General features: G+C 41.3%; 49 protein-coding genes, 1 tRNA gene and 1 other RNA gene (1 of these 51 only partly in view). 11 read left to right on the plus strand and 40 right to left on the minus strand.

The annotated features are described in order from the left end of the window. From BM386_RS05045 to BM386_RS24010, 22 genes are all read right to left on the minus strand, one after another. Positions 1-61, minus strand: partial view of a DUF6728 family protein gene (locus tag BM386_RS05045; protein ID WP_091692009.1) — the 5' end (the start) only. The gene continues 134 nt to the left of window position 1, outside the view; only the first 61 of its 195 coding nucleotides appear in the window; the start codon lies at positions 59-61; its stop codon lies beyond the left edge, outside the window. Positions 62-219: 158 nt separating this feature from the next. Further along, entirely contained in the window at positions 220-2,202 is a 1,983-nt protein-coding gene (gene ispG / locus BM386_RS05050; protein ID WP_091692010.1) for a (E)-4-hydroxy-3-methylbut-2-enyl-diphosphate synthase, read from the minus strand. A 5-nt stretch (positions 2,203-2,207) separates the two neighbouring features. Next, complete coding sequence (locus BM386_RS05055; RefSeq protein WP_091692011.1) at positions 2,208-2,912, minus strand: SDR family oxidoreductase; 705 nt, start codon at positions 2,910-2,912, stop codon at positions 2,208-2,210. 63 nt (positions 2,913-2,975) lie between these two features. Next, the gene (locus BM386_RS05060; RefSeq protein ID WP_091692012.1) at positions 2,976-6,440 is read right to left on the minus strand and encodes a hypothetical protein; all 3,465 of its coding nucleotides are present in this window, start codon (positions 6,438-6,440) and stop codon (positions 2,976-2,978) included. Positions 6,441-6,486: 46 nt separating this feature from the next. Further along, positions 6,487-10,191 (minus strand): sensor histidine kinase, encoded by a 3,705-nt coding sequence (locus BM386_RS05065; RefSeq protein WP_091692013.1) that lies wholly within the window; start codon positions 10,189-10,191, stop codon positions 6,487-6,489. 214 nt (positions 10,192-10,405) lie between these two features. After that, positions 10,406-10,657, minus strand: coding sequence for a hypothetical protein (locus tag BM386_RS05070; protein ID WP_091692014.1), 252 nt, complete (start codon positions 10,655-10,657; stop codon positions 10,406-10,408). Positions 10,658-10,691: 34 nt separating this feature from the next. After that, positions 10,692-11,246 carry a DUF420 domain-containing protein gene (locus BM386_RS05075; RefSeq protein WP_091692015.1) on the minus strand — a complete coding sequence of 185 codons (555 nt, stop codon included), beginning with the start codon at positions 11,244-11,246 and terminating at the stop codon, positions 10,692-10,694. Then, complete coding sequence (locus BM386_RS05080; protein ID WP_091692016.1) at positions 11,227-11,901, minus strand: SCO family protein; 675 nt, start codon at positions 11,899-11,901, stop codon at positions 11,227-11,229. Before BM386_RS05080 ends, BM386_RS05075 begins: the two co-directional genes overlap by 20 nt. A 76-nt stretch (positions 11,902-11,977) precedes the next feature. After that, on the minus strand, positions 11,978-12,310 hold the full coding sequence (locus tag BM386_RS05085; protein WP_091692017.1) for a cytochrome C oxidase subunit IV family protein: 333 nt from the start codon (positions 12,308-12,310) through the stop codon (positions 11,978-11,980). A gap of 18 nt (positions 12,311-12,328) precedes the next feature. Next, positions 12,329-13,105, minus strand: a complete 777-nt coding sequence (locus tag BM386_RS05090; protein ID WP_091692018.1) for a cytochrome c oxidase subunit 3 — start codon at positions 13,103-13,105, stop codon at positions 12,329-12,331. 27 nt (positions 13,106-13,132) lie between these two features. Further along, positions 13,133-13,714 (minus strand): cytochrome c oxidase subunit 3, encoded by a 582-nt coding sequence (locus tag BM386_RS05095; protein WP_091692019.1) that lies wholly within the window; start codon positions 13,712-13,714, stop codon positions 13,133-13,135. Positions 13,715-13,716: 2 nt separating this feature from the next. Further along, entirely contained in the window at positions 13,717-14,619 is a 903-nt protein-coding gene (gene cyoE / locus BM386_RS05100) for a heme o synthase (RefSeq protein ID WP_091692020.1), read from the minus strand. 2 nt (positions 14,620-14,621) lie between these two features. Continuing rightward, on the minus strand, positions 14,622-15,698 hold the full coding sequence (locus BM386_RS05105) for a COX15/CtaA family protein (protein WP_091692021.1): 1,077 nt from the start codon (positions 15,696-15,698) through the stop codon (positions 14,622-14,624). Beyond that, the gene (locus BM386_RS05110) at positions 15,679-17,565 is read right to left on the minus strand and encodes a cytochrome c oxidase subunit I (protein ID WP_091692022.1); all 1,887 of its coding nucleotides are present in this window, start codon (positions 17,563-17,565) and stop codon (positions 15,679-15,681) included. Before BM386_RS05110 ends, BM386_RS05105 begins: the two co-directional genes overlap by 20 nt. An 18-nt stretch (positions 17,566-17,583) precedes the next feature. Next, entirely contained in the window at positions 17,584-18,615 is a 1,032-nt protein-coding gene (locus tag BM386_RS05115; RefSeq protein ID WP_091692023.1) for a cytochrome c oxidase subunit II, read from the minus strand. A gap of 22 nt (positions 18,616-18,637) precedes the next feature. Then, positions 18,638-19,930 (minus strand): quinol:cytochrome C oxidoreductase, encoded by a 1,293-nt coding sequence (locus BM386_RS05120; protein ID WP_091692024.1) that lies wholly within the window; start codon positions 19,928-19,930, stop codon positions 18,638-18,640. Between the two features lie 2 nt (positions 19,931-19,932). Next, on the minus strand, positions 19,933-20,655 hold the full coding sequence (locus tag BM386_RS05125; RefSeq protein ID WP_091692025.1) for a c-type cytochrome: 723 nt from the start codon (positions 20,653-20,655) through the stop codon (positions 19,933-19,935). Between the two features lie 13 nt (positions 20,656-20,668). Then, complete coding sequence (locus BM386_RS05130) at positions 20,669-21,199, minus strand: DUF3341 domain-containing protein (RefSeq protein ID WP_091692026.1); 531 nt, start codon at positions 21,197-21,199, stop codon at positions 20,669-20,671. 2 nt (positions 21,200-21,201) lie between these two features. After that, positions 21,202-22,566, minus strand: a complete 1,365-nt coding sequence (gene nrfD, locus BM386_RS05135) for an NrfD/PsrC family molybdoenzyme membrane anchor subunit (RefSeq protein ID WP_091692027.1) — start codon at positions 22,564-22,566, stop codon at positions 21,202-21,204. A gap of 17 nt (positions 22,567-22,583) precedes the next feature. Then, positions 22,584-25,667, minus strand: coding sequence for a TAT-variant-translocated molybdopterin oxidoreductase (locus tag BM386_RS05140; protein WP_091692028.1), 3,084 nt, complete (start codon positions 25,665-25,667; stop codon positions 22,584-22,586). A gap of 39 nt (positions 25,668-25,706) precedes the next feature. Then, a complete protein-coding gene (locus BM386_RS05145; protein ID WP_091692029.1) occupies positions 25,707-26,969 on the minus strand; it encodes a c-type cytochrome in 1,263 nt (420 codons plus the stop codon). A 171-nt stretch (positions 26,970-27,140) separates the two neighbouring features. Beyond that, the gene (locus tag BM386_RS24010) at positions 27,141-27,263 is read right to left on the minus strand and encodes a hypothetical protein (RefSeq protein WP_280140997.1); all 123 of its coding nucleotides are present in this window, start codon (positions 27,261-27,263) and stop codon (positions 27,141-27,143) included. Positions 27,264-27,334: 71 nt separating this feature from the next. On the opposite strand from BM386_RS24010, the gene BM386_RS05150 reads away from it, so the two are divergent. From BM386_RS05150 to BM386_RS05160, 3 genes are all read left to right on the plus strand, one after another. Beyond that, a tRNA-Cys gene (locus BM386_RS05150) sits at positions 27,335-27,405 on the plus strand. A 149-nt stretch (positions 27,406-27,554) separates the two neighbouring features. Beyond that, positions 27,555-28,031 (plus strand): (2Fe-2S)-binding protein, encoded by a 477-nt coding sequence (locus BM386_RS05155; protein WP_091692030.1) that lies wholly within the window; start codon positions 27,555-27,557, stop codon positions 28,029-28,031. Next, positions 28,028-30,265, plus strand: a complete 2,238-nt coding sequence (locus tag BM386_RS05160) for a xanthine dehydrogenase family protein molybdopterin-binding subunit (protein ID WP_091692031.1) — start codon at positions 28,028-28,030, stop codon at positions 30,263-30,265. The genes BM386_RS05155 and BM386_RS05160 overlap by 4 nt, the downstream gene beginning before the upstream one ends. A gap of 182 nt (positions 30,266-30,447) precedes the next feature. Here BM386_RS05160 and BM386_RS05165 read toward each other — a convergent pair whose 3' ends face one another. From BM386_RS05165 to BM386_RS05215, 11 genes are all read right to left on the minus strand, one after another. Then, on the minus strand, positions 30,448-31,713 hold the full coding sequence (locus BM386_RS05165) for a fibronectin type III domain-containing protein (RefSeq protein WP_091692032.1): 1,266 nt from the start codon (positions 31,711-31,713) through the stop codon (positions 30,448-30,450). A gap of 60 nt (positions 31,714-31,773) precedes the next feature. Continuing rightward, a complete protein-coding gene (locus tag BM386_RS05170; RefSeq protein WP_091692033.1) occupies positions 31,774-32,373 on the minus strand; it encodes an outer membrane beta-barrel protein in 600 nt (199 codons plus the stop codon). A gap of 395 nt (positions 32,374-32,768) precedes the next feature. Further along, positions 32,769-34,541, minus strand: a complete 1,773-nt coding sequence (gene rpsA, locus BM386_RS05175; protein WP_091692034.1) for a 30S ribosomal protein S1 — start codon at positions 34,539-34,541, stop codon at positions 32,769-32,771. Between the two features lie 215 nt (positions 34,542-34,756). Continuing rightward, on the minus strand, positions 34,757-35,776 hold the full coding sequence (aroF, locus tag BM386_RS05180; protein WP_091692035.1) for a 3-deoxy-7-phosphoheptulonate synthase: 1,020 nt from the start codon (positions 35,774-35,776) through the stop codon (positions 34,757-34,759). A gap of 114 nt (positions 35,777-35,890) precedes the next feature. Further along, positions 35,891-36,664, minus strand: a complete 774-nt coding sequence (trpA, locus tag BM386_RS05185; RefSeq protein ID WP_091692036.1) for a tryptophan synthase subunit alpha — start codon at positions 36,662-36,664, stop codon at positions 35,891-35,893. Between the two features lie 293 nt (positions 36,665-36,957). Beyond that, positions 36,958-38,136, minus strand: a complete 1,179-nt coding sequence (gene trpB / locus BM386_RS05190) for a tryptophan synthase subunit beta (RefSeq protein WP_091692834.1) — start codon at positions 38,134-38,136, stop codon at positions 36,958-36,960. Positions 38,137-38,190: 54 nt separating this feature from the next. Further along, on the minus strand, positions 38,191-38,817 hold the full coding sequence (locus BM386_RS05195) for a phosphoribosylanthranilate isomerase (RefSeq protein ID WP_091692037.1): 627 nt from the start codon (positions 38,815-38,817) through the stop codon (positions 38,191-38,193). Next, on the minus strand, positions 38,817-39,635 hold the full coding sequence (gene trpC, locus BM386_RS05200) for an indole-3-glycerol phosphate synthase TrpC (protein WP_091692038.1): 819 nt from the start codon (positions 39,633-39,635) through the stop codon (positions 38,817-38,819). Before trpC ends, BM386_RS05195 begins: the two co-directional genes overlap by 1 nt. Before the next feature lie 6 nt (positions 39,636-39,641). Then, on the minus strand, positions 39,642-40,652 hold the full coding sequence (trpD, locus tag BM386_RS05205) for an anthranilate phosphoribosyltransferase (RefSeq protein WP_091692039.1): 1,011 nt from the start codon (positions 40,650-40,652) through the stop codon (positions 39,642-39,644). Between the two features lie 31 nt (positions 40,653-40,683). Further along, positions 40,684-41,250 carry an anthranilate synthase component II gene (locus BM386_RS05210; protein WP_091692040.1) on the minus strand — a complete coding sequence of 189 codons (567 nt, stop codon included), beginning with the start codon at positions 41,248-41,250 and terminating at the stop codon, positions 40,684-40,686. A gap of 42 nt (positions 41,251-41,292) precedes the next feature. Next, the gene (locus BM386_RS05215) at positions 41,293-42,705 is read right to left on the minus strand and encodes an anthranilate synthase component I family protein (RefSeq protein WP_091692041.1); all 1,413 of its coding nucleotides are present in this window, start codon (positions 42,703-42,705) and stop codon (positions 41,293-41,295) included. Between the two features lie 332 nt (positions 42,706-43,037). On the opposite strand from BM386_RS05215, the gene BM386_RS05220 reads away from it, so the two are divergent. From BM386_RS05220 to BM386_RS05250, 7 genes are all read left to right on the plus strand, one after another. Continuing rightward, complete coding sequence (locus tag BM386_RS05220) at positions 43,038-43,592, plus strand: hypothetical protein (protein WP_091692042.1); 555 nt, start codon at positions 43,038-43,040, stop codon at positions 43,590-43,592. Positions 43,593-43,618: 26 nt separating this feature from the next. Then, the gene (locus BM386_RS05225; protein ID WP_091692043.1) at positions 43,619-43,849 is read left to right on the plus strand and encodes a hypothetical protein; all 231 of its coding nucleotides are present in this window, start codon (positions 43,619-43,621) and stop codon (positions 43,847-43,849) included. 119 nt (positions 43,850-43,968) lie between these two features. Beyond that, an RNA gene (ffs, locus tag BM386_RS05230) (signal recognition particle sRNA small type) lies at positions 43,969-44,054 on the plus strand. 188 nt (positions 44,055-44,242) lie between these two features. Beyond that, positions 44,243-44,902, plus strand: a complete 660-nt coding sequence (gene fsa / locus BM386_RS05235) for a fructose-6-phosphate aldolase (protein WP_091692044.1) — start codon at positions 44,243-44,245, stop codon at positions 44,900-44,902. Between the two features lie 44 nt (positions 44,903-44,946). Next, the gene (locus BM386_RS05240; RefSeq protein WP_091692045.1) at positions 44,947-45,150 is read left to right on the plus strand and encodes a fructose-6-phosphate aldolase; all 204 of its coding nucleotides are present in this window, start codon (positions 44,947-44,949) and stop codon (positions 45,148-45,150) included. 2 nt (positions 45,151-45,152) lie between these two features. Beyond that, on the plus strand, positions 45,153-45,863 hold the full coding sequence (locus BM386_RS05245; RefSeq protein ID WP_091692046.1) for a cell division ATP-binding protein FtsE: 711 nt from the start codon (positions 45,153-45,155) through the stop codon (positions 45,861-45,863). A 226-nt stretch (positions 45,864-46,089) separates the two neighbouring features. Then, positions 46,090-47,493, plus strand: coding sequence for a S41 family peptidase (locus tag BM386_RS05250; protein ID WP_091692047.1), 1,404 nt, complete (start codon positions 46,090-46,092; stop codon positions 47,491-47,493). 486 nt (positions 47,494-47,979) lie between these two features. On the opposite strand, the gene BM386_RS05260 is transcribed toward BM386_RS05250, so the two are convergent. From BM386_RS05260 to BM386_RS05290, 7 genes are all read right to left on the minus strand, one after another. Then, positions 47,980-50,748 (minus strand): TonB-dependent receptor, encoded by a 2,769-nt coding sequence (locus BM386_RS05260; protein ID WP_091692049.1) that lies wholly within the window; start codon positions 50,746-50,748, stop codon positions 47,980-47,982. Between the two features lie 18 nt (positions 50,749-50,766). Next, a complete protein-coding gene (locus BM386_RS05265; protein WP_091692050.1) occupies positions 50,767-51,858 on the minus strand; it encodes a phytase in 1,092 nt (363 codons plus the stop codon). 193 nt (positions 51,859-52,051) lie between these two features. After that, positions 52,052-53,695 (minus strand): tetratricopeptide repeat protein, encoded by a 1,644-nt coding sequence (locus tag BM386_RS05270; RefSeq protein WP_091692051.1) that lies wholly within the window; start codon positions 53,693-53,695, stop codon positions 52,052-52,054. 163 nt (positions 53,696-53,858) lie between these two features. Then, entirely contained in the window at positions 53,859-54,563 is a 705-nt protein-coding gene (locus tag BM386_RS05275) for a tetratricopeptide repeat protein (protein WP_091692052.1), read from the minus strand. A gap of 22 nt (positions 54,564-54,585) precedes the next feature. Further along, positions 54,586-56,028, minus strand: coding sequence for a CCA tRNA nucleotidyltransferase (locus BM386_RS05280; RefSeq protein WP_091692053.1), 1,443 nt, complete (start codon positions 56,026-56,028; stop codon positions 54,586-54,588). Next, positions 56,025-56,495 (minus strand): hypothetical protein, encoded by a 471-nt coding sequence (locus BM386_RS05285; RefSeq protein ID WP_091692054.1) that lies wholly within the window; start codon positions 56,493-56,495, stop codon positions 56,025-56,027. The genes BM386_RS05280 and BM386_RS05285 overlap by 4 nt, the downstream gene beginning before the upstream one ends. A gap of 115 nt (positions 56,496-56,610) precedes the next feature. Continuing rightward, the gene (locus tag BM386_RS05290; RefSeq protein WP_091692055.1) at positions 56,611-56,952 is read right to left on the minus strand and encodes a DUF6249 domain-containing protein; all 342 of its coding nucleotides are present in this window, start codon (positions 56,950-56,952) and stop codon (positions 56,611-56,613) included. A gap of 5 nt (positions 56,953-56,957) precedes the next feature. Here BM386_RS05290 and BM386_RS05295 point away from each other — a divergent pair, with 5 nt between their 5' ends. Further along, on the plus strand, positions 56,958-57,632 hold the full coding sequence (locus tag BM386_RS05295) for an RNA polymerase sigma factor (RefSeq protein ID WP_139235850.1): 675 nt from the start codon (positions 56,958-56,960) through the stop codon (positions 57,630-57,632). Positions 57,633-57,671: the final 39 nt, after the last annotated feature.

Genomic DNA, 57,671 nt, shown 5'->3' on the forward strand with positions numbered 1-57,671 from the left:
CGAAGTAGTTTCCGAAATCACCGAACTTGAAGAAATCTTTGAATTTATTATTTTCAGACATGGCTTAGTTTATTGGGTAAACAGACGGGAATGGAGAATGGTTTATTTTAACTTTTGAAGTGTCGGCCTGAGCGTCCCGAATAGCTATCGGGATCGAAGCGTCTCCTCGAAGGTTTATATTTTAAATTAAAACCTTCGAGGTTTTAAAAACCTCAAAGGTTAGATAACCTCTGGCTCATTCCACATCCCGTCCTCTTTGATGATTTCTATCAATTTGTCCACAGCTTTTTCGGAAGGCACAGAACGCTTCATCACCTCTTTTCCTTTGTAAAGTGTGATTTTCCCTTTTCCAGAACCTACATACCCGTAATCCGCATCAGCCATTTCTCCTGGACCATTCACGATACAACCCATGATTCCGATCTTGACGCCTTTGAGGTGATCCGTTCGCTTACGGATCATAGCTGTTGTCTCTTGTAGGTCAAATAAGGTTCTACCACAAGAAGGGCATGAAATATATTCTGTCTTGGACATTCGAGTCCTTGCAGCTTGCAAAACCCCAAATCCTACAGAATTATGAAGTTTGATTTGAGCTAAAACTTCCTCACGTGAATGTGCTTTCTCCTTTTCTAAGGAAATAAAGATTCCATCGCCTAAGCCATCTATCAACAAACCTCCTACGTCAGTTGCGGCATAAAGCATGGTTTCATCCTGTGACTGATCTGGATAGCTTACTTTCACAATCACAGGAATCTCCGACTTGGCTTCAAGCAAACTTACAATGGCTCTTCTCAAAGCAGGCATTGCATGTTTATTCTCTGTTTTCAGGATCAAAACAGTATTTTTTCTTTGCTCAGCCAACACGATTGCTTCAGCAATTTCTGTGTCAAAAACTTCAAGGAAATTCAATTCTGAATGGAATTTCTCAGCGGTTGAGAAACTCATCAAATCGAAGAGTGGGAATTTATTTTGCTGGTCAGAACCTACAGTCCAAATCGCCACATCCTGGATTTCCTTCATGCCGTTTGGCAGCATAAAAGGAATTGGATTCGCACCAGAATAAACGAAGTCACAACCCTGATCATTCATTTTCCACTTGTCCAGTTCTGGCAAATAGAAATGACCTACTGACTTCATCTCTTTTTCGGTGATCTTATCAATCTTGGAAATATCCGTGATTACTCGAGGTACATTATGACCCCCAAAGTTGTAAATCTCAGCACTGTGACGTTTGAAATGCTCGCATGGATTTACAGGGTAGTTTTCAATTGTCTTTATCTCAGCATGTCCTTCTCTGTGAGCATAGCGATCAATTAATGCCTTAGCAACTGGCGCTTCAAACTCAGGATCTTCAGTAAGCGAAACACGAACTGTATCTCCCAATCCATCTTCTAAAAGCGTCCCAATTCCCACTGCAGATTTGATTCTGCCATCTTCTGCTTCTCCAGCTTCTGTGACACCTAAGTGTAAAGGATAAGGTTTGAAACCTCCCTCATCCAATTTCTCCACCAATAAGCGGTAAGCTTGAACCATCACTTGCGTATTGGATGACTTCATCGATATTACGATATCGAAGTAATTCTCATCCTCGCAGATTCTCAAAAACTCCAAGGCGGACTCCACCATTCCCAGCGGCGTATCGCCATATCTACTCATGATTCTATCAGAAAGAGAACCGTGGTTAGTACCGATTCTCATTGCCGTTCCGTGCTCCTTACAGATTTTCACCAGAGGCAAAAAACGCTCACGGATACGATCCAACTCTTCCTGATAGGTAGCATCAGTATATTCTATTACTTCAAATTTCTTTTTATCCGCATAATTCCCCGGATTCACACGTACTTTTTCAACGATCCTTGCAGCTACTTCTGCAGCATTGGGAGTAAAGTGTATATCCGCAACCAACGGAGTGTTGTATCCTCTTTGACGAAGCCCGTCCTTAATGTGGCGAAGGTTTTCTGCCTCTTTGATACTTGGAGCGGTGATTCTCACCAACTCGCAACCAGCCTCAATCATGCGGATACTTTGCTCGATAGAGCCTTCTGTATCCATTGTATCAACTGTGGTCATCGATTGTACTACGATTGGATTATCTCCTCCAATTACCACATCTCCGATTTTCACCGGAATGGTTTTTCTCCTGGAATAACTCGTCAAGCTATCGCAATACAGCTGATCTAATGATTTGATAATTGGCTCCATGTGGGTTATATATCTCCTAATTGAGGTCGGATTACTAATTCTTCAACAACGGATTGGGGCGAAAGGTTATAAGCGGCCCAAACTGATTCGGCAACATCGGTTGCTTTCATGAATCTTTCTACTGGCAAATCCACTCCTTCCCAACTCGCAGTATAAGTCGCGCCGGCAAGGATGGAAGTCACTTTAATTTGATGCGGTTTCAATTCTTCCCGCAGGCATTTGGTCATTCCGAGCATTGCCCATTTGGACACCGCATAGCTTCCTCCGTTCGGGTAGGCCGTCAATCCTGCAACAGAACCCAGACTGAAAATATGTCCGGACTTGCGCGCGATCATATCTTCTGCAAATCCCCGAGTCACATAATAAGCCGAGAAAAGATTCGTCTCCATCATCAACTCGAAATTTCCCTCAGGCTCGTTATGAATAGCTCCCGGTAAGAAAACGCCGGTATTATTTACCAAAACATCCGGGGTCGCCACCGCTTTGACTTCACTGATCAAGCGAGTTACATCTGACTTTTTCGAAAGGTCTGCCTGTATGGCCAGCACCTGGATATCTCTGTATTTTGCCTGCAGTTCCTCCTGAAGCGCCTTCAAATCAGCTGTATTTCTCGCACAGGTAAAGATATCAAAACCCTCACTTGCAAATCGTTCTATGATCGCTCTTCCTATTCCTTTGGTGCCTCCGGTGACGAGGATGCTTTTACTCATTTGGTTAGTGTTTTAATAGTTAGTATGACAACTATCCAGCTTGTGCAAAGGTACATTTTTTTATCAAAACAGTGCCGAAACTTGCATTCTCCCCACATGAACTATTCGGTCAAGCCCTTGTGAATTTCTACCTTCATACACCAGATTTAATTGAAGTCCCTCACCTATTTTCTGCAGCCAATTCACATTCCAAGTGACATTTGTGCCTGGAGTCAAAGCCTGAAGCATTTCATAGCCAACTGGCGAATTAGCAACTCCATTGTAATCGATCTGAATCAGTTTTAGATTTCCTGTCACCGTTGTCTTCACAGCTCTCGCAAAGCGAAGATCCAGTCCTACTTGATTCAATAGAGCTTTTTCCTTGAATTCAACGTTTGCAGTATTGACTTTTCCAGTGAAAGAATAAGTCGCTGTAGTCCTGAAATACGGCGTAGGTTGCCAGGAAAATTCCGGTCCAATCTGATTTTGCGTGATGGTGTAATTTCGATTATCCAAAAAGTCAGAAGCTGAAAGCCGATTGCCTGTTCCTGCAATAATCCTCAAAGTAGTTTGCCCATTGAAATTATATCGAGTATTCAATTTCCAATCTTTTTGAATCAGATCTTCAAAACCTCCAGAAAGCAATTGCTTAAACTGGGAATCGAAATAGGATAAATCAAATCCATAGCTTGCTGAAGCACGATTAAAGAAAAAACTAGACCTGATCACTTGCCTAAGAGACAAAACATCTTCCCTATTCACCCCACCTACAAAAGGATTTATGCGATCCACAAAGTCGTCAGAAGTCACCTTTTTCTCTACACTTAGACTCGTGGTGTTAGAAAACTTATGCAGGAAAGACCTTAGACCTCCAGCCTCCTTCCATGTTTCGGGGAATTTAGCCTGAAGTCTATAATTTAGAATACTGGTGTAAGCCTGAATGTAGGTGTCTGTAGGCACAAAGATCTTAATGTATTGCTTTTCCTCTGGATTGATTGCCAGATAAAACTCGTTCAGCTGCTGCACACCATCACCATTATCATCCCGCCAAGTATGCGTACCATCGCCATTAGGGGCTGGCAAAAACACAAATTCGCGCTGCAACTCGCGCCCGTTCCCTATGGCATAGGAAATTTCATTTCGAATTAGATTTTTACCCAAGCTTCCTTGATAATCTAGCTTTCCCATCACATTGAGCTCCGATTGCAGATCACGCTGCAAATAGTCAATTTCCCGATAAGTAAACGTACTGCTCAAACTGTGCTGAGTCCATTGTTTTCTGAACGTAAAGTTGGAAGTAAATGCTCTGGTGTCATTCTGTAATTCACCCGCAAATGGAGCTTTGTCCTCCCGCCACGCCGCATCTGCCAAGAAAGAATAGCTAAGGGAATCATTGCTCCGAAGATAAATCAAATGCTGTTTGAAGTTCATTGCAGTACTTACAACAGAGTCAGTTTCGGCGCTTCTCAAGGCATTCTGGTCAAGAGAAAATTGGTAACCTGGAACAATGATTTTGGAATTATAACTCACATCGCCGAGGTACCGAGTCCAGTCAGATTTCAATGTGTCCTGCGAAGAATTCAATCGAAAGAACTCTTGTCTAAGCCTGATTTTAGAGCCCAACTGAACATTCCAATTGGCGGAATGCTGAGTCCCGTTCAGTACATTTCCTCTATTTCTCAGGTAAAAAAGATAGTCGAATTGATTGAGCGCATCTTTTTCAAAACCAATTCCTGCACGGAAAAACTGCTCTGACGCCGCACTTTCCAAAGCCTGCTGGCTGAGTCCCCAATCCCGATCAAACTCAATGTATCTGAATCGATCAATGAAATTAAAATTGGTGGAATTGTATTCGTACTCGGTCTGCCCTTTCATCATGTAGCCTTTGAAAAGTGAAGATTCCCTCCCTTCACTTTGCAAACCAACCTTTATTCCCAGTCCCTGGTTGTTATCGTCGTCGAGCTCAGAAAAGAGATTCTGATCTTGAGAAGAGAGTGCCAATTCGGTATAAAATTTTTCATGTTCATTCAGCCTAATCCGAGTTCCTGCTGTCACCATACGCTTGCTATCCGGAAGAGGCAATTGAGACAAAATAGAGTAATCTCCTTGGGGTTGACCATTCAATCTTGGCACGTACTCATAAACTGTCCCATTGGACAACTGACTGGAACGTCGATAATCTCCCAACCCAGCGCCCACCTGGGAAAATCCCAATTCATAATGAGCCAACTCAGGATCATTGGAATATTCGTAATAAACCATTGGATTTCCCAGATCATCAAATTCGGTAACTTTCTCATACAAAATCCTATTCTGATCAAATGCAACACTGTCAATTCGTGGTATTCTTGCAAGCTCGGCACTATCTCCCACGGAAGCCAGCAAGCCCAATTCCTGTTGGGAAAACTCTGTGAAAAGTGGTCTATTCCGATTGTCCTTTTCTTGATAATAATTCAGGTACACATCCACCTTTCCGTTGGTCTGGGTATGATTCGCTCCAATGATAGACCGGGAATAATTTCGCTCAGCATACTCAAAATCAATCCGTACACGGGAATACTGAGTGATCAGAACTTTGGGTGTAAAAGTGATTTCTGCCTGATTGTAATCAATCACATAATCCTCGTTAAAACCACGTCTAAGCTGTTTTCCATCGAGAAACACCTTTTCTGAATTCGCCATGATGATTACAAATCGCTCATTATTTGGGCCGCTAACCCGATACGGACCGAGTACGCCTTCTAAAATCGGCAATTGAATCGAAGCAAATTTCCCTTTGGCTATGGAAGCAAACGCCTGCGAACTGGCAGTCCAATTCTCACTCATTTTGTAATTGGAAGTAAACTGTAAACCCTGCACATTTTTGTAATAACGAAGAAACTCAGATTGCCTCTGCTGCAAAACCACATCCCCGGCAGCCAAGCTGAAATCATCGTTATACAGCTCAATCAAGACATTATCAAAGTCCTGGATTTGCTGCGTATTTCCTTCAGGTTGAAAAGGCACATTTTGATCGGTAATGCTTGCACGGATTTTAAGATTATCTGAGATATCACCTTCCAGCTGCAAATTGAGCGCAGAGTTGACAAATACGTTTTGTGTATTTCCGAAAGAAATCCCTCGGGTCAAGCTTCCGGATTTGTATAGGTTGGTGGTAGGAAAAAGCTCTTCCCTAAAATCAAAAGCTGGCAACTCGGCCATGCGGTTGTCCTTGAACCGGGCGGTGGAGTCGTAGTCTGTGAGTAAGGTGCGACGCGCTACAGGCTGATCAAATCGAACCGAGAAAGTCTGATAGCAAAGCAATACTGAATCGGGCTTGGCTTCATTTTCAAAAATAATCTGGAGCTTATTGGTACTGAGATCATATTTGAACTCATAGGCTCCCCCACTCTTATCGGTAATTCTGATCGTTTCTTCCAACAGAGAAAGTGAATCAACAATGGCGGCATTTTCAAATGCATCAGAGGGTACCCATCGGCACTTTTCCTGAGCTTTTACCGAAGTAAAAAAGCCCAATACTAAAACCCAGAAAAGTAGCCAATGACGCATGCTCACTCCGAAATGCCTTTTGATTTGAAGGTACTAAAAAGATGAATTACCCCATCAATGGAAAGGTGAGATAGAATGTCGTGCCTTTACCCACTTCAGTTTCAAACCATATCTTGCCTCCCGCCGTTTCTACACCACTTTTTGCGATAGCTAGCCCCAAGCCTGATCCAGTGGACTTAGTTGAGAAATTAGGAATGAATATTTTATCCTTCAATTCGTCAGTGATGCCCTTTCCATTATCGGTGATTTCCAGAAAAACGGCCTGGTCAGTCATCCATAGCCAAATACGGATTATTGGTTTCACTCCCGGATCCACTGATTGAATTCCATTGATTATTAGATTTGAGATAACTCGTCCGAAAAGTTTATCGTCGCCTAAAATCGGAATGTCATTTGTAAATGAATCGTCCTGAAAAACCAACTCCACTTGCTGATCTCCGCTGAATAACTCCAGCACTTTATTTAGCACAGCTTTGAAGTTCATCAACTCATTATTTGGCAAAGGCATTTTGGCAAATGTGGAAAAAGAGGAAGCAATTCCGCTTAGCGCATCTACCTGATGGATCAAGGTCTCCAATGATCTCTTTAGCTTTTCCGCATCATCCAATCTTCCAGCATCCTGCAACCTGATCAAATGCTGTAAAGTAAGCTTCATCGGTGTAAGCGGGTTCTTAATTTCGTGGGCAACTTGCTTAGCCATCTCCCGCCAGGCAGACTCCTTCTCCGTGGAAGCAAGTACTTTCTTAGAGTTTTCCAACTTGAAAAGCATGTTGTTATACTCATTTACCAACAAGCCAATTTCATCCTTAGAACCCCAATACATAGGCTCATTGTCTTCCAAATTCGTCGCTTTTAGCTTTTGCGTGAGCAGTTTAAAAGGAAAAGTAAGGTTGGTTGAGACAAAGTAAGAGACAAATAAAAACAAGATGAAAATCACCACAAAGGCATTGAAAATATTGCTCAGCACATCTGCAATCAGTGTATTCAATTCTTCTTCCGATTCAAAAAACGGAACAGCCAAAACCCCTAAATTGCCCTGGCTGGCAGTAGCTGGAATAGACAAATAAACTGCTTTGTATCTCAGTTTCCCGATTTGCTCATCAGCCAAATACTGACTTTGACCCATTTCCTCAATCTCAGAAAGTGCTTTTGGATTAATTAATGGTGCTAAAATCTTCTTGTCAAAGATGTTAGGGCGATTGGTAGATTCCAGTTTTCCCTCGACATTATAAATATGAATATCACTCGCAATGGTATTTGCCAATTCATTTACCTCTTCATTCAGCTGGTCGCTATCCACGCTATCCAGACTCTGATTATTCAGGAAGCTTCCAAGATTACCTCTGATCAATGCTGCTTTTTGGATATACTGCCGATCAAGATCGTCACGATAGCTATTTGCCAAAAGTCCTATCGTGATAATACTAATAATGATTATCGGGAAAAAGAATGCGAAATTAAGGTATAGCTGCAGTTTGGTGGAATAGTTGAATTCAAAATTCTTCACTCCTGTGATCAGCGTATTGATCAAAATAGACAGGAAAGTCATGATCACGAAAAGCACAAAGAACAAGGAAATATTCCCGAAGAAGTGAGAAACAGAAATATTCTCGGAAGAAACAATAATCAGTTCATCTCCATTTCTAATCCCAAAATGATGGTAACCATTCTGATGAACGCCTTCTGTCAATAATGCTTTTCGACTCAATACCCGCTTAAACCCATTGTTCAGGTAATTGAATGATCCAGAATTCCTGATGAACTCTTCCTCCTTGAAAATGGCATAATCATAAAGTACAGGATCAAGCTTGTCGTTATATTTTTTATCCAACAACAACTTTGGATAGACACTGGTCGGCTGAACTCGTAGCTGCCGAAGCTCCAGAAAAACGGTGCCGAGCGAGGAACCTTCTTTGCTCATTGGTATGAAGGCAATAAAGCGATTCCCATTATTGGATTCATTACCGCGGATAAAGTACAGGTCCTTAACACTTGTGGCGTAATCACTTTTAATATATTCAAGCTGTATATCCTTGAGATTTTCTGAGTTGGAAGAACCCAAGATTTGCTGACCTGAGGAGGAAAAAATTCGGACTTGCACTTCAAACTGATCGAAGTAATTATCCAGGTAAATTCTCCTGATTTTGGTTTCAATAGGGTCTTTTGAGAAAAGTGGATCTGCTATTCTATTTTGGATGAATAGGTCACTTTTGATTCGAGTGAATATTTCCCCCAAGAAAAACTCAGTCATCACATCATTTTCAATGAGGTTTTGATTTGCAAAGCGGGTTTTAGATTGAATCAATTCACTTTTCTCGGTCTGAAAAGTACTTACACCAGAGATTATTGCTGTGACTAGACAAGCGAAGAAAAAGGTAAGGAATGTGTCAAGACCGAGCTTAAAGGCATTTTTGAATAATTCAAGTCGAATAATAATAACTAAGAAAATCAAATGGATTAGCCACACAATCCCACCCCAAAGGGAAAAGAAAAATATCACTGCGGCAAGGGGAAGGCCGATAATTGCAATCCATTTGTAATACGTTTTTTTGAGTTTATTGATCTCAAGAAGCAAACTAAACATCGTAAGTGAAAGCAACACATATACCGCTCCCCAAAGGAAAAGCATGAAGAAACTTATGCCTTTGAACCAATCAAATGAAGGTATAGAGCTAATATCCAAGGCCCACTGCGAGTTGATCATCAAATCCCTCGGGAGTGACCAAACCAAATACATCCCGATTGAGCTGACCAGGAAGGAAAAAAAGAAGAAGACCAGAAACTCATTGTGGGACTTTAAGACCTTAATCTTCTCATGCATTACCTTCGAAGCAAGCTGATAGATTACCATGGCCAAAATCAATACTCCACAAAGCGTGTTGATCAATAAATCTCCAAGACTAGGGTTAAACCAAGAAGAAGCATAATTGGCTGAATCAAATAAGGATAAATTCAGATAGTTACTTGGGAAATCGAGAAGTAACATCATAAACCTAAATGCCCCTAAGACAAAAATTGCATAGCTTATAGCTTGCCATCTTCTTCCTGATTTCCATTTGCTCAGCACAAAGTCAGAGCTCAATAGAAAATAAAGTAAGAAAACCGAAGTGAAGAAAATCAGGATTGCAGGATTTACAACTCGACCAGCTGGACTATATCCAAACAGAAAGTTGATTCCAAAAAGCGGAATCCCAGCTGGATTCTTAACAGCCAATTCTCCTTCTTCAGGATTGGCAAACAGCTCGAATCTCCCATTTCCAAAAATCTCAGGATTCGGCCCAGTTATTAGGTAATTATTCTCAATATTCCCAGGCCAAATCAAACGAAGCACGTGAAGCATGACATAGTCGGCTCCGTTCCTTTTGACATTCCTTACCTTCAACAAAAGCGTGCCATATGGATCCTCTAGCAGCTGGTATTCCTTGGTGAGATCTACTTCAGCAAAATCCAGCGTCAGCGTAAAGTCTGACCAGTATAAAAGCTCTTTTTCAGGACTTAAAATGAAAAACGGATGTCTGTGGGCGGGAATACTGATTTGGCCAAAGCTTAACGTATCATCTGGTCTCACATCCATAAGGATCTGGATAAAATCCTCATCAAATTCCTTATCTACAGCCTGAACTCTATTCTGTAATGCTTGCAAATACGTATCCTGATCACTTTTCTGAAAGAAAAAGAAATTCAAAACCAACACTGCAAGAAGAGAGAAAATACTGATCAAGATGATCAGGCGGCGGGAATCATGCTTCATTTAGATGTAAAATAAATATGATTATCCGCAATCTTGCCATTAACCAAAATTCTTTGCCCATCCGGTCAGAAGACCGAAGACGGGTGACCGAAGCGTCCTAAGTCTTAGAGTTAACCAAATTCTATAATGCTTTTGGCTTTTAAACGATAGTAAAGCGGATATCTATAAAAATAAAAAAGCAAAGTCCTTGATCAAACTTTGCTCTTCTATTCGTTTAGTGCATGGCAATTTTAGCTTTTCTTTTCTTGGCATTTTTATACCAAAAGTACCCAATCACCATCGCCATTAGGTAGGGCATGACAAATAGGTACATGATTCCAAGATTCAATCCAGCAGCCACGCTGGTATCTCCATTGCTTACATTATTTTCTACTGATGCACGGCACATGGCACATTGTGCAAAGCTTGCAGTGTGCAGCAGTAATCCTATAATTGAAAGAAATCCTATTTTTAGAGCTTTTTGCATACTTTTTCCTACGAATGAATAAGAACGCAGGTTTTTAATGTAGATAATAAGGACTGATCATAAAGTAAACAATCACACCAGTGACTGTCACATAAAGCCAGATCGGATAGGCAAATTTAACAACTTTTCTATGCTTGGCATACTGCTCCGTGTATCCATAATAGTATGCAAACAAAATTGGGAAAAGCGCTACTGCTGCCAAGATGATATGAGTAATCAACAGGAAATAATAAATGCTACGAATTGCGCCCTCTCCACCAAAGGATGTGCTTTCTGCCGCAGCATGGTAAACTACGTAGGATACTAGAAAAATTGCTCCCAATCCAAACGCTACTGTCATAAAAGCTCGATGAAAAGCAATATTTCCTTGCTTGATAAATACTAATCCTGCAATCAAGGCTAAGGTTGCAGCAGAATTTATAACTGCATTCAGATGTGGAAGAAAGTAAACCCACTCAGCTCCCAAATCAATTTTAGACGGCATAAATATAAGCACCGCCACAACTACCGGAATAAGTACAGAGATCCCTATCAGCCAACCTTTTACCTTTGCCTCATTTTTTGGCAAATTATTCTGTTTCGCTTGCATGTAATAACACTTTAGTCTCTAACATTAACAAATCAACATCTTCTCTGGAAGTACCGCTATAATACCCTCGGATCCTTCCCTGCTCGTCGATAAGCATAAACTTATCACTATGCACAAAGTCATCCGGAACTCCCATCCCGTCAACAGTGGGGATAATAAAACCACATTTGGCAAGATCGTATGTTTCTTGCACTCCGCCCGTAAGAAAATCCCATTTACCCGCAACTGCATTATGTTCGGATGCATATTCTTTCAAGATCTCAGGCGTATCATAAGTCGGATCTATGCTGATTGACATGATCCTTACCTTATCCTCATCCCTAAACATATCATTGACACGCTCCATCTCAGCAGACATCTTCGGACAGATACTAGGGCAAGAAGTAAAGAAAAAATCGACTATTGTAATCATTCCTTCCATATCTGACCTACCTACTGTCTTACCTTCTTGATTAGTAAAAGAAAACTCAGGGATATAATGCTGAGTGGTATCTGCTACCGGACATTCTTTGAATGGATTATCCACTCCTTTTTCAAAATAGACAGGAATATCATAGGTGTTATTTCCAAATCCTTTAAGAAACAGGAAAATCAATATAGGCACCAAGAGTATGCATACCAGCACTAGCCCTTGTAATAATCTCAAACTTCTCATACTAGTGGTTTAACAAAAAAGAAGGTTAAAGTTCTTCACTTCAACCTTCTTTTTTGAATTTATTTTGAAACTCTGATTAGAACCAACGCATGTTGAATATATCCGAACCTTCTTTGATAAGAACTATTATCAGCCAGAAGAGAAATGCGATAGGAACCAGAATAGAATAGATCAAAGGCTTTACCTCATCACCCAGGTGCATGAATTGCATGATGATATATTTCGCTTTCCAGATGGTCAAAGCCATAAACAATACATAAAGTATTATTCCTCTTGGCATAGTGAAAGCCATTAAAAATTCTGCTGCGGTAATAAGCGCAAGAATCAAGGCCGTCTTGCCAATCTTTTTTATCTTCTCCCTATCTCTAGGGACAACATTAAGTGTTGATTTATTTTCTTGAATATCCATAATTCTAATAGTTATAGCTTAGATCAGGTAGAATAAAGTAAATACAAAGACCCATACAAGATCTACAAAGTGCCAGTACAATCCAATCTTCTCTACCATCTCATAATGACCTCTTCTATCGTAAACACCAACTGCAGCTTGATAGAAACATAAGAATAATAGAATAACACCTATAGTAACGTGGAAACCGTGGAACCCTGTGATGAAGAAGAATAGGTTTGCAAAAGAAGCAGGTCCATATTCATTTACTAGGAGATTTGCACCAAATACAGTTTCAGTTACATTTCTACCCAGATCATTGATATATGTCAAAACTACGCCTGTATCGGATCCATGGATAAAGTGACTCCACTCCCAAGCTTGACAGCCCAAGAAAGTTATACCACCAACCAACGTCCAAAGCATCCATTTCACTACATCATTCCTGTCATTTCTATGGCCAGCTTCCACAGCTAATACCATTGTTACGGAACTTGCAATCAAAATGAACGTCATCAAACCTACGAACACCAATGGCGCATGAACTCCATGCACAAAAGGGATAGCGTCGAAAACTAATTCAGGTATTGGCCAGTACTCATTCGAGCCTACAAATTCAGTTGCTGGTCCGGCATAGGCAGGATAACTAACACGAATAGCTAGGTAAGTAATCAAAAAAGCGGCAAAAGTAAAGATATCCGAAAGAAGGAAGAACCACATCATGAGTTTTCCATAACTGGCTTTGAGAGGTTCGTTACCACCTCCCCAGACGCCTCTTTTCGGGCTTACTCCTATAGCAGTAGAATGCGCAGACATAAGATATTGATTTGTACTTGGTTTATTTTAATGATTCAAAAGCAAAAACATAAATAGATACAACCACAATGCAGCTAGAAAATGCCAGAAAGTGGTAGCCATTTCAAGTGTATCCATGGACTTGGAATGCACTTCATATTTATAGGTCGAAATTAATACAATAATCAGAAATATCACACCGCTGATTAAGTGAACAGCATGCAATCCCGTGAAAACGTAAAGAAATGAACCCGATGGATTGCCGACAAAAAACACATTTTCATCAACCAGCGCCACCCAACTGTACCACTGACCAACTAGAAAAGCTATACCGAATAAAACTGCCAATCCTAGTCCTGTTCTAAGCCCAGCCATATTGTCCTTTTTAGCAGAATAATAGCCATACTGTAGGAATAAACTACTTATAATCACAATTCCTGAAGTGTACCAGAAAATTGAAGGCAGATCATATTCCAACCAATTTCCTTCCGACTGTCTCACAATATAGGCACTAGTGAGTGCTGCAAAAATCATCACTATAGTCACTAAGAAAAGCCACAAAGCAAATTTCTTAGGATGCATAGCGATCGGCTGATCTACTAGATCGACATATTTGAGATCCTTTTCCATCGTTACGGTAGTTTATCTAATAAGTAAGCAATCTGTACGATTGGCAAGTAAAGGAAAGAGCCAAACATGATGCGTAGCGCAGATTTACGTGAGCGATCTTGCATCAGGGAGAATGTCTGAGCAAGGAATAAAACTCCGCATAAGGTTGCGATAACTCCTGAGGTCATACCAGTTAATCCAAAATAGCTAGGTAGTAAGCCAAGTGGAAGTAGGAATAAGGTGTAAATCATAATCTGAATCGCTGTATTCAGATCTTTTCCACCACCGCTAGGTAACAACTTAAATCCAGCAGCTTTATAATCCTCATCGCCCACCCATGCAATCGCCCAGAAATGCGGGAATTGCCAGATAAACTGAATTCCAAAAATAATCAATGCCTCATGGGTAATAGAACCTGTAGCGGCAGTCCAACCTAGCAAAGGAGGTAAGGCGCCAGGAATAGCTCCTACAAAAACTGCGATAGGCCCAACTCTTTTTAAAGGAGTATAGGCAAACACATATAGCACCATACTTAAGATACCTAGCCAAGTAGTGAGTGGATTGGTGAATATCCAAAGTAAGGCCACTCCAATCACAGCTACAATGGAAGTGACCCAAAGTGCTTCTTGAAGAGAAATAAGTTTTAATGGAAGAGGACGGTTTTGGGTACGCTTCATCAGCTTATCCAAATCCCGCTCTAGGATTTCATTTGCAGCACAGGAAGCTCCACTAATCAAAAACCCGCCAAGTGCGAGCCCCAAAAAGCCAGACCAACCAAAACTAACCCCACGATCACCAAGTATGTAACCAAATACTGCTGAGAAAGTAACCAAGGCTGAAAGCCTTAATTTAATTAGCTCAGCGTAGGCTTTGAATTTACTTATAACCTGGGTACTAAAATGGTCAGTTACTTCAACTGTCCTCATGATCAATTTGTATTTAATCGAAACTGAATGTTTTCTCTGATTTCGAGAAGCAAGATGACTTGCACACCGATGATGAGAGAACCTAATAAGAGATGGATAGGCTGAAGAAAAGCAGGAATACCAAAGTATGCCATTGCCATTCCTGTAGCTATTTCCAGAATAATCAGAATCATCAAGACCTGAGACCAAAGATTTACTTGAGACTTTCTAAGGGTATATTTGAATGCCCAAAAGAAATACAGCAAATGGATTCCAAGCAGAACAAGCGAGAAAGATCGATGAATAAGAAATTCGAATCCTATTCTACCAATCCATTCATTCCGAAGCATATCGCCAAGTGAAGCTGAAATTATATCTATTTGCTCCCGAACCTGAGTGCCAAGAACAATCTGAACAAACATCAAGATAGTTCCTATCAATAATATAAGCTCAATCCTTCGCGGAACATCCATTTTTACTCCTTTGGACTGAATCAACTTCCCAGATCTATGATAAGTGTAGATCAGCAAAGAGACTAGTAACAAGGCTAACATCATATGAAAGGTAATCATCCAATGAAGCAAGTTAGTAGAAACCACTATTGAACCAATCCAACCGATGAAGACAACTAGCACTAGACTAGCCATAGACAAGATCGGAATCATACGATCAAGCTTTCCAAGTGGAAATGATTTCCACACAGTAAGAATAATCATCAAACCAATCATTACTCCTGCCAATCGGTTCAGGTATTCAATCCAGGTTTTAACCGCATTAAATTCCTCTTCTACAAGAATGGATTTGTCATTAGCTATTTCTTCTGCCTTTTCTGAGAATCCTAATTTTTCAAGTGTTGCCACGAACCTTTCGTTCTTGGCTAATCTTTTATTGAGATAAATCTCCTGATAATTTGAAGGCAATTGTTCTACGCTTGTTGGAGGAATCACACTTCCAAAGCATTTTGGCCAATCGGGACAACCCATTCCAGAACCGGTACTCCTGACTATGCCTCCAATTAGAATCAGTAAATAAACAGCTATCACCGTGATTAGACTTACCCGGCGAAAGCTGCTTATAGATTTATGAGTGGCTTGTTTCATTAGAAACCAGTACTTCCTCCTCTTCTTTCATAATCTCCAGCTCTACTTTTACCAATTCCTGCTCATGAGGAAGATTGGACTCCGGAGTAGCAGAAAGCGGAACTGTCTGAGGAATGAAATCCTCTTCAGCACCTGGCTTAGAGTAATCATATGGCCATCTGTACACTGCAGGGATTTCACCTGGCCAGTTTCCATGTCCTGGCTCAATTGGAGTAGTCCACTCCAGAGTATTTGATCTCCATGGATTCTCAGTTGCTTTTCTACCTTTGTACATAGAGTAGAAGAAGTTGAACAAGAAGATAAACTGAGCAGAGAAAGTAATGATAGCTGCAACCGAAACGAACATATTCAAGTCAGTGTACATGTTAGCAAACTCAAAGTTTGTCCAGCTGTAGTATCTTCTAGGGAAGCCAGCAATACCGATGTAGTGCATAGGGAAGAATACCATATAAACACCAACGAAAGTCAACCAGAAGTGGACATAGCCTAATTTGGCATCCATCATTCTTCCAAACATTTTAGGGAACCAATGATAAACCCCTGCTATCATCCCGAAGAAGGAAGCAGAACCCATCACTAAGTGGAAGTGAGCCACTACGAAATAAGTATCGTGTAATTGAATGTCAATCGCTGAGTTTCCAAGGAAAATACCTGTCAAACCACCTGAGATAAAGAAAGACACAAGCCCTATTGAGAACAACATCGCCGGGGTAAAGATCAAATTACCTCTCCAAAGCGTGGTAAGGTAGTTGAATACTTTTACCGCAGAAGGCACCGCAATGATCAAAGTCAAGAACATGAAGATAGATCCTAAGAACGGATTCATACCAGATACGAACATGTGGTGAGCCCAAACCACAAAGGAAAGAACTGTGATACCAAGCAAGGAAATAATCATCGCCTTGTATCCAAAGATTGGTTTTCTAGAGTTTGTAGCAATTACTTCTGAGGTAATACCCAAAGCTGGAAGTAATACAATGTAAACTTCAGGGTGACCTAAGAACCAGAACAAGTGCTGGTACAATACTGGGCTACCGCCTGTGTTTGGTAGTGCTTCACCACCTATATAGATATCAGAAAGGTAGAATGATGTACCAAAGCTTCTATCAAATACAAGTAACAAGGCAGCTGCAAATAACACTGGGAAAGACAAAAGACCGATCACAGCTGTCAAGAAGAAAGCCCAGATAGTCAGAGGAAGCTTAGAAAAAGACATCCCTTTTGTTCTCAGGTTAATTACTGTGGTAATGTAGTTGATACCACCCATTAGAGAAGATGCGATAAAGAACGTCATCGCTACCAACCATAAAGTCATTCCCAATCCAGAGCCTGGAATAGCTTGCTCCAGAGCAGAAAGAGGAGGATAAACCACCCAGCCCCCAGCTGCAGGACCTGTTTTAAGGAACAGAGATATAAACATGATCACACCGGATAAGAAAAACAACCAGTAAGAGAGCATATTCATAAATCCGGATGCCATATCTCTTGCTCCAATTTGCAATGGAATCAAGAAGTTGGAGAATGTACCACTTAAGCCCGCTGTCAATACAAAGAAGACCATGATGGTTCCGTGCATGGTGACCAGTGCCAAATAGAAAGTAGGGTCCAATTTCCCCGCTTCATCTATCCATCCACCTAAAAGGGGGCGAAGGAAAGACATATCCATTTCTGGAAAGCCTAATTGTAGTCTGAATAAGATTGAAAGAAATCCCCCAATAAGAGCCCAAAACATACCAGTAACCAAGTATTGTTTTGCGATCATTTTGTGATCCTGGGAGAATATATATTTGGTTACAAAATTATCATGGTGCTCATGATCGTGATGATCGTGCGCTGCGTCATGATTTGCGACAGATGCTGTTGACATAATCTATAATTTTGTTTGTTACTTTTCGCTTAATTGAATTTCTGCAAGCTCTTTAGTCTCTGCCGGAAGATCCGCTGCTAGTGCTGGATTATTCTGGATAAAAGATTTTTGCTCCGCAAACCACTTCTGGTACTCAGCAGGTTCCACTACCTGAATTATCTTTTTCATAGAAAAGTGTCCCTTTCCACAGATCTCAGTACAGGCGATCTCATATTCGAAATCTGGATTCCCTGTTTCCTCACGCATTTCAGCAGTAGTTTTAGTAGGGACAAACCAGAATCTAGTAGGCATACCTGGCACTGCATCCATTTTTAATCTCATGTGCGGTGCAAATACGGAGTGAAGCACATCTCTTGCTCTGATTTTGAATAGCACTGGCTCACCTTTAGGAATTACCACCACTGGTGACGAAAAGTCATCGATGGAGTTTTTATCAGTAAAGTCAATACCGTGGGAATTTGTTGCAGTGATCAAACGGTAATCGTAATCTCCGAGCACCTGGTCTTTACCTGGGTATCGTACTTCCCACGCAAATTGATAACCCATGATCTCTACAGTATGAGCATTCTCAGGAGCCGGAGCGGTGATATCCGACCAAGCTACCCAACCAGAAATAACCAAACCTGCCAGAACAATAGCCGGAACGATTGTCCAGATAATTTCAAGCTTGTTGTTATCTGGATAGAAAGATGCTTTTCTCTTCTCGCTATACTGATACTTGTATGGAAAAATGAATAGCAACACATGAGTAATGAGGAATACAATACCAGTGATGGCCATTGACCACCAGAAAAGTGAATCAGTAATCACACCATGCTCTGAGGCAATTGGCAATTGATAGTTATCAAATTCTTTGATAGAATACCAGAACATTAATGCTCCTCCTGCTACCAGGAAAACGATGAATAAAATTGCATTAATCTTATTACTCCCTGAAGCGATCTTCTTATCAGATCCTTTTACAACAGAGACTAACGTTTGGATTCTATAGACCATCCATATTATGGACAATATCAAAAGAACCCCTACTCCAATCAGAAATCCGTACATACCTTAGTTATTTCGGCTGTTATTAAATGTGATGATTATAGCTTTCTTCAAGCATTGGATGGTTTTTAGGAACCAAATTACCTTTTGCTAATCCAGAAAGGACTACAAATGTAAAGGCTGCACCATAAACCAAGAACATTCCTACTTCCATAAATCCTACGCCACCATTATGCCCTAGTGTACCCGGCTGAACCATTAGGAAGAAATCAACCCAGTGTCCAGCGATTATCAAAGCACAAACTAATTTCAAGAATACTCCATGTCTTTTAGAATCTCTTGTCATTAATAACAAGAAAGGAAGCACAAAGTTTAGCCCTAGATTGACAAATATGAACGGGCCATAAATATCGCTGGACAATCTTTCGATAAAGTAAACAGTCTCTTCAGGAATGTTGGCATAATAGATCAACAAGAACTGAGAAAACCATAAGTATGTCCAGAAGATTGTGAAACCAAAGATGAACTTACCTAAGTCATGCACGTGGTTTTCATTGACCATCTCCAGCAAGCCTTGGCTCTTCAAAAAGATAACAATCAATGTAATCGTGGATAGACCAGCTACAAACCAAGAGGAGAAAACATACCATCCAAACAAGGTGGAAAACCAGTGTGTGTCAATGGACATCACCCAATCCCAAGCTGAGATAGAAGAAGAAACTGCAAAGAAAATTAAGAAGAATGCAGACCAGCTTCTGATTTTGTACCAAGAAGAGGTGCCTCCAATAATATCTTCATTGTAAGTAAACTGTTGGAACTTCTTGAAAAAGAAAACCCAGAATCCAAAGAACAAAACCATTCTAAAGATGTAGAAAACAGGGAAGGTTCCTTTTGCCATTGGCCAGTAGAAGAAAGCTCCTTTTCCATCAATAATGCTATCGTATTCTGGAGAAGATTTATCGAATAAATAAGCGTGAGTCCAGTGAAACAAATCATGATTTGCGACAAAGAACGTTACGATCATCAATACCCCTGCAATTGGCAACCAATTACCCAAAGAAAGCATAACTCTGATGATAGCCGTGGACCATCCGGCCTGAGCTGCATATTGAATAGCAAAGAAGAATACGCCTATTATAGCTATACCAGTGAAGTAAACATTATTGATCCACAAGTTGGCATAAAGACGCTCGTACCAATGAAATGCATGTCCTTCTGCTTCTGCTGCTTCGTGGTGACCACCACCAAAGATTGCCATTAAGACACCGATGATAAGTAGTGCTGCTCCGATTCCCAAAACCGTAAATACGATCTTTTTGGTAGCTGCCGTGAAATCAAATTTTTGATCCAGATTATAGTGTTGTACGTGATGAGCCATAATTAATTAGCTGGAGTTTCTACTTGTGATACATCTTGGTCAGCTACTTCCTCTGCTACGACTTCCGTCGATGCAACTGCATTATCAGCATTCTGACCTCCTTGGAGTTCTTGCTTCACGTAGTGAACAATTTTCCATCTGTTTTCAGGTGTAATCTGAGAAGCGTGAGCTCCCATTCTACCTTTTCCTTTAGTAATAACATGGTAAATATGACCTTCAGAAAGTCCTACATAAGCACCACCTTTAAGGTTGGCTACACCACCGATAATTGCACCTACTTTACCATCGCCTTCCCCTCCGGCACCATGACATGGAGTACAATAAAGTCCAAATAGCCTTTTTCCATCTACTAAAACCTCATCATTTAATTCGATTGGGTTCTTCATGTTGGCTCCAGCTTCTTCTATTTCAAAAGCTTTATAACGATAAGGCAAGTAGCCCTCCTTATTTCTAGGAACAGTATTCGCAACTGGCTCACGCATGTTCATGTTGTGAGGATTGTTTATGTTACTGTTGAAATATTCTCCTTTTCCATCTTCGCGGGTAGAAATCAAATCTCCCTTAGTCTCAGAATCTGTGATCTGCGTCAAAGGTTCATAGGCTACCGAGTGGTACATCTGAGGGGCATATTCCAGGCCTTGATTTTCGCCTCCGGCTCTACAGCCTGCAAGGGCAATCCCTGCTACTGCAATCCCTAAAATACTTAGTGTCTTAGCAATCTTCATTTTTCCAGATTTACTATTCAAAACTTTTTTTATTAACCTCTGATGCTCCAGAAGATTTCAATATCTCTTCAATCTTAGCCAGTTCCATAGCCGAATTATTTGCTATGTCGATTGCCATGACGTGCTTATCATCAGTGATTCTCAAATCGAAGATTCTAGGCTGTGCCCAAGGCTTCAAGTTTGTGCTCACCATGAATACACCTACCATTCCGAATGATGCCAACAAGACAGTCAACTCAAAAGTCACAGGAATAAAATCAGGGAAAGCTCCGTAATCCTTACCACCAATGATCATTGGCCAATCAAACTTCATCATGTAAAACTGCATCGTCAACGCCAAGGTAGTTCCTAGCAATCCGAATAAGAAAGCTGCTATAGGCAACTTACTTCTTTTATATCCTAGGTAATCATCTATCCCGTGTACAGGGTATGGTGAATAGACCTCATGGATTTTAATACCTGACGACCTTACTTGCGTGATTGCCTGAAGCAATACATCTTCGTCTTCATAAACTCCAGTAACAAAATGTGTATCTCTTTCCATGATTATTTATGCACTTTATCAGATGAAGACTTCAATACAGATTTCACTTCTGCCATGTTGATTACCGGGAAGAATTTGGCAAACAAGAAGAACAGGGTGAAGAACAAACCAAACGTGAATAGGTAAACTCCCACATCAGCCCAAGTTGGGTAAAACATCGCCCATGAAGATGGAAGATAATCTCGGTGTAGGGAGGTTACGATGATTACAAATCTTTCAAACCACATCCCGATGTTTACTACGATAGACAACGCGAACGTTGCTACGATAGAAGTACGGATTTTCTTAAACCAGAAAAGCTGTGGAGAGATTACGTTACAAGTCATCATTGACCAGTATGCCCACCAATACGGACCGGTAGCACGGTTGATGAAAGCATACTGCTCTGCTTCTACTCCTGAGTACCAAGCGATGAAGAACTCTGTGATGTAAGCAATACCTACGATTGAACCTGTGATGATAATTACAATGTTCATCAACTCGATGTGTCCCATTGTGATGTAATCTTCCAGTTTATAGACTTTACGCGTAACTATCATCAGCGTCAATACCATGGCGAAACCAGAGAAAATCGCACCTGCCACAAAGTATGGAGGGAAGATAGTCGTGTGCCATCCTGGTATTACTGAAGTTGCAAAGTCAAAGGATACAATCGTGTGTACAGAAAGTACAAGTGGAGTAGCCAAACCAGCAAGGATCAAGGAAACTGATTCATATCTGCTCCATGATTTTGCAGCACCATCCCAACCGAATGAAAGTGCTCCGTAAATAATCTTTCTTAATCCTGTGGCTCTATCTCGAATGGTAGCGAAATCAGGAATCAAACCAATGTACCAGAATACAAGTGATACAGAGAAGTAAGTTGATATCGCAAACACATCCCAAAGTAACGGGGAGTTAAAGTTTACCCAAAGTGATCCAAAAACGTTTGGAAGCGGAAGTGCCCAATAGGCTCCTAACCATGGACGACCCATGTGAAGAACCGGGAACATAGCCGCACAAATTACAGCGAAAATAGTCATTGCTTCTGCAGCACGGTTGATGGATGTTCTCCACTTCTGTCTGAAAAGTAACAATACTGCTGAAATAAGTGTACCAGCGTGACCAATACCAACCCACCAAACGAAGTTGGTGATATCCCAAGCCCAGCCTACAGTTTTGTTAAGACCCCACATACCGATGCCTTCCCAAACGGTGGCAATCACAGCAATGGATCCTAAAGCCAAAACACCGGCAGACGTAAGGAAAGCTAGAAACCATCTGATATTTGGTTTTGCCTCTACATGCCGTGACACATCATGTGTCACATCATGGTAGGTTTTACCCCCGGTAACTAACGGCTCGCGTACGGATGAAGTAACCTGCATAGTTTATAAAATTTTGATTACGCTTCGTTTAAGTCTTTATTTCTGATTTTGGTAAAGTACCAAACGTTTGGACTCACGTTGATCTCTTCCAATACATGGTATGCTCTCTCCTCATTCACTTCTTTCAATGCTGAAGTAGTGTTCTCCTTGATTTTAAGAAGTTGGGAAACCTTAGAATTCGAATCATTCATGTCTCCGAATACCAAAGCATCAGTAGGACAAGCTACAGCACAAGCTACATTGATGTCACCATCTTTCACTTTACGCTTCTCACGCTTAGCTTCTAGCTTACCCGCTTGGATTCTCTGCACACACATGGAGCATTTTTCCATCACACCACGAGCACGAACTGTTACGTCTGGATTCAAGACCATTTTACCCAAATCATCGTTTTGAGCTACATTGACTCCAGCGAAGTCTTTGTTATCATGGTATTTGAACCAGTTGAATCGACGAACTTTATACGGACAGTTGTTTGCACAATATCTTGTACCAATACATCTGTTGTAAGTCATTTGGTTAAGCCCCTCAGAAGAGTGGGTCGTTGCAGCTACAGGACAAACAGTCTCACAAGGAGCATTGTTACATTGCTGACACATCATCGGCTGGAAGGTAACCTCAGGATTGCTAGCGGCTACTTCCATAGCGCTTAAGTCATCAGCTGGAGCATCAGAAGAATAGTAGCGGTCAATCCTGATCCAAGCCATCTCTCTTCTGTTCAACACTTCCTGCTTCCCTACTACTGCCACGTTGTTTTCAACCTGACAAGCAACAGAACATGCAGAGCAACCGATACAAGAGTTCATATCGATTGCCAAACCCCAGTGATGCTGAGAATATTGGTGTCCTGACCAAAGAGAAATTTTAGATGGTTTTACAAATTCTCCATCCTTGTAAATATGTGGATGAGATCTGCCTGCAGAAGCATCTTTCTGGTATTCGCTCAGCACAGATTCCTGGATTACGTTTTCACGTCCCATGAAGGTCTGGTGAGTTTGCGTACGGGCTATTTTATAAGAATCACTGGTTGCAGAAACCTCTACGCCTGAAGTAATATCGAAATTGACAAAGCCTTTAGAAGCATCCAGTAATTCGTAAGCGTTAACACCTACTCCGTTTGCAACTCGACCAGCTTTTGTTCTACCGTATCCTACAGCCAAACCAAAAGTACCTTCTGCCTGACCTGGCTGAATCATGATCGGAACGATCAAGGATTTACCATTTACAGTGATAGAAGCTTTGCTAGTATGCTCTTCAGATTGAGTGACACCATTTTCTGATGCCCACTTCTGAGTCACTGTTAAGTAGTTATCCCAAGTCGCCTTAGAGATAGGATCTGACAATTCTTGAAGCCAAGGAATATTTGCATAAGTACCGTTACCGATACCCACTTTAGTATAAATAACCAATTCAGCAGAAGCATTATCAGCAGAGTAAGCTTTTGAAACCGCAGAAGCAGCAGCACTTACATCTCCTACTGGAGCTAAAGGTGCAGAAGTAGAAGTGATAGCTAATACACCATTGTACAAGGTCTGATCCCAGAATTCCTGGAACGTTCCACCAGTCTCAACCTGAGTGAAAACATCACCCTGCCAGTTAGCCTGAAGGAAATCATAATAAGAAGTAGTATCACCAGCCCAAACCAAGAATGACTCTTGCGCTTGTCTTGTATCAAAAAGTGGAGAAATGGTAGGTTGAGCTAAAGAGAAGTGACCTTTCTTAGGCTCAAAATCATTCCATGACTCAAGGAAGTGATGATCTGGAGCTACTATTTGTACTAGAGAGGAAGTCTCGTTTAGAGTACCGTTAGTAGAAATACTCACTTTTGCTTTTGCAATACCGGCAGCGATTTCTGCTCCTCTTGCAAAATCATAAACCGGGTTACAGTTGTAGAAAATAACTCCACCAACTTTACCAGCATTCAAATCAGTGACAAACTGATTCATTTTAGCGTCATCCCCTTTTCTGTAATATGCAGGATTAGCGAAGTCAACTGTAGTGCCGTTGCTTCCAAGCAATTCATTAATTGCATTGATTACAACTTGTACATTTGGATCATTTGATCCAGACACCACTAGAGAAGCTCCTCTGCTAGCCCAAAGGTCAGCAGCAGCTTTATCCAGATGAGCTACCTCAACTGCTGGGGCTGAAACTGTAGCAGCACCCGCTTTCTTAGCGATTGCATTGTAAAGTGCTAAAACTGCCAAACCGCTTTGAGAAGCTTTGATTGGAGTTCTGTAATCAGCATTTGCACCAGCAAGAGATAAGGTAGATTCAAACTGATAATGTCTGGACATTTCAGGCTTCTCCTTGCTGATTTTTCTTGTCTGAGCATATTGACGCGCAAATTCAATTGGAGAAATCCAAGAACCTAAGAAGTCCGCTCCGAAGGATACGATAGTTTTTGCCTTGTCAAAAGAATAAGAAGGAAGAACTGCAGCACCATAATAAGTCTCAGCAGCCTTTGTAATACCGTAATTAGAAAGAGGATCATACATGATCACTTCCACATTGCCATTTGCGTTAGCAAATTGCTCAATTGCCAGCATGGTAGAAGGAGAAATAATTGTATTAGCTACAATCTTCACAGCTCCTGCAGAAGCCAAAGCAGATTTTGCCTGAGCATCAACAGTTTTCCAATCGGATGGCTTACCACCACTGTAAGGTACAGCAAGTCTTTCTTTATCATATAGAGAAAGTACAGATCCCTCTACGATAGCATTTACTTTTCCCTTATTAATAGGAGAAAGTTCGTTTCCATCAATTTTGATCGGACGACCCTCTCTTGTTTTTACTACGATGGAAGCATAATCGCCACCTGTAGCATAAGTAGATGCGTAATAGTTAGGAATAGATGGGTTGATATCAACCGGCTTATTCACATAAGGGATCATCTTTCTGACAGGAGCCTCACATGCTGCCAAAGAGGCTGCTGCTAAGCTGAATCCCATCACTTTCAGAAAGTCTCTTCTGGAAGCACTACCCTCTTCGTTGAGTGTAGAAGGAAGCTCAGGGAATTCCCTGTCCGCGTTCTTTACAAACTCTGGATCGTTGTTGAGCTGCTCAAGCCCTTTCCAGTACGTTTTTTTATTTTCCTTCATTTTATGATATAAGAATGAATTTGCGAAAAGAATAATGAATTAATAGTGGCACTTAGCACACTCCAAACCTCCGATGTCTTTCACCTTCAAGGCATCTTTAGAATCAGTGTGTATCTGAACCAACTTATCATAGTAGGCGTTGCCCTCAGTTTGGATCTCAGTCTGTCTGTGACAATCGATACACCAACCCATAGTAAGCGCGCTATGCTGACCAACTACTTCCATTTCCTGAATAGGGCCATGACAAGTTTGGCATTCTACTTCTCCTACCACGACGTGCTGGGAGTGATTGAAATAAGCCAAATCCGGAAGGTTGTGAACTCGCACCCATTCGATAGGCTGGTTGTTGTCAACCGCATCGTATATTTTCTGAATTTCTGGAGAAACACCTTCTGCCCCTTGTACATTCTGCACATGGGTGTGGCAGTTCATACAGATGTTAGCTGAGGGGATGTTGGCAGATCTTCCGATTTCAACTCCAGTATGACAATACTGACATTCGATCTCTAATGTACCTGCGTGAAGGGCGTGAGAATAAGCAATCGGCTGCTCTGGAGCATAACCTTGCTGAACGCCCACAGAGTAAAGGCCATCTAGTGCTGTCTTGGCAACTAAAGCGATTACCAGTGCTGTCACTATAACGACAAACATATCGCTTTTAAAAACTTTGCTAAGGTTGGTTTTTTGGTTGACAAACTCCTTGTCATCCTCATCCAGCTCTTGCTTGGTCAGATACTTGGTCAATACCGAAATAATCAATCCCAAAACAATAAGAATCAATAGCAAAACGACTACAAGTACACCAAGAATAATGGTCAGGTACTCATTAGGAATCCCACCTTCTGCTGCTACCGCACCACCTTCTGTTCCTCCTGCTGCCGCCGCAGCTGCTGGGTCAGCAGTATCACCGTACTCTATATAAGCTAAAAGATTATTTAGATCATCGTCACTCAAAAACTCGTGAGAGATCATCACTGTATTGTTGTACTCTTTGTACAAATCATTATAATACGCATTGCCAGATGCGATTACAGCCTGAGAATTCTTAATGAAACTCTTCACTAATTCGACCGGAGCTCTGTCCGTCGCACCTCTCAAAGCAGGACCAATCAGCTTCTGATCTAATTTGTGACATGTCTTACAATTTGCATTGAATACAGTCTTACCTGCTGCCACTGCTTCGTCGCTATTTGCTACTGCCGGATCTGCTGCAAAAGCCTGCATTCCGATCAGCATTAAAAACAGCACTGCCAGTGTGTGGAAATTCAATCGAACCCCTACTAACGAGCGTTTGGATAACATATTATAGCTAATTAAATAGTTTATGCGGTTTTATATAACCCCTGCAAAGGTACTACCCGAAGCCAATTTTTCAAACTAGTGAGGGATAGAGCTGGATGATTCATGTCCGCTCTATTTGATTTCATATATAATTGTATTACAGGTGATTAAGATTTATTTTTGAAGCAGAATTTAATTTAGAATCTTTATAAATAGAATGTATTTCACATGCTTTTCAAACTTCCATTGAAATCCCACGATAGAAGGCTCAAGTTTATTCAATTCAAAAGAACCAAAGGCCGGTTTTTTTATCATAGCTTTAAAAATATCAAGCACTTTATTGCAAGGAAAAAGATATTACCTACATTTGCATTCCAATTCTGATTGGTCGAGTGGCCGAGTGGCTAGGCAGAGGTCTGCAAAACCTTCTACAGCGGTTCGAATCCGCTCTCGACCTCATCCAAAAGCATTCATTTCGGTGAATGCTTTTTTTGTTTTACATCAGATTTTTTTAAGGTCGATTTCAAACCAGTGATGTAATTCTTTTTCCTCTCATTGCTATTCAGGCAGGCATTCCTTAGTTTAAGTTTTAAACCATTGATAATCATGCCTCGAGACATCACATTACACGTGAATGGAAAATCCCAGACCATTTCTGCTGACCCAGAAGAACCTCTTCTTTACATTTTAAGAGCCGAATTTGATCTCAAGGGAGCAAAATTTGGCTGTGGACTACAGCAATGTGGGGCGTGCATGGTACTTGAGGGAAACTCTGCTCAGCCTACTTGTCTTAGGCCCTGTGCCAGTTTTGAAAACACCCAAATCACAACACTGGAAGGACTTGCAAAAAGTGACAAACTTCATCCTATACAGCAAGCTTTCATAGAAACCCAGGCTGCGCAGTGCGGTTATTGCCTGAATGGAATGATTATTTCAGCCGTCGCATTGCTGCAAAAGAATAGCTCACCTTCTGACCTTGAAATCAGAGAAGGACTTAACCAGGTACTTTGCCGCTGCGGCACACATGCCAGATTTATCAAAGCAGTCAAATTGGCTTCTGAGAAAATAAACTCCGAATTATGAAAGATCATTTGCCTACAAACGAAAGCCGTCGCTCATTTCTAAAGGCTACAGGACATTTGATGATTGGGTTCAATCTCCTCCCCCTCTCTTTTTGCCAGACAAAAGCTGAACAAACAGAGATTCCGCCTTATGCTGGTGTTCCGCTACGCGCCACGATTGACAACAAGCTAGTTGACTCGTGGATTCGCCTGGATGCAGCTGGACATCTGACTGTACTTTCAGGAAAGCAGGAACTCGGCCAAGGAATTAAAATTGCATTGATCCAAATCGCCGCAGAGGAATTGGACATAACGCCAGAGCGTTGCCACATCATCAATTCCGATACCGGACAAACTCCCAACGAGGGATTTACCGCAGGCAGCAACTCTGTAGAAGGCAGCGGAAGCGCTATTCGCCAGGCCGCTGCAGAAGCAAGACAGTACCTCTTGAAGATGGCAGCACAAAAATGGAATATAGCTCCCGAGAGCCTACAGGTAATAGACGGAACGATCAAGTCTCCATCTGGGGAGAAAATAAGCTACTGGGAATTGCTAGACGGAAAGTTTATCGAGGAAAAAATCAGCGGAGAAGCCCCCTTAAAAGCTCCAAAGAATTATAAGTACGTAGGCCAACCGCTGCAGCGGGATGATATCCTGAAATTGGTGAATGGAGAATCTCACTTCGTACATGATCTGAAAATGCCTGGGATGGTGCATGCAAGAATCCTACACCCACCCTCTTATCAAGACAAACTTCAATCAATAGATCTGAGTGAAGTCAAGGCATTGCCTGGTGTATTGAAAGTCATCCAAAACGGAAGCTTTCTCGCAATAGTTGCTGAGCGGGAATATCAGGCAATAAAAGCCAGAAATCTGATGGAAGCTGCTGCAGTGTGGGACAAAAAAGGAATTCAGGTAGCTCAGAATCAGCTTTTGGAAGACATCCAAAAAGAATCAGGCCAGCCTGAGGAAGTTATGGCTTCCGAAGGAATCGAGCAAATTATTACTTCGTCAGCTTTGAACCATCAGGCAGAATACTTCCGCCCCTATCACATGCATGCTTCTATAGGACCATCTTGTGCAGTTGCCCTTTGGGAAGAAAACCTGCTTACCGTTTGGACTGCTACCCAGGGAGTTTACCCTGTCAGAAATACACTATCAGACCTATTTTCTATTGATGCGGAAAAAATCCGCTGCATAGGAGTACCGGGTTCTGGTTGCTATGGACACAACGGTGCAGACGATGTCTCCGGGGAAGCCGCGTTGATAGCCCGGGAAATGCCGGGAGTACACGTGCGCTTGCAATGGATGCGCGACGATGAACACAAATGGGAGCCTTATGGCACTAGCATGGCCTTTCGTCTTTCCGCAGGCATAGATTCTGATGGCAACTTGCTGGCTTGGGACAGTGCAGTTTGGTCAGATTCTCACAGTACCAGACCTGATGGCAGAGCAGGAAGTTTTGTTTCAGCTAGGCACTTGGATCCTCCAATTGAATTTAGAAAAGGCGGTTGGTCAGGCGGTTCACACCGAAATGGAGTTCCTGAATACACCTTCAAAGCTAAACAGCTCCACTTATTCGATTATCAAGGCCCACTTCGCACTTCATCGCTACGGGGTCTGGGAGCGTATGCCAACACCTTTGCGATGGAGTGCTTTTTGGATGAATTGATCCGAAAATCCGATAATGACCCTGTTGCCTTTAGAATTAAAAATCTAGAAGACCCGAGGGCCAGGGCAGTTTTGGAGGAATTGGAGAAAAACACAAATTGGAAGTCTAGGGCCAAAACAGCTAATAATGGATTTGGAATCGCCTACGCCAGGTATAAAAATGCCACCTCTTATTTTGCAGTCCTTGCAGAAGTGGAAATAGATAGGCAAGCTAAAAACTATAGGCTGAAAAAACTTACAGGAGTGATAGACTCGGGGCTGACTATCAATCCAGACGGCCTGAAAAACCAGACGGAAGGCGGAATGATCCAATCTGCCAGCTGGACGATGATGGAAGAGGTGAATTTCGATCAAAATGGAGTTACAAGTACCGATTGGAATTCTTACCCGATTTTAAGGATGGTTGATGTCCCGGAAGTAGAAGTTCATATCATCGATAGACCAGAGACCAAACCCATGGGTGCGGGGGAAGCTGCGATGGGTCCGGTGGCTGCGGCAATCGCCAATGCAGTGTTTGACGCAACGGGAAGTCGAATCAGGAATCTTCCGATTAAACCTGAAAAGATAGATTGGAGTAAAGTCTAGTTTGCCGAGAATCTAAAAACTTTTATGATTAAACGCATAAATGCACGTACTAGAATTATGTTTTGTGCTAGCTTGGAAAAATCCCCCTCCTCCCCCTTAAAAAAGGGGGAGTTGCGAAACTTCAGCATTAAAACCAAATTTTAATTGGCTACGTGCAGATAAACGGATACACCTAAAACTTTTCAATCTCCCAACAAAGCCGACACGTTAATTTCCACAAGCTTTGTGTTCCCTTCAGAATTCTGAGTATTTGCATACAGTTTTTCCCCGCTCCAGCTCAATCCCACTATTCCAGTATTGATCCATTCACTTTCCTGAAAATCCGTCACCTGAATCAACTGCCCTGAAGACAGATTCTTAATCCAAACCTGTGGTATTCCAGATCGATCTGAGACAAAAGCTAAAATATCTGAGTTCTCCCTAGAAAAAGATGGATTGCTATCGTTCCAATCTGACACCTCTAAGTTGCTCAATGCAGAGGGGCTTCCCGGGTCAACCCCCACTATATCATAAGAGAAACCAAGGGAGGTTTCTTTAGGAAAAGCCAAGCTATAAGCCAGAATATTATCCTCAGCTGAATAATCCATTCCTGCTAAATGGATTGGAGCATTTCCCAGAATTTCTTCTTCTCTTATCATGTTTGAGGTATCTTTTGTGACTTCAAACTCAACAATTCCAGACTCACCTTCCCCCAAACTATCCAAAAAATAAAGCATAGTGGAATGTGCCGCTCCAAACACAGGGAAGTAACTCCTAAAAGAATCTCTGGCATGTTCCTTCACATTATCTGAAGCCACGGTATATTCCTTAACAGCAGATGAATTTTCATCTATTCTCACAAACGCCAAATTAGCCCCACTCGCAGACCACGATGGAAATGCCCCATTTTCTAGGACCAAACTGGAAGCCTTATTTGTTATATCAAACAAAAAAATCTGTTGAGGATTTACAGTGGCACCTGCTACTGAAACTGAATATGCAATGGTTTGTCCATCAGGAGAAATCTGCGGATGTGTGATGTAATCAAACCCATCTTTTTCAAAAATGATATTAGGTGCAGGAAGTTCATCCGGAACGACCATCACACGATTCGTTTTATTGCTCACATCCGCACGTTTGGCTATTACAAAAAATTCCTGCCTTACCCCAGGCTCTAAGCCCTCCACGAGAAAAGTCGTCTCTCCTGCAGGAGTTTCTGCTAATTTATAATTGGTTGAATTGCTAAGAGACTTTGTCCAAATTTCGTAGTAAGTCGCAGGTACAGTAGTCGGGCAAAATCCGGCACAAAACTGATTTGAGAGCCATGTGAGCTCTACTTTGTCTGAACTGACCAATTTTGAATACAACATGGGAGCTTCCAACACGCTACCTTCCGGAATAGGATCATCGAAATTTTCGCAGGCTGAAAAAATTAAAAGGAACAACACGAGTATGGTAAAATTCTTCATAAGTCGATTTAGATAAAACCTATACATTTTTTAATGAATCAAAGATACGCACAGGGCATTTTAGAATTGATATCCAACACCGAGCTGAACGCCCAGTTCCTGCAAGATCTGTTTGTAGTTTCCTTCATTTTCAAAAGGAATAACACTATGCCTTTTGTAATTGGAAAAAATGGAGAAGGACAGCTTATTGGTATTAAGTTTTGTCCCAAGACCAACCAAATACCCAACACCACTTTGGTCTGACATATTATTTCCTTCGGATAGCTGAAAATCCAGCACTGGGCCGGCTGCTGCGTAAAATATTCTACCGATTTTATACTCAGCATAAACAGGAATAGAGAGCATTTTAAAATCAGGATTATGATTATAAGCGATGCTAAGACAATTGACGCAGGGCGGAATATTAGGATAATAACTTACCTGTGCAAAGCCATAATTTACACCTCCCGTCAGAGAGAATTTCTCGCTAATGCTTTTCGACAGTAAAACGCCAACCTCTAGTAAACTCTCAATATCCGCAGAACTGGCTCCATCGAGATCCTTGTTCCAATTGATCTGTGCTCCCGAAACGCCAAAATAACCTTTTACCTCTAGCCCAGACTGCGCTGTAACCGAAAGACTTATTAAAAGAATAATTGATAGTAAAAGTGCATTTTTCATAAGCTCGAATTTAATGGCAAAACTAGTTAAGCCAAGACGAGGACAAGAACCAATGTGCTACAAAGCAACAAAACTTCATTAACCAACGGCTACCGCTTTGGATCAAGACTCCAGACTTGGATCTGATATAATGAAGTCTTTGGACTTCGACTAGCATCATAGACGGGCAGTCTGAAGACTACATCGATTCCCGGCACAAGTCCTAAGACTTACGTCAAAGTTGAGCTTTTGGAGAAGCAGGACAGCTATGAAAACCAGTAAGACTCCGTTTAGCCTGACAACTGCGTACTTTGCGTGACCTTTGCTCACTCTGTGGTTAAAAAATCATCCACAAAAAAACGCCGACTTCTCAGCCGGCGTCTTCCAATATGAAATTTCAAATATTAAATCTGAAATTATTTTTTACCTTCCATTTGCTCTTTCAATTGAGTCAAAGCGTCCAAGTCACCAAGAGTTGACTTCTCTGCTGGAGCTGAAGATGAAGTAGAAGCAGAACCTGAATCAGATTTCTTCTTCGCTTCTTTCTTAGCTGGCTTCGCTTCTTCTCTGAACATTGCAGTGTGAGAAAGAACGATTCTCTTATCATCTTTAGAGAATTCAGTTACTTTGAAATCCAAAGACTCACCAACCTCAACTTGAGATCCGTCTTCTTTTTCCAAGTTCTTCACAGTAGCAAATCCTTCAAGACCGTAAGGCAATTCTAGAACTGCACCTTTGTCGTTTTTAGAAACTACAGTACACTTATGATCAGATCCTACAGGGAATACTGATTCGAACGTATCCCAAGGGTTTTCTTCCAATTGCTTATGACCAAGAGCAAGTCTTCTGTTGTCCACGTCAAGCTCAAGAACAGCTACTGCTAGCTCATCTCCTACTTTCACAAACTCAGATGGATGCTTGATTTTCTTAGTCCAAGAAAGGTCAGATACGTGAACCAAACCGTCGATTCCTTCTTCCAATTCAAGGAATAGGCCGAAGTTAGTCAAGTTTCTTACCACACCTGTGTGCTTAGAACCTACAGCGTACTTAGTACCCATGTCGTTCTTAGTCCAAGGATCTTCAGTCAATTGCTTGATACCAAGAGACATTTTTCTGTCGTCTTTGTCAAGAGTCAATACTACAGCTTCGATTTCGTCACCTACTTTCACGAAGTCAGCAGGGTTTCTCAAATGCTGAGACCAGCTCATTTCAGACACGTGGATCAAACCTTCAACACCTGGAGCAAGCTCAAGGAACGCACCGTAGTCAGCTACGTTTACGATCTTACCTTTCACTCTAGATCCGATTTCAAGGCTAGACGCCAAAGAATCCCAAGGATGAGCAGTAAGCTGCTTCATACCCAAAGAAATTCTCTTCTTATCATCATCAAAGTCAAGAACCACAATCTGAACTTTCTGATCAAGTTGCAATACTTCTTCTGGATGATTGATACGTCCCCAAGAGATATCTGTAATGTGTAGCAAACCATCTACACCACCTAGATCGATGAATACACCGAAGTTGGTCATGTTCTTGATCACACCTTCCAATACTTGACCTTTCTCAAGGTTGTTTAGGATCTCAGCTTTTTGTTTCTCAAGATCTTTCTCGATCAACACTTTGTGAGATACTACTACGTTATCATTTGCGTGGTTGATTTTCACCACTTTCACTTCCATTTTCTTACCTACATAGATATCGAAATCTCTGATAGGCTTCACGTCGATCTGAGAACCTGGCAAGAATGCTTCTACACCGTAGATATCTACGATCAAACCACCTTTAGTTCTTCTTTTCACCAAACCTTCGATCACGTTGTCATGCTCAAGGGCATCTTCGATGTCCTGCCATGCACGTACGATCTTAGCTTTCTTGCGGGAAAGGATCAACTGACCAAGCGCGTTTTCTTGCTCTTCGATGAATACCTCTACAGTATCACCTGGCTTGATGCCATCAAGATCACGGAATTCAGAAAGAGGAACCAATCCATCAGATTTGAAACCGATGTTGATGATTACATCCTTATCATTGACACCTACTACAGTACCTTTGATTACTTCCTTCTCAGTGATCTCGCCCAATGTACCTTCGTACATTGCAGCCATCTGCTCACGCTCTGCTTTTGAATAGCCTTCACCAAAACCTTTGGTTTCGAAGTTATCCCAGTTAAAATCTTCTTGTTTAGACATAATAGTACAAACCCTGAATAGCAATAGTCCTCGGGTCAGGAAACTATCGTTTTTAGTTGTAAATCAATGTGTTAAGCAAGCCCAGCACACTCCATTCACTCGAACGGACTGCAAAGGTATGGAATTATTGATAAATGAGAAGTTTCGGGAGAAAAATTAGATACGAAACACGAGTAAATTCAAAAGCCAGCGTCTCCACTGGCTTTTTTGTTTCTTTATAATAAATCAAATCCTTTTCGCATCGCAAAACTCTCTCTGATCCAACTTGCAAGTCTGGCACTTTGTGCAAAATCTAAGGTCTGCTGTCCATCGGAGTAGGCTTTCTCCGGAACTTCATGCGATTCATAGATAATTCCATCTGCTCCAGACATCACGCCTGCAAGTGCCATCTGAGGAACATAAGCACGGATGCCGATTCCATGGGAAGGATCTACAATCACAGGCAAGTGTGATTTCGCCTTCAGAATAGGAATTGCATTCAAGTCCAGCGTATTTCTGGAAGCTCTCTCGTAGGTTCGGATGCCTCTTTCGCAGAGAATCAATTTCTCATTCCCACCTGAGAATACATATTCGGCAGACTGCAAAAGCTCTTCGATCGTACCGGAAATCCCTCGCTTGATCATTACTGCTTTGTCCACTTTGCCAAGCTCATCCAGCAGGTTAAAGTTCTGGGAATTTCTCGCGCCAACTTGATAAACATCTACATAAGGATACATTTCTTCGATTTGGGAAGTCTGCATCACTTCGGTGACGATCTTGATTCCCGCCTCGCTCGCGATTTTATGCCAGAGCTTCAAACCTTCCAACCCCAACCCACGGAAAGCGTAAGGACTACTTCTTGGCTTGAACACACCGCCACGCATCATCTTAATGTCATTTTCCACACAGTGCGCTACTACAGCGCGGATTTGTTCTTCGGATTCGATGGAGCAAGGACCAGTGATCACGGCCATTTCCCCTTCTTTGATGAATATATTATCTCCTAAATCAACCGAAGTTGGCTTGGCTTTCCATTTTTTGGACACCAATTTGTATTCATCTGAAACAATGTGAATGTCAATTATTCCATCCATCTGGCCGATTTTGCGGATATCAAATTCCTTTTTGCCTATACCGATGAGGTAGTCGCCAAGTTGTGTTTTGACTTCTGTAGTTTTATAGCCGATATCATTGACCACATTGATCAATTTATCTTTTTGGCTGTCGGAAATATCGGGTTGAAGTTGGATAATCATTTTGAGTTACGAATTATGAAGTACGATTTACGAGGCTTTCTTAAGTATTGAAGTTGAATTTCAACGTAGTGTTTGAGGTTAGGAAATATTTCAATCTTTAAATCTTCCAGTTTTTCAATTAACCACGGATTGAATGTAGTTCTGAATGTCTTTATTCAGATTTTTTGAATCTTTTACTGTCTTGATGAACGCTGAACCGATAATGGCACCATTGCTATATTCTGACGCTTTGGAAAAAGTCTCAGCATCAGAAATCCCAAAACCAATCAATCTTGGATTTTTTAGATTCATCGCTTTTACCCGCTCGAAGTAGGCAATCTGCTCATCACTAATTCCAGCTTTCGCTCCTGTAATGCTATGCGATGAAACCATATAAATAAACCCACTCGTGTTTTCATCGATTTCCCGGATACGTTTTTCACTGGTTTGAGGTGAAATCAAAAAGGTATTCACCAAGCCATATTGAGCAAAAAGCTCTTTGTAGTCATCCTGGAATTGCTGCATAGGCAAGTCTGGTAAAATCAATCCATCCACTCCTACTTCCTTGCACTTTTGACAAAAAGCCTCCATTCCGTACTGCATGATTGGATTCAAATAGCCCATCATCACCACAGGAATATGAATTTTTGCACGAAAACCTTCTAGCTGAGCAAATATTTTCTTCAATGAAATGCCATTTTCCAAGGCGATCATATTGCTATCCTGAATCGTAGGCCCATCCGCTACAGGATCTGAATAAGGCACACCAATCTCAATAATATCCGCTCCTCCAGCCTGTGCGGCTTCCATGATAGGCATCGTATCTTCCAAAGCCGGAAAACCAGCAGTGAAGTAGATCGAGAGAACGCGCTCCTTTTTGGTGTTAAATAATGTATGTATTCGGTTCATATTTTCTGAATTGAAAAATTTGAATATTGAAAGATTGGAAAATTATGTTGAAAGGTGGGAAAGTGGTAAGGTTGGAAAGTTTTGACACTTCATTATTCAAAATTGGACATTATTCATTCGAAATTATTTACAAATGATTTTCTGATTTGCAGAATAACAATCGAGGTTCAGATTCATATCGTAAATCCGACATCATAAATCCCAAATCCTTAATTCTTCATTCTAAATTAATTCAGAAGAGTTAGTTTCTATAAATTCCGATGGAGGTTCAAAACAAACTAGTAAATCATAAATCAGTACTGACCCCATTTAATATATGTCTCCAGATCCTTATCCCCTCTTCCAGAAAGATTGACCACAATCACATCGTCTTTGGCAAATTCTATCATATTCAGGGCATGCAGCGCATGTGCCGACTCTATAGCAGGGATTATCCCTTCCAGCTTGCTCAGTTCAATCCCAGCCACCATCGCATCTTTGTCCTCCACTGCTACAAATTCACCACGTCCCACATCAAACAAATGCGCATGAACTGGTCCGATTCCAGGATAATCCAATCCTGCAGAAATCGAATGCGGCTCAACGACCTGTCCATCCTCAGTCTGCATCAAAATCGTCTTGGAGCCATGCAAAATTCCCGGTGTTCCCAGTGCCGTGGTCGCAGCTGATTTGCCAGATAGCACTCCCAGGCCTGCCGCTTCTGCAGCCACCAAACGAACCTCCGGCGTATTATAATAATGATAAAAAGCACCAGCTGCATTTGATCCGCCTCCCACGCAAGCAATCACAATGTCTGGATTTTCTCTACCTTCTTTTTCTCTGAGCTGCCATTTAATCTCCTCAGAAATCACAGATTGAAATCTGGCGACCATCTCTGGGTATGGATGTGGTCCTACTACAGACCCAATGATATAATGCGTATCAACAGGATTATTGATCCAAGCGCGCATAGCTTCGTTGGTCGCATCTTTTAGCGTTTTGGATCCGGAAGTCGCAGGAACGACTGTCGCTCCCAGGATCTTCATTCGCTCTACATTCGGACGCTGTCTGGCAATGTCAATTTCACCCATGTAAACCGTGCATTCCATCCCCATGAGTGCACAGACTGTAGCAGTCGCCACGCCATGCTGACCGGCTCCGGTCTCAGCGATGATCCGCTTTTTGCCAAGCTTTTTCGCCAAAATGATCTGACCTATGGTATTATTCACTTTATGAGCGCCGGTATGACATAGATCTTCACGCTTCAGGTATATTTTGGCACCGTATTTTTCAGAAAGTCTGGATGCAAAATACAAAGGCGTAGGACGACCAACGTAATCCTTCAGCAATCCTCTGAATTCATCCTGAAATTCCTTCGAAGCCAAGATGGCCTCGTAGTTTTCTTTCAGTTCTTCGACATTCGGGTGCAGCATTTCGGGGATATAGGCTCCGCCAAATTTGCCATAAAAACCCTTTTCATCTACTTGGATCATATGTTTTATAGTTGATAGTTGATAGACCATAGACTATGGTAGCTCAACAAAATTCTATGCTATTATTTTCCCTTTAAACCTCTTCAGTTTCTCTATGTTTTTCAACCCAGGAGCATCTTCAAATTTCGAATTCAAATCAACTCCTGCCAATTGCGGCATTTTTCCTGCCAGTGCTAATATTTCAGAAGCACTTTCCTCATCCAGCCCTCCACTTAGGATAAACCCTTTTTCAAAAGGGTATTTTTCCAAAACCTCCCAGTTGAACCGCTTTCCAGAACCACCATGCTGGGTGGTGGCCGTATCAAACAGAAAGTACTCTATCAACCCCACGTAATCTCTCAATGTTTCCCAATCAATAGACTCTCCCACCGAAATGACTTTCCAAAGCTTCTTACCGGTTTTCAATTTGAGTTCCCGCACATATTCCGGGCTTTCCTCTCCATGCAACTGAACAACAGACAGGTTAAATTCCTCCATTTTATTGAGTACAAATTCAATCGGTTCATTTACAAACACCCCTACTTTTGGCACATCTGTGATCTTAATAGAGTCTGCAAAATCGCCCGAAACATACCTGGACGATTTGGAATAAAATATCAATCCCATCCAATCAGGATTAACCTCTTGAATCAGGCTTTGGATATTCTCAGGATCACGCATCCCACAGACCTTGATTAGCATCAGATACTTACGGTTGATTCTTTAGCGTGCAACTTCTTGTATTCTTTGATGAAATTGTAAGCTGCTTGTTCTGGACGGCTGGATTTCATAAAGTTTTCACCTATAAGGAACCCATCGAAACCAGCTTTTTTCAACGTGATCAAAGTAGCAGGATCAGAAATTCCGCTTTCAGAAATCTTCAGGAAATCATTTGGGATTTTGTCCACCAAATCCAAGGAGGTTTGCAAAGACACATCAAATGTTTTCAAATTTCGGTTGTTCACCCCAACCAAATCCAACTCATCACAAAGACTTCTTTCCAGTTCTTCTCCATCATGAACTTCCATCAGCACTTCCAGCCCAAGGCTTTTTGCGAAAGCAGCCAATTCCTTTAACCTAGCGGGCTCCAAAGCAGCTGCGATTAGCAAAATGCAATCAGCACCAATTGATTTTGCTTCAAGAATCTGATATTCATCTACCACAAAATCCTTTCGGAGAATCGGGCAAAAGTTAAACTTTCGAGCTTCTTTCAGATCCGCATTACTTCCACCGAAGAAATCGGTATCCGTCAAAATCGATAAAGCCGAAGCACCAGCCTGCATATAACCTATGCTGACAGCCTCCACGGCTGCTGCGCCATTAATCAAGCCTTTGGAAGGTGACTTTCTCTTGAATTCAGCAATGATTCCTGATTTCTCGGGATCACATACATACTTCTTCATAGAAACTACGCTTCCTTCGAAGAAAGGGCTTTTCTCCAACAATTTCACCGGTACCAAACTGCTTCTCTCGGCTACTTCAATGTGCTTTTGAGCAATTATTTTATCTAAAATGTTCATATTATTTTAAGCTAAAGAAACTGAGGTTTTAGGATTGACAAGCCCTTCAAATACTGCCAAAGCTTTCCCGGAAAGCAAAACTTCCTCTGCTTTGGCAACCGCATCCAAAAAGGAAAGACCTTCTTCGGCTGTGACTAGTGCGGCTGCCGAATTTGCCAATACCACGGCATTTTGGCTTGCTGTACCTTTTCCTTTTAATATGTTTTCGAAGATTTTAGCAGATTCTTGTATGGAATTTCCTCCTTTGATGGACTGTGCACTTAGCTTTTGCAATCCCAGATTCTCCGGTTTCAGGACTTTTTCTCCCTCATTGGAAATCATCTTGAAATCTCCAGTCAATGAAATCTCATCGTATCCGTCCAACGCATGAAGGATGGAAAATCTACCCTGCATCTCCTGATACAAGTATCCATAGAGCCTTGCCAATTCCAGACTAAATACGCCCACCAATTGTTTACTTGGGAAACTAGGATTAACCATTGGCCCAAGCATATTGAAGAAGGTTTTCACGCCCAGATCTTTTCTGATAGGACCTACGTGCTTCATCGCCGGGTGGAAAAGCGGGGCATGCAAAAAGCAAATCCCAACCTCATCTAGACTTTGTCGGATTTTATCAATATCACTGGTAAACTCATACCCAAAATACGCAAGCAAATTAGAAGAACCGCAAATGGAAGAAACCCCTGTATTACCATGCTTGGCTACATTCTGACCAGCCCCGGCGACTATGAAAGAAGATAAGGTAGATATATTAAATGTATCCTTCCCGTCACCTCCTGTACCGCAGAGATCCATCGCATCGTATTCGGCAATCTCCACTGGAATACAACGCTCCAGCATAGCCTGCCTAAACCCAGAAAGCTCCTCCACGGTGATACTTCTCATCATATACACGGTCATAAATGCCGCTATTTGACTCTGATTATAATTTCCAGCAGTGATGTTTTTCAGCACCTCACGTGCGTCATCACGCGTTAGCGTTCGATGCTCGATAAGATGGTTTAATATTTCCTTCATAATATGGGGGTGTTGTTGGGTGCTTTTACAATTAATTTTCCAACCAGTTCTTTATGATTTGAACTCCATTCTCAGTGAGAATGCTTTCTGGGTGGAACTGTAGGCCACGGACATCAAACTGCTTGTGGCGAATAGCCATGATTTGATTATCGGGCGTGCGTGCTATTACTTCCAGGTCATGAGAAAGGGTGTTTTCATTGACAACCCAGGAGTGATATCTACCAATACTAAAAGTATCGGGAACGTCTTTGAAAAGCAAATCATCCTCCACTTTTACAATAGAAGCCACTCCGTGAAGCACTTCTGACAAATTGATCAAGTCTCCACCAAATGCTTCACCGATCGCTTGATGACCGAGACAAACTCCTAAAATTGACTTGCTGGAAGCATATTTTTTCAAGAGCTCAGGCATAATACCTGCATCTTCCGGAACGCCTGGACCGGGAGATAAAATTATTTTATCGTACTGAGAGACATCTTCTAAACTGATTTTATCATTTCGGAAAACATCCATAGTTTCACCATAACCAAGCTGGCGGACAATATAAACCAGGTTGTAGGTAAAGGAATCGTAATTATCTAGGACGAGGATTTTCATTTTAATTAATTGAAAGATTGGAAGATTGGAAAATTGGAAGATTTATATCCCTTCCGCCGTCCTCAGCGCCACTCTAAGCGCTTCCAACTTATTTGCGACTTCTTGCAGTTCGGATGGAATGGTTGATTTGGCGACGACCCCAGCACCTGCCTGAAATCTCAATTGATTGTTTTCTGAAACAAATGATCTGATCAATATCGCATGGTTGAAATCTCCATTGAAGCCTAAGTAACCAATGGCTCCTCCGTAAAACTCCCGGGAAACATTCTCCAGCTCATCTATCAACTGCATAGCTCTATACTTAGGAGCACCTGAAAGTGTGCCTGCCGGAAAGGTATCTGCTACCAACTGCAGCGGATTAGTGTTTTCTGGAAGTTCCCCAGTCACTTTGGATACCAAGTGGATCACATGGGAGTAATATTGAATCTCTTTGAAGACATCTACAGTGACTTTCTCAGAAGATCTGCTCAAGTCATTTCTCGCCAAATCCACCAACATCACATGCTCCGAATTTTCTTTTGGATCGTCATAAAGCTTGCGAGCCAAAACAGCATCTTCCTGATCATTTCCGGTTCTTCGAAAAGTCCCGGCAATCGGATAAATCGTTGCTTTTTTATCTTTAACCACTATTTGGGCTTCTGGTGAGCTACCAAAAACCTTGAAGGAACCGTAGTCAAAATAGAATAAATACGGAGAGGGATTAACCGATCTAAGTGCGCGATAAACATTGAATTCATCACCTTTGAAAGCCGTACTGAATCGCCTGGAAAGAACAATCTGGAACACATCACCTTTAAAGCAATGCTCGCGACCTTGATTCAGAATCTTCAAAAATTCCTCATCAGTATAGTTTGAGCTTTCTTCTCCCTCTCTTTTGAATGTATAGCTTGGAATATTTTTATTCGATAGCAAGCGCTCGATTTCATCCATGAGTTCGGGATTCTCTGCACCTGCTACTCTATGCTCCAATAAGTGAAGCTCATTCTTATAATGATCCACCACGATGATATTCTGATAGACTGAATATTGCATCATCGGGACATCAGATGGTTTGGTATTCTGCAGGCTGATATCTTCAAAATAGGCTACCGAATCATACTGAATGTAACCAAAAAGTCCATTTGAACTGAATTTGAAGCCATCCTGTCCGGTGTCAAACTTGCTCCCGAAGGCTCGTAAACTCTCCATCAACTTCTGGTCAGAGCTCACTTCGTAGGAAACTGAATGCCCAAGAGGCAAGGTTTCCTCCACTTTTCCAGCATTAAACTTGAAAGTAGCCAAAGGATTAAAACAGATGTAGGAATAGCTGTTTTCCTGCCCATGATAATCAGAACTTTCTAACAGAATCGGATTGGCAAAACGATCTCTGATCTGCAAATAAATACTTACAGGCGTGATGGTATCTGCCAGTCGCTTTCTGTAGGTCGTCAAAATCGGTAGTTTTATTCGAGTCATTTCGTAGATATTTTTTCATGAAAAAAGGCTTACCGGAAATCCAGTAAGCCTTTTATACTATATCGTAATGCAAAATCAAATGCAGGGGCTTTCTAAACTTCCTTTTGGAAAGAGTAAGAATGCCACCACCAGTATTTGTTTGCAATTGTTTTCATAAGAATGAGCGCAAATTTAGAAAGGGAATCTTAAGGACAAAGCATCCGCACATCTTTTTTATCAAAAATTTAAGCTTTGCTAATTCAAAAACTTAAACAAAGGGGGTTCACAAGGGCTAGTGTCTGAAACTATAAAAACCTTAACACGTTGACGACTAGTAAATAACGGTAACTAAAATGAAATATACCCTACTCCTCCTAACACTAGTTTTTGTGATTCCAGGAATTGCAAAGGCACAATCTTCAGCAGAATGGACTGCTCCCATGCATCAAGTAAATTTTAAAGCTGATTCAGGAGAAGAAGCTAAAATGGAAATTGACAGGGGCTATCGCTACGCTGACCTTGATTTTGAAGGACGAACATTCCATTTGTTTTTCAACCACGACGATAATCAAATTAAGAAGGCGCGAATTGTAGAACCTAAAACCAATCTGCAAATCGCCAGAGGACGGGGAAGCTATTTCTGGGGTAGTGCAAGATTTGAATTCGTAGATGGAGAAGTTTACAAAGTCAAAAAGAAAAGAGACGCAAACGGATATGAAATAATAGGCCCAAACGGAACGCTATTCAAAGTAGAAAACCATGCAATCAGTCCAGTGAAACCTTTAAATGAGAAAGATTTTTTGACTCAGGCATTTTTCGTCTTTGAAAGAATTAAAGTAACCCAGAGCAATCCATCGGATGTGATGATATATTACTCAAGCTATTATCCAATTGGACCAAATGAGTAATTTCGCACCTTTCACTCATTAGTATCATGGCAAAAGCATTTCCACAGTATTTCAAGCGAGTATTTGACGATTATCAAGTTTTGGTTCAGGTGAATCCTGAAGATTTTACAGGAATTGAATTGATAGTTCAACCTGATGGAAAAATCGAAAAAACTGACATGGAGTTTGACGAAGAGATTTTTGAGGACCTGGCTGCGGATGAATTCATCCACTGCAACGTACTGGAATTCCAAATGCACTTGGCGAAAACTCGGTAATTTCAAATTTGAGATTTCAAATTTGAAATTAATCTACCTCATTGTCAGACTCAAAACCTCAAAAGGATTGAAAATAGCGTAGTAATATTGTAAAGGATCATTTTCTCCTTACCTTTGCGCCGGCGGCACGACCAGCTCCTGCTGAATCCCCCAGGTCCGGAAGGAAGCAAGGGTAGGTGGTTGAGCGGTGCGATGCCGCTTCTTTTTTGCCCTATTTTTTCCCGGGCTTCTAGAATCAAGTTCCAAATCTTGATTAATCTTCTAACTTTGTTTCCTACAATCAAATCCATTTGAAATCATCCTTCAAATAGGCTTTTACGCTACTTCAAAATTTTAGGACGCTCGGAACAAGCCTATGAAAAGAGGTTTCAAAACCTATTAAACAATTCAAACATGAAATTCTTTATTGACACAGCCAATCTAGGTGACATTCGCGAAGCTTATGACCTAGGAGTTTTAGATGGCGTAACTACCAACCCTTCCCTGATGGCCAAAGAAGGCATCAGCGGTGATGAAAAAGTAAGAGCTCACTACAAAGCGATCTGTGATATCGTAGATGATAAAGTAAGCGCTGAAGTCATCGCCACAGACTTTGACGGAATGGTGAAAGAGGGGAAAGAGCTGGCAAAAATCGATGACAAAATCGTAGTGAAAATCCCTATGGTCAAAGATGGTCTAAAAGCACTTAAATACTTCCAGAGTGAGGGAATCCGTACCAACTGTACCTTGATTTTCTCTGCTGGACAGGCTCTTTTGGCAGCTAAAGCTGGAGCTTCCTACGTTTCTCCTTTCATCGGAAGATTAGACGATATCGCGTTTGACGGCATGGACCTGATCGCTCAAATCGTACATATTTATGGTAACTACGGCTTCGAGACCGAAGTTCTTGCAGCTTCTGTTAGACATACCATGCACTTGCTGAAATGTGCTGAAGTAGGCGCTGATGTAGTGACCTGCCCATTGAAAGTAATCACCGGTCTGTTAAACCACCCTTTAACTGATTCTGGTTTGGCAACGTTTTTGGCAGACCATGCCAAAGCAGCTGGAAAATAACTTGTAAAAGACCGGCTTTTGTCGGTCTTTTTTTAATTTCCCCTATGTATATAATAAAAGTAAAAGGCAAAGCTAAAATTCCAGACTACATACAGATCAGAGATGAAAACTTTGTATTGGTAGCCTATTTCAGAGCTGATAGGCCATTAAAAAAGATGGAGAAATTTGGGCTAGAAGGAAAGGAAGATGAATTGGAAGCGTTAATCAAAGAGCTTCCGTTTGGGAAATTGCAAAAACTAGAACTATAAGAATGGATTTCAGTACTCAGCCTGTACTTCAGGTAAATCAAGCAACGATCTTTCAAGGTATAGACCCTATCCTGACTGATGTAAACTTCTCTGTGGAGCAGCATGAATTTGTATTTCTGATCGGCAGAACCGGCAGTGGAAAAAGCTCCCTGCTTAAAACACTTTATGCCGATTTGGAGTTGAAAAGCGGTAGTGCTGAGGTAGCTGGGTTCAACCTTGAAAAAATAAAGACCAAGGAAATACCTTTCTTGAGAAGGAAAATCGGGATTATTTTCCAAGATTTCCAACTCTTCAATGACCGCTCGGTAGCAGAGAATCTAGCTTTCGTGATGAGAGCTACGGGCTGGAAAGACAAATCAAAGATAAATGCCCGAATGGCTGAAGTGCTACTTTTGGTAGGATTGAACAATGCTTCCAGCAAAATGCCTCATCAGCTATCGGGTGGAGAGCAACAGCGTGTCGTGATAGCAAGAGCTTTGCTCAATGAACCGTCAATTCTACTTGCTGATGAACCAACTGGAAATCTTGATCCTGATGTAGCAGATGGGATCTTTAAGCTTTTCCAGGAAATAAATAAAAAGGGAACTGCTATATTGATGGCAACCCATAATTATGATTTACTTCGTAAGTACCCATATCGAGTATTGAAATGTGAGAAAGGAGAACTTCAAGATAGTAAGACACACGACGTTTCGTACGGTTCTTCTTATTGATAATTATGTATATCCGCTTTTTTGCCAGTAAAGAGACTAAAGCATTATAGGATTTGGTCAACACTAGCATTGAGGCTACTTCGGTCATCCGTCATCGGTCTTCAAGCCAAAAAACCAAGGAAAATATGGCTACTGGCATCATTGCGGATAATCATATTAATAATAATAATACCTGATCAACCAGAAAAGGAATTCAGTCGTTTGTAAAAAGCAAAACTTCCCAAATATGAAATCTACCCTAATTACCAGAGCTCTCTTTGCTGTGATCCTGAGCGGATTACTTTGGAGCTGCGATAAAGATGAAGATCAAGATCCCATCATCGAAGAGCCTACGGAACCTACGCTAGAAGAGGACATCAATAATTGGATCTTCGCTGTAATGAACGAAGTCTATTACTGGAGGGAGAATATGCGAACTCCAATTGCTAAAACTTCTGATCCAACAGCCTATTTCAACTCCTTATTAAATATTCCTACTGATCGGTTTTCAGTCATTTACCCTGATTATCAGGAGCTGATCAATTCACTTCAAGGCATTTCCCTTGATCCAGGTTACGAAGCAAAATGGTATGGAGTAGCTGACTCAGACGACGTTTATGGAGAAGTTATCTACACTAAGGAAAATAGCCCTTCTTCTTCCCTTGACCTGAAAAGAGGCGATCTGATCATTTCAATCAATGGAACACGATTATCCAGAAGTAATTTCAGTGAACTGCGAGGACAGACAGGAATAACCCATACTATCTCTACACTCAGATTCAATGAAGAGACTTCAGCTTATGAACCTAAGGAAGATCTCTCCATCACTCCGGTACAATTCTCAGAAGATCCCAATTTCCTAGATAGCGTTTATACCATAGGTGATCAGAAAATCGGCTATGTAGTGTATAATTTCTTTGCTCCTGGCACGACTGATGATAACACAAAGTATGACCAAGAAATGGACGCTGTTTTCGAAAAGATGAAAGCTGAAAATATCAATAATTTGGTCTTGGATTTACGCTATAATGGCGGAGGATTTGTATCCTCTGCAGTTAATTTAGCCAGCTTGATTGGACCAGGTGTGTCGAGCTCAGACATTTTCTCCAAGACGAAATACAATTCATTTCTCATGGAAAATGTAGAAGGATTAAGGAACGACAACAGAAATTTCTTAAACAAGCCACAAAACCTAGGAAACATTCTTACAGGCAATCGTTTATACGTTCTGACTAGTAGCGGAACGGCGTCCGCCTCTGAATTAATCATCAATGGGCTAAAGCCTTACATGGATGTTTTCTTAATTGGAGATGTCACCTATGGTAAGAATGTAGGATCTATTGCGATTGAAGATGAGGAGAATCCAAAAAATGCTTATGGACTATTACCTATAATTTCACAAAGCTTCAACAGTCTCGACCAATCAGATTACACAACTGGTTTTGTGCCAAACGTAGCTATCAACGAAAATACGGAGCGATTACAAACCCTTGGAGACGTGAATGAGATTATGCTTAGAACAGCCATCGAACAAATCACAGGAACACCTTCTTCGGCCAGAGTAACTAAGCTAGACAGAATAGAACTAGCAAACAGCTTAGACGGTAAAATCCGAATGGGTCAAATGATCGAATCACCACTTAAGGACTAATTAAATAACATTGGATTATTTGGAAATTTTAGAACCAAGATTTCCTTTGTAAACCTTTATTGACAAACAGATTTGCTTAAAAAAGAGGCTAGCCAAAAGGACTAGCCTCTTTTTTTTTCTCATTATCAAATTGTTAAGTTTCTTTTTTTCAAACACTTCTTGCAGAAATGCCATTACATTTGAAATCCAAATTTGAATAACATGGAACTAGTAGCAAGTTTTTTACTCATATTATCCATTTACTTTCTGGGATGCCTAGCCCTGGTTCAAGAAGTAGTGCGGCCTAACAGACAATTAATCATAGAAGGTGAAACCAAAAAAAAACAATGGACAACGAACTATCCGAAAATCCTTTCGCTTAGCTTCGCCATTTCTTTACTGACCACACTCATAGCTTATTATTTATTTCTCAGCTGAAGTAAATGACTTCAAAAAAAAAGGTCGCCAGATTACTATCCGGCGACCTTTTTTGTTTTTGATATCTTTCTATTCAAACAAGTCGAACTTCAGACCGAAGTTAAGACGAGCATTGTAGTACTCCATCTGCATCGTACGGGAACTTATTCCCTGATAATACCTTAGAGGCTGATTTGTCAGGTTGTTTCCTTCGAAAAACACCCTCCATTTAGGATTGATAGCATAGGAAGCATTCACATCCAAGAAGGTCTGCTTATCATAGTAACGATCTTCAAATGCATCTCCGCCTAGCTCATCCAGGTAATCAGAAGCATAATTTAATGACACCCGAACCACCAAACGCTCATTTTCATAGGAGAGGGATGCGTTGAACATATTGTCCGCCGTGCCAGGCAATTCTATATCTTCTCCATCTCTGCCTTCGATTCCTGTGGTACTGGACTTGGTGAAGGTGTAATTCATGTAAATCCCAAAACCTTTCCACAATTGACGCTGTATAGAAGCTTCTAAACCATAAATATTGGCAGTTCCTCCGTTTTCTGGTCTGGAGTACTGAAGATCCTCACCGAAAACTGGGTCATTGTAACTTTGGGAAGTGATCGTATAGACAAAATCATCCAGATTCTTATAAAATCCTCCAAAGGAAAACAAGCCTATATTATCGAAGTATTGCTCACCCATTACATCAAAATTCATTGCTGTAGTAGCCTTCAGGTTAGGATTACCACGTGAAAGCTCCTGATCTTCAGGGCTGAACTCCGCATAGGGAACCAAATCAAAATAATTAGGTCTAGCGATGGTATTAGTCCATGCAAATCTCAAAATACTGTTTGGTGTGAAATCGTATTTCAAGTGGACACCCGGCATCAAATTAGAGTACTGCTGCGTTCCTTCAGCAGATGATACTTCTTCGTTATCTATATCAAAAACATTTCCATTATAATCAATAGCGGTATGTTCAAACCTTAGACCCGCTATCGCAGAAAATTTCTCCGTAAACTGATGATCTGCCATCAGGTAAGCAGCCGTAATTGTTTCTGTTGCATCATAATTACCAGGAATATATTCTTCCAATAGGTCAGACTCCTCAAATTGGTTAGCATCTTTCAAATTTATACTTCCAAGGAATTCAGGAGTGGCAAAAGAACCTACCTGATATTGAGAGCCTGCAAGAAAATCAGGGTTGCTATAGTCTCTGGTAGGCACATCTCCCAGCGTTGCACCAAAAGCATCTTCGTCCAGGGGCTCATACTCAAAGTAGTTATTGTCACGCTCTTTTACTTTGCCTCTATACCTTCCTCCAAACTGCAATATACCCTTTGGACTATAGGGAAGCTTGAAGTCCAGCTTGGCATTCATATCTTGGTCAAAGGTAAATCCGCGCTCTTCACTCATTGAATTAAACTCCATATTCAGATTATCAGCAGGATTTTGAAGGTATGCAAAAGGCTTGCGGGAATTGGAAAGGTCCACTTCTACTGCTTGACCGGAAGACCTATAGGCAATGTATCGCTCATAAGGTCTGGTTTCAGAAGCCCTCGCGTAGGTCACATTCCAGTCCATTTTCAGTTTATTGAAAAGATGGTCCCCGCCGAGAGTCACGTTGTAAACCCTCTGATCTTCTAGACGAGCATTGTCATTTCGCTTATCATCCGACCCTCCTTTAGTTTGATATTCTACTCTTCCGGTACCATTGAATTTTCCAGAACTTATCTCTGTAAAATCACCTTCGTCAAACATGTCATCAAGTTCGCTTACCTGCATTGCAAATCTGTTTTCCCAATCGTCACGATGATTGTACATCCCCGATAGAAATAAGGTGTGACTGTCGTTCAGCTGGTAATCAAATGCAGCGCTTGCGGACCTTCTCACCCGCTGCACCTGATATTCCCGAATTTCAAAATCTTCCAGGGCAACTCCATTTTCAGATTCATACCAAGTTGCTTCCACATTGTCCGAACCGAAGTTGTGATTGTTGTAAGATCCGGAAAAAATAGCCCCGAGTTTATCATTAAAGAAACGCTTCCCGATGATCAACCCACCTGTCCAAATTGGTTTATTAGACAGCAAATTGATACCTGAAGCAGCAGTTCCTGAGACCCGCAACGCATTGGGAGCTTGGCGAGTAACCAAATTGACTGAGCCTCCGATGGCATCTGCATCCATACTTGGAAGTACAGCTTTGTTCACTTCAATAGTCTGGATCATGTCTGATGGAATCAAATCCATCTGTACATTTCTGTTATCTCCTTCTGCAGAAGGAAGTCTTTCCCCATTCAAAGTCACAGAATTTAGCTGAGGCGCAAGTCCGCGTATAATGATATTTCTAGCTTCACCCTGATCATTTTGCATGGTGATACCGGGAATTCTTTTCAGCGCATCCCCAATATTTGCATCCGGAAAACGGCCGATTTGATCAGAGGAAACCACATTGGTGATATTTGCATTGTTCTTTTGTTGGTTAAGTGCTTTAGCCTGACCTTTCAGCCGATCACCCATCACTACAAATTCCAAGCTTTCGATGGTGGTCTCATCCAGTTTGAAATTCAGAATGGTAGTCTGGCCATTTTCTACTTCAGTATCATGGATCAAAGAACCATAACCCAAGTAAGACACTTCTACTTCATAAGATCCTGCTGGAAGGTCAACAATGGAGAAATCTCCAGTTTGATTGGTGATAGTACCAATTGTGGTCCCCTTCAAAATAACATTTGCACCTGGCATGGATAGGTTCTGTGCATCGATAACCCTACCTCTTAAAACACCCTGCGCTAGCATCTGATGACTCAGGCAAAAAGCCGCGATCAAGGTAATTGCTCTTAGTAATTGATTTTTCATAACTATGAGGTTGAAAGATTAATTTTTTGATTTTAAAATGTCACCAGCCATGTCTTCCCAGCGATAGATCTGGAAGGTTTTGTCATCTGACATGGCTACAAAAAGTCCGTGAGGAAAATCAGGACCCAAAGCCAAACTGATGGATTCGGACCCGTCACTGGAAATTGTACTTGCGGCGATTTTGGTGATTAAGCTATGCTCATGTGGATTGGAAGCAGAACCTTCCCTTGGGAAAACATGGAAAAGATTTGAACCTTGGTCCGATACTAAAATGTATCCAGTGGTATCATCCAGCTTATAAATGGAGATTCCCTCGTGATCATCAGAAAATCCCTCTTGGGCAAAAAATGCCAATTCTTCATTTCCTTTCTCAGGATCAGCGTAGTACTTTTTCACTCCAACTCCTTCGTCGGAATAATAGATATATCCTAATTCAGCATCTACGGCTATTGCTTCTATTTCTTTCTTACCAGAGTAAGAGCCAAACTTCCGGACTAGATTCAGATTGATTTCACCATTTTGACCAAGGATCTCATATTGCCATAAGTAAGTCCCATCAGTCGGTCCATTTTTTCTTCCGGCGATTACATAATTCTTACCGGTGGTTTTGTCTTGAAAAAGAGCAACTCCCATCAGATCTCTGTAATCAGGACTGGTTTCGCCTTCATACACTTCAATTCCTCCAACATTTATCTCCTTCATATCCGGAAGGCTGAAAAACCTCAATTTGGATGTCATTCGCTCTCCGGTAACTGCAAAGTCCACGGTGCGATCCTCTAGATCTAATCCGTATCCCACATCCACATTATTGGGACGCTGGATATCCCGTACTATCAGTGAATCGATTGCTTTGCCTTTCAGGTCAAATACATAAAGAGCGCCCTCGGCATCCTTATCAGTACCGATGATCAGGCTTTTGCTTGGATCTGAAGGATTCACCCAAATTGCTGGATCATCAGTATCATGAATCACCGAGTCTGTCACGTAGATTGGCTTCACTAAGCTTTGTTCTACTGCTACTACTTCCTCTTGTTGTTGAACTGGCTTACTACAGGAACTTACGAGAATCCCCAGTGCTGCTAGCCCATAAATTAGTCTGTTTGTTGACATAAGATTTTGAATGGTTATGATGCTACAATGTTAGCTCCGATGGTGGCGTTGGACTAGAATACACCGTTATCAATTGGGCAACAATAGAGAAAGTGACCGTTAACAGAACCTAAACAGAATTTGAAAAAACTATCCTAATCATTTGAAAAACAAACAATTACATCATGTTAAAAACAGATTAACAAATTGTAAATCATATACAAAGAAGAAATTGCTGTAAACTATCGTCCTTTTTTAGGTTCAATTTTTTACGAAGCCGATATCGGGAAATCCGAAGGCTATCCATGGATATCCCCAGAGAAGAAGCGATCTCTTTCGAGTTCAAATTCAGACGCATCAAGCTCGCAAGTTTCATTTCTGCCGGAGTTAGCCCACCGGATCTTGCCTGTATGTTTTTGAAAAAATCCTGATGCACTTTTTCGAAAGTATGCTTGAAGTCATCCCAGTCTGTATCGTGTGAAAAATTAAAATCAATCTGCTTGATCAGGTTTCGGATTCTTTTCTTTTGCTCTTTCGGATCTTCTTCCAATATGCTCTTCAGTTTAGTCTGAATATCTTCAAGCATCTGATTTTTGTCTATGACATGCAAAGTCTGCGCAGTAAGAGATCTTGAATGTGCTTTATCTTCTGCTTGCATCTTCAATTCCAGCAGCTTTAGGTTCTCTTTCTCTGTATTGATCAATTGCTCCTTCACCTCCAATATCTCATCCTGTCGCTGCAGTAATTCCCTATTACTTCTGATTTTAAGCTTTTGTCGATTGAATATCACCCAACTCAACACACATAACAGGCTGACTAGAAATAGTAACAACCATTTGACTTTTGCATCAAAAATCCGTGTTTGCTCCAGCTCCTTGATCTGCTGATTTTTGGTGAAGAGATTATATTGCGCTTCCTGAATGGCCAGCTGCCGCGTGGACTCCTCGGTAAAGACCAAGTCACTCAGTTGTCGGCTTTGCTCAAGGTATTCGAAGGCGTTTTCATAGTCCCCCATCTCTGCATAAGCCTTTGAAATATCTACCACTGCCGACTTTTGTAAATTAAGCACTCCTAGTCGTTGGCTCATTTCAGCAGCCTTTTGGGAAAACTCCAGGCTTTTTTCAGCATCTCCGGTTTTGCGAAGCACATCCCCAAGATTATTCAGGTTTCCAATCAAGCGCAGGCTATCCCCCAATTCAGAATTCAATAAAAATGCTTTTTGAAAATTGGAATAAGCCGAATCATACTTCTCCAAGTCTTCGTAAATGCTGCCAATATTCTCCCGGACAAAAGCAATCTCGGATTTCATCCCCAATGATTCAAACAGTGAAAGTGATTCTGTCTGATACTCCAATGCTTTTGGGTAAGAACCCATTTTTTCAAACATCCCACCGATGTAACTTTTCGTCTCTGCCTCTCCGGCTTCATCCTGGATTTGATTATAGATTTTCAATGCCTGCTCATGTCGCTGAAGTGCATTTTCGGAATTCTTTATTCTGTAGTAAACTTCCCCCAACACATTATTTACCTGAGCCAAACGCTTCATTTGCAGATCCCTCTCAAAAATGTACTCCGCTTCATACAATGCTTCTGTAGCTTCCTGAAACATCCCGAATTGAAAAAGTATTTTGCCCCGCAACAGCTGGATTCGGGCTGTCAAAGAATCCATTTTACTGGATCGGCTTTTCTCCAGCAATTCAGAAGCAACTGCAAAAGCGGATTCTGGTGCACTTTTGGAAACTATCCATGCTGAATCCAATTGTTGAGTAAGTGATTTTAGGCTTTGTGCCAAAGAAATAGCTGAGCAAAAACAAGATAAAACTACAGCCAAAAAGCAAATTCGTTTGAGACTTTCCATAACCCATAAAGATCTGTGAATTAAGTCTCCAAGCTGTTAAGAAAAAGTTTCCTTTCAATTACCTTTTACTAACTATCCCAGTGGCATTTCTTAGTCACTCAGATAAAATTTTCCATAAAAAAACCGGCATCGCTGCCGGTTTAGAGTTCATTACGCAAATTGATCAATTTGTTTTGGCAAGGTTCTCTTTGGCAAAATCAAATGCAGGCTCTAGGGAAATAGCTTCCTCAAATGCCGTCTTTGCTTCAGTTTTAGAGCCTTGATCCAAGTAGATCATTCCTTTCAGATTCAAAGCGGCTGCTTTCATACTGATTTCCTGCGTTTCTGTTTGAGATTTAGGAAATCCGACTTTATCCTCTGGCTTGGCATTTTTAATCAACATATTCATGGAATTCAAAGCCTCAGGATATTTTTTCAAGCTGTATTGAATATACCCGGTTTTGTAAAGGCTGAAATTATCACCGCTCAGCAAATACAGACTTTCGAAGTAAGGAAGCGATCGTTCCAAAGCGCCAACTTGCTCTAAAGAATAGGCAGCAATCTCTAGAGAAGGAATGCTTTTATCATTGACTTTCAGCACATCCATGGAGACAAGAGCTGCTGACATGGATTGTCCTGATTCGTAATAAAGGGAGCCCAACATCTCTATGTATCGGATATCCTCAGGATTTCTGACAATCAAATCGTAAAGAGAGCTCTTCGCAGACGCCATGTCGTTGTAACGCAAGGCAAGTTGGTAAGCGGCCTGATCAGCTGCATTCAGGGTTTTCTTGAGTTTTGGGTCAAGTCTGGCAACAGAATCGGCTGTTTGGGCAATAGTAGTGCTGGCACAAAAGGCCATAAGCAGCATGAGAAATACGTGCTTCATTTTAGATAGAATTTGATTTAGTTTACGAATTTGGGCGATCTAACACTGGGGACAATCCTTTGGATTTGGCAATCTCCAGCATCAATTCACGAGCCTGTTCAGGATTATTGTGAATTTTGCCCTCCAATATAGCTTCTTTAATTTCTTCTTTAATATCTCCAACGATTTTTGAAGGCTCCAATCCGAAAATCCCCATGATTTCCTCTCCGGAAATAGGCGGTTGGAAATTTCTAACCTGATCTTTCTCCTCCACTTCGATGAGCTTTTGAGCTACTTTATCGAAATTCTCCAGATACCGTTTTACTTTCTTGTTATTCTTGGAAGTAACGTCTGCCCTGCAAAGTTTCATCAGATCATCGATATCATCCCCAGCTTCGAAAAGCAATCTTCTCAAGGCTGAATCAGTGACCTCATCCTTCACCAAAGCAATAGGCCGAAGGTGAAGTTTCACCAGTTTCTGCACATATTTCATCCGATCGTCCATAGGAAGCTTCAGTCTTCTGAAGATCGCAGGAGTCATGCGCGCACCTTTATCCTCATGACCATGAAAGGTCCAGCCAACTTTTTTATTGAAGCGCTTGGTGGCAGGCTTGGCGATATCATGTAAAATTGCCGCCCAACGCAGCCAAAGATCATCACTTGTCTGACAAACATTGTCCAGTACTTGAAGCGTATGGTAGAAATTATCCTTGTGGGACTTGTCATCTACCGAATCTACGCCTTGCAGATCCACCATTTCCGGGAAAAACTCATGGAGTAATTTTCCGGCAAATAGTAATTTAAATCCGTAGGAAGGTTTTTGGACTTCGATTATCTTATTCAGTTCTACGATAATGCGCTCGCCCGAAATGATCTTCAGTCGATGGGCATTTTCACTCAAGGCATAAAATGTATCTCCATCGATATCAAAATCCAGCTGAGCAGCAAAGCGAACCGCACGAAGCATGCGCAACGGATCATCCGAAAAGGTAACATTGGGTTCGAGCGGGGTGCGAATCAATTTCTTTTTGATGTCAGACAAGCCATCAAATGGATCCAGCAGATCACCATAATTGCCTGCGTTTAATGAAATCGCCATCGCATTGATCGTGAAGTCCCTTCGCTCCAGATCTTCCTGCAGCGTGCCAGTTTCTACAATTGGATTTCTTGAATCAGCTCTATAAGATTCTTTTCTAGCTCCGACAAATTCCAATTCCCAATCGTCGAGTTTCAGCATCGCTGTACCGAAATTCTTGAAAACCGAAAGCGGCACATGCTCCTCGTATTGCTTAGCCACTTCCTTGGCCAATTCTATCCCGCTACCTACACAGGTAAAGTCTATGTCTTTTTGCCCGCTTTTCTCTCTTTTCAAAATCAAGTCTCTCACATAGCCGCCCACCACGTAGGTTTCTAACCCCAAATCGGCAGCTGCTTTTGCTACTTTTCCAAAGACTTCGAATTCGTCAAGGTGTGATTTGAAATTCATCCTTTGATAATTTTGACATCCCCGTCTGGTCCCAGATACATTTCTTTCGTGCTGGGACTCAAAAGTGGAAATAATAATGGAGTTTGGAGCGCTGTATCTTCTTTTGAATCCAACTTCACTAGAACTGGCTGAGAGATTTGAAACAGTAATTTGTTCCAGTTTGGCTCCAGAATGAGACTAAACTTCAGCACGCCGTCTATGATCGGGCCATTTTTAAGAATACGATTTGCCGGACTATGATATACTGTCGGCTTGTTAGCATATTCTACAATGTCCAGAGAAACCTCCGAAAAGGGCTCGCAAATCGTACGGATCTGGAATAAATCAAAAAGTAAAAAAGTCCAGTCTTCACCCATTTCGGCCTTCCAAAGTTCTGGCTTCATGAATGTGATTACCTTTCCATTTCCTTCTTTCAGATGAAGAATACCTTTTTCCCTAAAAGCTGATAGTAATTGTGCGTGATCCAAAGCGGTTTATTTTTTCACAAAAATAATCAGAATTTTGAGAGCAAGCCATTTTGGGATAAAAGCAAAAAAACCTTCCTCGTAGAAGGAAGGTTTTGGGAAAGCTCCAGAGTATTTATTATTTATCCTCCTTTTCCAGTTTTCTATTCATGAAAAAGCTAGCCATCAGGCCTATTCCTCCAAAAATAAAGATACATGAAGTATAGGCTACACTTTCTTCCATGCCTCCTGAATAGAACATCGTACCCACTAACACTCCTACGCCTATCCCAATTGCCAAAAGGGCAATATTCAGGATAAATTGTCCAAAGCTGTACTTCTTGCCGGAGTTGAAGAGCTTTGCGTCAGCACCGTTTTCAATGAGTGCTAACCTTTCTTTATTCCGGGTAGTCAAGAAAATATAAATGACTCCGAAAATAGATGAGAAAATAATCAATGTAACTAAGATGGTTTCTGCCATGACCTGTGTGTTTTTTCTTCTTGGATGTAGAGAAGCGTAGAAAAGGTTACAAGACTTATGAAAAAACTGTAACTTTTTTTCAGGGAATTACATCCCATGTGAAAATGCGATTCCAGGAAGACCAATTTTATATAGAACGTACGTTACGGGGGAATATGAATGCTTATGGACAATTGATCCAAAAGCACGAGAAATATGTATTTACACTTGCGATGCGTATTCTTAAAAACAGAGAGGAAGCTGAAGAAGCTGCTCAGGATGCTTTTATGAAAGCGTATCACTCTTTAAAAACATTTGAAGGAAAATCAAAATTCACAACCTGGCTCTATACCATCGTATATAACGAGGCGTTAGGAAGATTGAGAAAGTCAAAAAACTATACAGTACAACTGGATGAAGCAGAGGATTTGGCAACTAGTCCTTCAGAATATTTAGACGGATTGAAAACACTTCAATTAGCTGATAGAAAAGAACTTATACAACGAGGATTAGACACCATAAAACCAGCAGAGTCAGCAGCGTTAACGTTGTTTTATTTAGAAGAACAGAGTATTAAAGAGATTGAAGATATAATGGGACTTACAAGCTCCCACGTCAAAATCCTGTTGCATAGAGGCAGAAAAAGCCTTTTGGAATCCCTTCAAAAGATCACAAATACTGAATTAATTCATTTGCTATAATCCCATAACAACCGAAGTAAGGGTAAAAAACAAAGTAAA

The sequence above is a fragment of the Algoriphagus locisalis genome, assembly GCF_900116615.1.
Lineage (GTDB): Bacteria > Bacteroidota > Bacteroidia > Cytophagales > Cyclobacteriaceae > Algoriphagus > Algoriphagus locisalis.

Excerpts from the sequence above, each read along its gene's own strand:
- BM386_RS05070 (WP_091692014.1), bottom strand. The coding sequence starts at position 10,657 with ATGCAAAAAGCTCTAAAAATAGGATTTCTTTCAATTATAGGATTACTG.
- BM386_RS05140 (WP_091692028.1), bottom strand. The coding sequence starts at position 25,667 with ATGAAGGAAAATAAAAAAACGTACTGGAAAGGGCTTGAGCAGCTCAAC.
- BM386_RS05060 (WP_091692012.1), bottom strand. The coding sequence starts at position 6,440 with ATGCGTCATTGGCTACTTTTCTGGGTTTTAGTATTGGGCTTTTTTACT.
- trpC (WP_091692038.1), bottom strand. The coding sequence starts at position 39,635 with ATGAACATTTTAGATAAAATAATTGCTCAAAAGCACATTGAAGTAGCC.
- BM386_RS05095 (WP_091692019.1), bottom strand. The coding sequence starts at position 13,714 with ATGGAAAAGGATCTCAAATATGTCGATCTAGTAGATCAGCCGATCGCT.
- BM386_RS05290 (WP_091692055.1), bottom strand. The coding sequence starts at position 56,952 with ATGGCAGAAACCATCTTAGTTACATTGATTATTTTCTCATCTATTTTC.
- rpsA (WP_091692034.1), bottom strand. The coding sequence starts at position 34,541 with ATGTCTAAACAAGAAGATTTTAACTGGGATAACTTCGAAACCAAAGGT.
- BM386_RS24010 (WP_280140997.1), bottom strand. The coding sequence starts at position 27,263 with ATGATAAAAAAACCGGCCTTTGGTTCTTTTGAATTGAATAAACTTGAG.
- nrfD (WP_091692027.1), bottom strand. The coding sequence starts at position 22,566 with ATGCAGGTTACTTCATCCGTACGCGAGCCGTTAGTTACCGGGGGTAAA.
- trpB (WP_091692834.1), bottom strand. The coding sequence starts at position 38,136 with ATGATCCAAGTAGATGAAAAGGGTTTTTATGGCAAATTTGGCGGAGCC.
- BM386_RS05155 (WP_091692030.1), top strand. The coding sequence starts at position 27,555 with ATGCCTCGAGACATCACATTACACGTGAATGGAAAATCCCAGACCATT.
- BM386_RS05055 (WP_091692011.1), bottom strand. The coding sequence starts at position 2,912 with ATGAGTAAAAGCATCCTCGTCACCGGAGGCACCAAAGGAATAGGAAGA.
- fsa (WP_091692044.1), top strand. The coding sequence starts at position 44,243 with ATGAAATTCTTTATTGACACAGCCAATCTAGGTGACATTCGCGAAGCT.
- BM386_RS05160 (WP_091692031.1), top strand. The coding sequence starts at position 28,028 with ATGAAAGATCATTTGCCTACAAACGAAAGCCGTCGCTCATTTCTAAAG.
- BM386_RS05165 (WP_091692032.1), bottom strand. The coding sequence starts at position 31,713 with ATGAAGAATTTTACCATACTCGTGTTGTTCCTTTTAATTTTTTCAGCC.
- BM386_RS05225 (WP_091692043.1), top strand. The coding sequence starts at position 43,619 with ATGGCAAAAGCATTTCCACAGTATTTCAAGCGAGTATTTGACGATTAT.
- BM386_RS05065 (WP_091692013.1), bottom strand. The coding sequence starts at position 10,191 with ATGAAGCATGATTCCCGCCGCCTGATCATCTTGATCAGTATTTTCTCT.
- BM386_RS05210 (WP_091692040.1), bottom strand. The coding sequence starts at position 41,250 with ATGAAAATCCTCGTCCTAGATAATTACGATTCCTTTACCTACAACCTG.
- aroF (WP_091692035.1), bottom strand. The coding sequence starts at position 35,776 with ATGATTATCCAACTTCAACCCGATATTTCCGACAGCCAAAAAGATAAA.
- BM386_RS05245 (WP_091692046.1), top strand. The coding sequence starts at position 45,153 with ATGGATTTCAGTACTCAGCCTGTACTTCAGGTAAATCAAGCAACGATC.
- BM386_RS05240 (WP_091692045.1), top strand. The coding sequence starts at position 44,947 with ATGTATATAATAAAAGTAAAAGGCAAAGCTAAAATTCCAGACTACATA.
- BM386_RS05265 (WP_091692050.1), bottom strand. The coding sequence starts at position 51,858 with ATGTCAACAAACAGACTAATTTATGGGCTAGCAGCACTGGGGATTCTC.
- BM386_RS05090 (WP_091692018.1), bottom strand. The coding sequence starts at position 13,105 with ATGTCTGCGCATTCTACTGCTATAGGAGTAAGCCCGAAAAGAGGCGTC.
- BM386_RS05120 (WP_091692024.1), bottom strand. The coding sequence starts at position 19,930 with ATGGCTCATCACGTACAACACTATAATCTGGATCAAAAATTTGATTTC.
- BM386_RS05270 (WP_091692051.1), bottom strand. The coding sequence starts at position 53,695 with ATGGAAAGTCTCAAACGAATTTGCTTTTTGGCTGTAGTTTTATCTTGT.
- BM386_RS05280 (WP_091692053.1), bottom strand. The coding sequence starts at position 56,028 with ATGAATTTCAAATCACACCTTGACGAATTCGAAGTCTTTGGAAAAGTA.
- BM386_RS05260 (WP_091692049.1), bottom strand. The coding sequence starts at position 50,748 with ATGAAAAATCAATTACTAAGAGCAATTACCTTGATCGCGGCTTTTTGC.
- BM386_RS05275 (WP_091692052.1), bottom strand. The coding sequence starts at position 54,563 with ATGAAGCACGTATTTCTCATGCTGCTTATGGCCTTTTGTGCCAGCACT.
- BM386_RS05130 (WP_091692026.1), bottom strand. The coding sequence starts at position 21,199 with ATGGAAAGAGATACACATTTTGTTACTGGAGTTTATGAAGACGAAGAT.
- ispG (WP_091692010.1), bottom strand. The coding sequence starts at position 2,202 with ATGGAGCCAATTATCAAATCATTAGATCAGCTGTATTGCGATAGCTTG.
- BM386_RS05125 (WP_091692025.1), bottom strand. The coding sequence starts at position 20,655 with ATGAAGATTGCTAAGACACTAAGTATTTTAGGGATTGCAGTAGCAGGG.
- trpA (WP_091692036.1), bottom strand. The coding sequence starts at position 36,664 with ATGAACCGAATACATACATTATTTAACACCAAAAAGGAGCGCGTTCTC.
- BM386_RS05145 (WP_091692029.1), bottom strand. The coding sequence starts at position 26,969 with ATGTTATCCAAACGCTCGTTAGTAGGGGTTCGATTGAATTTCCACACA.
- BM386_RS05195 (WP_091692037.1), bottom strand. The coding sequence starts at position 38,817 with ATGCTAATCAAGGTCTGTGGGATGCGTGATCCTGAGAATATCCAAAGC.
- BM386_RS05105 (WP_091692021.1), bottom strand. The coding sequence starts at position 15,698 with ATGAAACAAGCCACTCATAAATCTATAAGCAGCTTTCGCCGGGTAAGT.
- cyoE (WP_091692020.1), bottom strand. The coding sequence starts at position 14,619 with ATGAGGACAGTTGAAGTAACTGACCATTTTAGTACCCAGGTTATAAGT.
- BM386_RS05075 (WP_091692015.1), bottom strand. The coding sequence starts at position 11,246 with ATGCAAGCGAAACAGAATAATTTGCCAAAAAATGAGGCAAAGGTAAAA.
- BM386_RS05110 (WP_091692022.1), bottom strand. The coding sequence starts at position 17,565 with ATGTCAACAGCATCTGTCGCAAATCATGACGCAGCGCACGATCATCAC.
- BM386_RS05250 (WP_091692047.1), top strand. The coding sequence starts at position 46,090 with ATGAAATCTACCCTAATTACCAGAGCTCTCTTTGCTGTGATCCTGAGC.
- BM386_RS05085 (WP_091692017.1), bottom strand. The coding sequence starts at position 12,310 with ATGGATATTCAAGAAAATAAATCAACACTTAATGTTGTCCCTAGAGAT.
- BM386_RS05215 (WP_091692041.1), bottom strand. The coding sequence starts at position 42,705 with ATGACTCGAATAAAACTACCGATTTTGACGACCTACAGAAAGCGACTG.
- BM386_RS05080 (WP_091692016.1), bottom strand. The coding sequence starts at position 11,901 with ATGAGAAGTTTGAGATTATTACAAGGGCTAGTGCTGGTATGCATACTC.
- BM386_RS05220 (WP_091692042.1), top strand. The coding sequence starts at position 43,038 with ATGAAATATACCCTACTCCTCCTAACACTAGTTTTTGTGATTCCAGGA.
- BM386_RS05170 (WP_091692033.1), bottom strand. The coding sequence starts at position 32,373 with ATGAAAAATGCACTTTTACTATCAATTATTCTTTTAATAAGTCTTTCG.
- trpD (WP_091692039.1), bottom strand. The coding sequence starts at position 40,652 with ATGAAGGAAATATTAAACCATCTTATCGAGCATCGAACGCTAACGCGT.
- BM386_RS05115 (WP_091692023.1), bottom strand. The coding sequence starts at position 18,615 with ATGTACGGATTTCTGATTGGAGTAGGGGTTCTTTTGATATTGTCCATA.